Origin of the sequence: Skermanella stibiiresistens SB22 (assembly GCF_000576635.1) — a bacterium.
Classification (GTDB): domain Bacteria; phylum Pseudomonadota; class Alphaproteobacteria; order Azospirillales; family Azospirillaceae; genus Skermanella; species Skermanella stibiiresistens.
Genome location: NZ_AVFL01000039.1, coordinates 1 through 49,083 on the forward strand (window position 1 = coordinate 1; position 49,083 = coordinate 49,083).

Here is a 49,083-nt window from a genome sequence, read left to right on the forward strand (position 1 = left end):
GTCGACCAAAGAAATCCTGAACCAAGACGTCATGAAGCAGGACATGAAGCAGTTCCTGGTGGACCAGCTGTTCGTCGACATGCCGGTCGAGACGATCCGGACCGACATGGGTCTGGCCAGCGACATCGGCGTGGACTCGCTGGGCTTCACCGAATTGATGGCCCACCTGGAGGACAAGTACGGCGTCAGCATCAGCCAGGACGAGTTCGTGCCCGACAACTTCCGGAGCATCGACACCGTCATCGCTCTGGTCGTCTCCAAGCTGGCCTGACCTGAATGACCGGCCCGGAAGTCATGACGGAAACGGCAACCCTGGCACGGGTGCGTCTGGCGGTAGCGGACGTGCTCTACGGCCACCGGGTTTGCCCGGCGGAGGTGGACGGCTTCAACGTCGTCCATTTCTCGAACTACCTGCGCTGGGTGAGCGCCGCGCTGATGGAACTGTTCGAGAAGGCGGGACTTGGGCCCGGCCGGTTCAGCGACGGCACCGTCGAGATCCGGGTCGGCCGCGCCCAGATGGCCTACATGGCGTCGGCCCGCCTGGGCGACACGATCGAGGCGTCGATCCGCTCGGTCGAATTCGACCGGTCCAGCATGATCCTGGGCTGCGCCGTCCACAGCGGCGGTCGTGTCCTGACGCGGGGCCGCCTGACCATCGCCTTCGTCCAGTCCGCCACCGGCGCCCTGACGCCGGTCCCCGACGAGGTGCGCGCCGCGCTGGCGCGGGGGAGGGCGGCATGACCAGGCGACGGGCAGTTTCGGGGGCGGCCGTCACGGGGGCCGGCATGGTCACCTGCCTGGGCCGCGATCCGGACATCGTCTGGTCGCGGCTGATGGCCGGGCTGTCCGGCATTTCCCGGATCACGATGTTCGACACCAGCCAGTGCCTCAACCAGCGCGGCGGCGAGATCAAGGACGCGCTGCCGGCCGATGGCGGCCCGCGGATGGCGGCCCTGCTCGACGCGGCGTTCCGTTCGGCCCTCGCCGACGCCGGCCTGTCGGTCGACGACCTCAAGGCGAGGCGCGCCGCCCTGGTGGTCGGGTCGAGCTTCGGCAACATCTTCCAGACCGAGAAGGGCCCGGTCGAACTGGACCACTATGTCAAGCCGCTGCTGCGCGACCTGGGCCTGGACATTCCGGTGCTGAGCGTCTCGTCCGCCTGCTCGTCGGGCAGCGACGCCATCGCCACCGGGGCCGACCTGCTGGACTTCGCCGGCTTCGACATCGTCCTGTGCGGCGGCGTCGATGTGCTGGACATCTACAAGATGGTCGGGCACTCGGCCTTGGGAACACTGTCGCCGACCCGCTGCACGCCGTTCTCGGCGGATGGCGACGGCACGGCGCTGGGGGAGGGGGCCGCGTTGCTGGTGCTGGAACGGGCCTCCGGCGCCGCCCTGCGAGGTGGTCATGTCCGCGCCATCCTGACCAGCCGAGCCTCCACCACCGACACCAACACCCTGACCTCGCCCGACCTGACGGGTGCCGGCGCCATGCGGGCGATCTCCAACGCGCTGGTCCAGACCGGCGCCGCCGTCGACGGGATCGCCTACATCAACGCCCATGGCTCCGGGACCCACGTCAACGACGCGATGGAGGCGCAGGTCTACGCCGGCATGTTCGCCCGGACCCGGCCGGCGATCTCGTCCACCAAGGCGGCGTTCGGCCACACGCTGGGAGCGACGGGGGCGATCGAGGCGGCGATCTCGATCATGGCGCTGGAACGGGGCGAGGCTCCGCCGACCTCCGGTCTCGCCACCGTCCACGAGGACTGGCGCGCCGCCGCCGTCACGCTTGCCGGCCAACCGGCGCCCCTGCCGGATGGCAAGCTGGCGCTGAGCGTCACCTACGGCTTCGGTGGCGCCAATGTCGCGCTGCTGTTCCGCCAGCCGGAGGCCGTGACGCGATGAGCGATACCTCGACGAACGGCGATTGCCGGAATGACGTTTCTCAAATGAAAACGATCGCGGTCACCGGAGCCAGCGGCTTCGTTGGCAGCGCCATGATCGCCTCGTTCCTGCTGGACGACGCGCCGCTCCGGGTGCTGTCGCTGGCCCATGACGATCTCGACGGAAGCCGCGTCCGCCAAGCCGTCGCCAAGGCGCTGGCCGGGTTCGGCGGTTCGCCCGACCGGGTGGCCGCGATCGAGCCGGTCGCGATCGACCTGACCAAGGCGGAGGAAGCCGCCGCCGTGCTGGCCGGCATCGAGGCCGACGAGCTGTGGCACGTCGCGGCGCACATGAGCTACGACCCGCTGCGGATCGCCGAGGCCTTCGCCTTCAACGCGGTCGGCACCACGCGGCTGATGCTGGCGACCGGCCGGGTGGGGCGTTTCTACTTCGTCTCGACCACCGGCGTCGCCGGCCCTGGCGACCGCGATCGTGTCGGCCAGGTGATCCCGGAATGCCCGCTGGTGGAGTTCGAAGCGATCAACCCCTACACGGTGTCGAAGGCCATGGCGGAACACATGCTGTGGACAGCCGGCGCGGAGAGGGGAATTCCGCTGACCGTGCTCCGCCTGGGATCGGTGATCGGCCATAGCCGGACCGGCTGGGTCAACGACACCCGCTACGGCTACTACTCGTACCTGCAGGCGTTCAAGCGGTTCCTGGGCCGCGAGCCGGTGTTCAGCGTCGACATCGATCCGGATCGGACGTTTCCCGTGATCCACATCGACCACATGGCCGACCTCTGCCATCGCCTGCGCGCCCGGACCCATCCCGGCGACCGCGAGGTCTTCCACATCTGCGATACCAGCCTGATGACGGTGGCCGAGCATTTCCAGGTGTTCGAGGAGGTCACGGGAGGGCGCATCAAGATCGCCTTCGGTCCCGGAGCGAAGAGTTTCAACCAGGTCTTCAACAAGGTCAACGCCGACAACAACCGCTTCATGGGTACCCGCCACAGCTTCGACATGACGAAGCTGGGCGAGGCGGTCGGCGAGATCCCGAAGCTCGAAAGGAGCGGCCTGGAGGCCGTGATCACCGCCTATGTCAATTCCTGACAATCCCGCCCCTGGAAACTCCGTTCCAGCGGGCGTGATCCCGCGCGACTGGCCGATCGACCGCGTGGTCGAGCGCGAGCCGGGCCGGAAATGCGTCGCCCTGAAATACCTGTCGTTCAGCGATCCGATCTTCACCGAGCATTTTCCCGGGATGCCCATCTATCCCGGCTCCATGGTGCTCAACAGCGTCTTCGCGACCGGCCGGGCGATGATGGAGGGCGGGCCGGCCGCCTGGCGCGTGGCGGGGGTCAAGCGCGCCGCCTTCCGCCGTCCCAGCCTGCCGGGCCGCGTGCTGACCATCATCGCGACCGTCGACGCCGAGATCCCTCCGGGCGCCATGGCGGAGGTCCGCTACAGCCTGAGCGACGGACATCCGGCGCCGCTTGGCAACGGCGCCTTCTTGCTGGAACCAGTGGCCCCGTTGGAACCGGTGGCGTCATGACGGACCCGGAGAGCGTTCCGAGGAAGCTGGCGATCGTGACCGGCGGCAGCCGGGGCATCGGCCGCGTCATCACCGCCGTGCTGGTCGAGGCCGGCTACGACGTGCGGTTCACCTATCGGACCAGCGGGGAAGAGGCCCGCTCGCTGGAGGCCGAACTGCCCGGCCGCGTCCGGGGGTCCAGTGTGGACGGCACCGACGCCGGAGCGGTCTCCACCTTCGTCGGCATGGTCCAGGACGAGGGCGACATTGCCTTGCTGGTCAACAACGCCGGCGTCACCAAGGACAATCTGGTCGATCGCATCGGGGCGGACGAGGTCCGCTCGGTGATCGACAACAACCTGTGCGCCACCGTGCATTTCTGCCGTTCGGTGCTGCCCCGGATGCGGCGCGCCCGGTTCGGCGACATCGTCAACATCTCGTCGCTCGCCAGCGGCAACGTCCGGCCGGGCAACGCCCTGTACGGCGCGTCCAAGGCGGCGGTCGAGCGGTTCACCCAGTCGCTGGCGATCGAGTGCGCCCGCTCGAACATCGCGGTCAACACGGTGGCGCCGGGCTTCGTCGAGACCGAGCTGACGGCGTCGTTCCTGGACGGCCAAGCCCGGCGCGACCTGCTGGCGCGCATTCCGCTCCGCCACCTGACGACGGCGCGCGAGGTGGCCGAGGCGGTGCTGCTGCTGGCCGCGCGCCGGCCCCTGCTGATCGGCGTCACCCTGCCGGTCGGCGGCGGCGGCCACATCATCACTTGAGCCCACATCATCATTGGGAGAGATCGGGAAAATGACGGGAATGATGGCCGGCAAGGCCGGGCTGATCGTCGGGGTCGCCAACCAGCGATCGATCGCCTGGGGCATCGCTCAGACCTTGCGGAACCAAGGGGCCACGATCGGCCTGACCTACGCCAACGCGCAGATCGAAAAGCAGCTGCGGGGATTGGCCCCGCGCCTGGGCGTCGAGTTCCTGGCGCCCTGTGATGTCCGCGACGACGACCAGATCAAGGCCGCCTGCGACGGCTTCGCCGAGCGGCATGGCGGCATCGACTTCCTGGTCCACGCGGTGGCCTTCGCGGCCGGCGACGAACTGGCGAACGGCTTCATCAACACCAGCCGCGCCGCGTTCGTGCTGACGCTGGACGTCAGCGCCTATTCGCTGGTGTCGCTGTGCCGCCACGCCCGGCCGCACTTCAAGCCCGGCTCCAGCGTGCTGTCGCTGTCGTACCTGGGGTCGGACCGGGTCTGCGTCGGCTACAATCTGATGGGGGTCGCCAAGGCGGCGCTGGAATCCGCCAGCCGCTATCTGGCCGCCGACCTGGGCGCCGACGGCGTACGTGTCAATGTGATCTCGTCGGGTCCCGTCCGGACGCTGGCGGCGCTGGGCCTGCCCAGCTTCCGCGAGATGCTGGAGAAGCGGGCGAGCCAGTCGCCGCTGCCCTACAATGTCTCGCTGGCGGATATCGGCAACTCCGCCTTGTTCCTGCTGAGCGACATGTCGCGGTCGACCACCGGCTCGATCGTCTGGGTCGATGGCGGCTACAACATCATGGGCTCCTGGAGCGAGGCTGACGCCCGGGCCGGTGCCGCATGACCCGCTACCTGGACCTGTGCGGCGAGCAGAGGGTGCGGAACGGGGTGTTCGTGGCGCCCCTGCGGCCCGAAAGCTACCGCGCCGAGCACGATCCCGAATTCGCCGAGGCCGGCATACCGGTCTACGTGCTGGTCGAGGCGATGGCCCAGCACGCCTGCCGCGCCAGCGGCACGGTGCTGTTCGAGGGACGGCGCGCCGTGCCGGCCCAGATCACCAATCTGGTGCTGGCGCCGGTGCCGGCCGGCGGCGAATACACCCTGGTGGCGACCGTCGGCAGCCGCGGCCAATTCGGCTCGGTCCGCTGCGAATTGCGCGACACCCAAGGCGCCGTGCTGGCGTCGGGAACCTTCATGACCTCGGCCATCACCGCGGCGATCGAGCCGCGCGGCGCCGGCGAGGTGGCGGCATGATCACGACATTGGGGGTGGCCGGCGCCGTCACCGCGACCTTGCACGGCTTTGGCGCGGAAGGGCTGGCGGCGATGGCCGCGGAGGGTCCCTTCGACCGGGCCGTGATGCGGCCGCCGTCGCTGAAGGGCAAGGTGCTGGAGATCGATCCGGCGACGGCCCTGTCCGCCGCCGCCTGCGCCCGGCTCCGACCCCGCATGGAGGGGATCGCCGATCACCGGATCGGCATCGTGGTCGCCAGCCGGATCGGCAATTACCAGATCCTGAACAGCTTTTCCGGCAAGGTCCGGCGCGGCGGACGCTCGCCGGTGCAGTTCTCGGGATCCGGCTACAATGTCTGCGCCGGCGTCGCCGCCATGGCGGCCGGCGTCAACGGCCCGTCGCTGGCGCTGGCCGGCGGTTCGGCCAACCTGGGAGACGCGCTCGGCGTCGCCGCCTTCGACATGCTGCGCGGCGACGCCGACGCGATGATCGTCGGTGTCGTGGCGGTCGAGCCGGGTGGCAAGGTGGGAGCGGCCACCTTCCTGGCCGTGACCGCGACACCCCGAACCGGCGCGCCCGCCCTGCGGCTCGCCACGGAGCCCGTTGGGGAGGTCGGCGCGGAGCCCGCCACCCTGCCCCTGCCCGGCACCGCCGCCGCGTCGCTGCTGGCGCGGCTGCCCGAACTGGTCATGCCCTTCTCGCTCGTCATGGCGCTGGACGGCGACGCGTTCCTGGAGCCCGGCCATTTCGATTTCCCCGACGCCGCCGTCGTCAGGCGCGTCGACCTGACACACGCTTGACGGAGTGTTCGATAATGCTTGAGCAAGTTTTGGAACGCGAGGCGGTGGCCTCGGACGTCCCGTTGATCTCCGCCCCGACGGTCTCCGCGCCGTCGGTCGAGGAATGGTTCGCCTGGGCGCGGACCAGCGACAGCGTCGTGGTGGACCGGACCGGGAGCGAGGTCTCGACCCATCGGCTGAGCGATCTGGTGGCCCAGGCCGAACGCGACGGCGCGAAGTGGAGGACGCTCGGCATCTCGGCCGGAACGCCGGTGATGTTGTCCTGTGGCACCAACCTGACCTTCATCCGCCATCTGCTGGCGCTGCTCCACATCGGCGCGGTGCCGGTGCCGATCTCCAACCTGTTGCCATCCGCGTCCTATGACACGGTGCGCGAGCTGGTCAAGCCGGGTGCCGTCGTGGCCCCGTCCAACCGCCTGCGCCACTTCCCGTCGCTCGAGAACGTCGAGCATCCGTTCGGCGAGGACACGGCGCTGCTGTTCGACCGGGCCAACCTGGTTCCCCGGTCGGAACTGGCGGGTTGCCTGATCATCCTGTCTTCGGGATCGACCGGGGTTCCGAAGGCGGTGGTCCACCGGGCGGAGAGCGCCTTCATGAACGCCGGGCTGCACGCCGCGTCGATCGATTTCGAGCCGGGCGGCCGCCTGTTGCTGGCCCTGCCGGCCTACTTCTCCTATGGCCTGATCGCCGGCGTCATCGCGGCCATGATGTCGCGTAAGGACATCATCCTAAACGAGCATCCGTTCTCGGCCAGCAACTGGTTCAAGGTGTGCGACGAGGAACGGGTCAGCCTGTTCGCGACGACACCGTTCCAGTTGCGGAAACTGCTGGCGGTCGGGCGGCCGTTCCCGGCGTCGCTCAAGAAGATGACGATCGGCGGCGACCGCGTCATGCCGGCCGACCTGGAGGCGCTGCGCCGCGTCTACACCGGCAAGATCTACCTGACCTACGGCCTGTCCGAGGCGGGCCCGCGCGTCTTCACCAACCTGCTGGGAGACGACCGCCAGTCATGGGGCACGGCGGGCGTGCCGATGGAGGGGATCGAGGTCGCGCTGAACGAGCCCGAGCGGCGCGATGGGGTCGAGATTGGCGAGCTGCTGGTCAGGACCCCGACCGCCATGGCCGGATACTTGGGCGAAACCGGTTTCAACCGCGACGACTTCATAAAGCCGTTCGGCGAGGACGGAGGAGAGTGGCTGCGCACCCACGATGTCTTCATCCACGATCCGGCGACCGACACCTACCGGTACCTGGAGCGGCGGAAGAAGGTGATCGTGTCGGGCGGCGAGAAGCTGTCCGCCGGCTATATCCGCGAGATCCTGCTGCAGCATCCGCAGATCGCCCAGGCGGTCGTGACGGCCCGGGCCGACGCGGATCTGGGAGAGGTCCCCGTGGCCGAGATCCAGGTGACGATCGGCGCGATGGAGCCGTCGGCGGCGGAGCTGACCAAGTGGTGCCGCCAGCGCCTGCGCCTGATCGAGATCCCCCGCGAGTTCCGTTTCACCGACGTCCTCAAGGTCGTCAACAAGTAAGGGAGCGACGGCCATGACGGCACCGATTCTCCAGCCCTGCGAGGAGAGCTTCGCCATCGCGGCGCGCTGCGTCGCCGACGGCGGCGTCGTGATAGCACCCAGCGACACCAACCTGGCGCTGACGCTCGATCCCTGGAACGACGCGGCGATAGCCCGCGCCTTCGCGATCAAGCGGCGGCCACCGAACCAGGCGCTGACCCTGTTCGTCCACGATCCCGAGGAGTGGCGGGATTACGCCGAGGTCGAGGACGCCGGCCCGATCGACCGGGTGGTCGGCCGCTTTTGGCCGGGTCCGCTCAACATCGTGGTGCCGCGCAACGGCAAGGTGCCCGACACCATCGTTCGCGGCGGCCCCACCGTAGCGATCGGCTGCATCGCCAACGCGGCGTTGCGCGGGTTGCTGGCCCATCTGGGGCGGCCGGTCGCGATGACCTCGGCCAATCTGTCGGGGCAGGCGGACGGCGTTCTGGTCGACATGGCGCTGGCGCTGGCACAGGTCGGCGACGCGGTGGACTACATCCTGGCGGGGGCGCCCGACGGGACCACCAAGTCGAGCACCATCCTGGACCTGTCGAATGCCACGCGCGCCGGAGGCGCCCGCATCCTGCGCCACGGCGACATCACCGCGGCGGACCTGCGCGTGGCCTTGGGCGAGGTCCTGCCGATCCACGAAGCGGCTTGATCAAGAAAACGGTCATGACGACAGAGTCCCCCAAAACCTCGCGCAGGACACGGATCGCGGCCATTCTGATGTTCGTCGGCCTGGCCGGCGCCGTCGCCCTCCAATGGTGGATGTCGCGGCCGCCGCGCAGCATCCAGGCCTTCGTCAATACCGGCGTCTCGGTCATCAGGGCGCCGATCGCCGGGCGGATCGACCTCGCCCCGGAGATCCGCGTCGGGCGTCCGGTTGAGCCGGCCGACGACTTGGGCGTGATCGAGAGCGATGTGGAGAATCCCCGCGTCTCGCAGCTTCTGGTCCAGGAACGGCAGACCGAGGTGCTGATCGCGACGCTCGAACAGCAACTGGCCGGAACCCGCCGCCGCATCGAGGCGCGGAGCGAGCTGATCGCCCGGTTCGCCTTGGAGAACGTCGAGCAGAAGCGCCTTCAGGACAAATACCACCGGTCCCAGATCAACACGGTCCGCGAGGAGCTTCGCCGCGCCGTGGTCAGCGCCGAGGTCGCGGCCTCCGAGGTCCGCCGCACCGAGAAGCTGTTCGAGCGTGGCGTCTCCAGTGGCGTGGCGCTCGAGCGGGTGGTCGGTTCCGGACGCGAGGCGAGCGCCGATGTCAGCGCCCAGAAGGCCAGGCTGGCCCAGTTCGAGGCCGGGCTGGAGGCGTCGGCCGCCGGCCTCCAACTCGACGGACCCAGGACGCTCAGTGAACCGGAAAGCCGGCTCCGCCAGTTGAACACCGAACTGGTCGACCTGGAGCAGCAGGCGGCGGACGTCGCGCGCCGGCTGGACGGCGCCAAGCTGGAGCTGGAGGTGGTCCGCGAGCAGCTGGGAAGCCAGCGGCGCACCGTCGTTCGGGCGCTGAACCCGGGGGTGATCTGGTCGGTCGAGGCGCAATCCGGCGAGAACGTCGCGGCGAACGGGCGGATCGCCCAGCTGGTCGATTGCCGGGACGTCTGGGTCGAGGCGTTCTTCGATGAATCCGACACCGCCCGCATGAGTATCGGCGAGCGGGTGACGGTCAAGATGCTCTATGGCGACATGAGGTGGGAAGGTGTCGTGGAGACCTTGCGGGCCGGCGCCGGCCGGGTCACGGTCGGCCAGTACGTGGTCGATCCGCCGCCCGAGATCGCGCGGCGCCAGCTTCCCGTCCGCGTGATGACCGCGCGGATCAGGGTCAACTGGGGAACGGACCTGACGCCGGAGAAATTCTGCTTCGCCGGCGGCAGCGTCGAGGTGGTGGCGCGATGAGGGGGTGCCAGCCGGGCCTGGACCAGCCTCGACTGGGCGAGATGGGGCGGCGTCATGCGGCGTGATATCCTGCTGTTCATCTCCTACCGGGTCGTCTCGCGGCTGTATTTCCAGCTGCCGGTGCTGTTCCTGCACCTGCACATGGTCCAGATGGGCCTCCACAACACGATCGCGCTGCTGGTCGTCTACGGCTTGATCACCACCGTGACGGCCTCGCTGGGATCGACCCTGGCGCGCCACGTCCGGCAGAAGACCGTCGTGGCGCTGGGCGAGCTGATGAAGGCCGCCGGGCTCCTGCTGGTGGTGCTGGGCACCAGCGTCGGCGGCACCGACTTCTGGACCGTCATGGTGGCCCAGGTGATCGGCGGGATCGGCTTCAGCCTCGCGATCTCCACCGACTCCAGCCTGCTGCGGACCGTCACCGCCAGTGGCGGCAACGACCTGTTCATGGGCGTCCAGAGCCGGTCGCAGAGCCTGATGTTCATCGCGACGCTGGGAGCGGGCTGCGCCGGCGGCATCCTGTACGACTATCAGGCGGACTGGCCGTTCCTGGCGGCGATGGCCATGAACCTGCTGTCGGCGGCGCTGATCCTGATGATCCACGAGGACAAGGTTGTGGCTTCCGGTCCGGCCGCCGGCGCGGCGGGGCCGCGGGAGCGGGTTCGGCTCCGGCTGGATCGGGACCAGTCGTTCTGGATGAACTTCTACTCGCTCTCGCGGGCGTTCACCATGGCTCCCTTCGTGGGCTTCCTGCCGTTCTTCTTCATCATGCTGGGTGTCGACCCCTTCCTGTTCGGCGCGGTGCTCAGCCTTTTCACCTTCGCCGGATTCATCGCGGCGCTCTACTGCAACGCCTTCCTGAGGCGATTCGGATTGAACGCGCTGATGGGGGTGACCATCGGCTGCATGCTCGGATCGATGACGCTGTTCGGCTTCAGCGCTTGGTTCGCGCGGTGGGGTGTCGATTATTTCCTGGTCGGGCTGGTGGCGATCGCGCTGCTCGGCTTCGGGTCCGGCGGCGTCCGGCCGGTGACTATGGGAAATATTAGGATGGGAGCGCTGAAACCCGAGGACCGGATCCGGCTGCTGTCGACCATGGAGAGGAACTTCGGCGTCTGCAACGCCGTGCTACTGGCGGCTGGGGCATTCGTGCTGGTGGAGTACGGTTTTGGCCCCCTGATGGTCACTTTGGGAGCCTGCTACGTGATCCTGATCGGTGGTCTGCTAATGACAAGTAATTAGCCGTCTAAGTGACTAGAAAATCCGATGGCTCTGATGGTCGTTCGCGCCAACACAGTAAAGAAATGCTCCCATACCGCCATTGGTGCATGTCCGAATTAGAGGAAGCGTGGGCAGGATCGTGCTATTCATGGCTCCGAGATGCGGCATATGATCAGTTCACGGCGGCTGGCATCATAGTACCAGTGGGATGTGTGAGTTGTTCTTGGTATGGGTTGTGACCATCGGTGACATTGCCGAAGGGAGTACGAAATTCGAGGTCGGTCACCAGCGTTTCCGGCGGTTCTGATGTCCCCAAGCCGTTCTCGACGCGTGAATTCTCGCCATTCGGTCCCTGGATGAAACTTTCGCACCGTCTGCTCGCGGTGGTCGCCCTCGCGTTGATACCCTTGTCGGCCCTGCAGGTTCGCAACGCGTTCCAACGGGAGGCGCAGCAGACCGAACAGACCTACGAGGAGGCGCGGCGCCTGCTGCGGCTGATCGAGGATGAACAGGCTGGCAACGTGCTCGGCATCCGTCAGACATTGGGGACACTGCGCCAGACCGAGGCGATCGTGGGCCGGGACGTGGCCGCGTGCCAAGGTTTGATGGATCGGCTGCGGAACGAATATCCACCCTACCTCGACATCCAGGTCACCAACGCCAAGGGCGTGATCACCTGCGCCACCGATCGGAGGGCCGTGGGCGTGGACGTGTCCGACCGGCCCCATGTCAGGGAGGTGCTGGCGGGCAACGACTTCTTCATCGGCGGCTCGATCAAGGCGCGCACCACCGGTCTCGGCGTGCTGCCATTCTCCTTGGGTTACCGGGATCAGGCCACGGGTGGGATCGCGGGGGCCATCATCGCGGGGCTCGATATCGCGTGGCTGGAAACATACTTCTCGTCGAAAGCCTTGCCGCCGACCGTGGTGCTGACGGTGGCGGATCGCGACGGCACGATCATCGCACGTGTTCCCGATCTCTCCGCGCCTGGTCAGCCGGATGGCGTCGGCGCCTCGTTGTCCAATGGTTACATGGCTTTGTTCAATCGGTCGGGCTCTGGGGTGGAGCGCGTGGGCGGGCCCGACGGCTCGGTCAGGATGGTGGCGTTTTCCCCGATCGACGACAGGGTCGAAGGGCTGTTCCTGTCGGTCGGCATCGACGAGGTCGGCGCGCTGGAGCAAATCCACCGGACCCGGAACGGGGCTCTCGCCGTATTGGTGGCCATCGCCCTGTTCACGGTGGCGTCGGTCCTCTTGATAGGCCGGCGCTATGTACAGGAGCCGGCCGAGCGACTGGCGGCGGCGGCGGACCGCTGGCGCGCCGGCGATTTCTCGCTCCGGATCTTCATCCCCTCGTCGGCGCGGGAGTTCGCGGCCCTGGCCGAGGATTTCAACGGGATGGCGGACGCGCTCGAAGCGCGCGACCGGGCGCTGAAAGCCAGCGAGGGGCAGCATCGGGCGGTGTTCGAGACCGCCGTGGACGCCATGGTGGTGATCGACGACAAGGGTGTCATCCAGACCTCCAACCCGGCGGCGGCCAAGACCTTCGGCTATGACGCGGCGGAATTGAAGGGCCGGAACGTCTCGATGCTGATGGGCGAGGAGCATGGTTCGCGCCATGACGGCTACCTCCGCAACTATCTCCAAACGGGAGTGCGGCGGATCATCGGCGTCGGGCGGGAGGTCGAGGGGCGGCGCAGCGACGGCTCCGTGTTCCCGCTGGAGCTGGCGATCGCCGAATGGCGCGGTCCCGATGACAATCTTTACTTCACCGGCATCATGCGCAACATCTCGGCGCGCCGCGCCGCCGAGCGGGAGGTCGAGGAGGAGCGCAGCAGGCTGCGCAGCGTGATCGAGAACGCGCCATTCCCGGCGATCGTCCACGGCGACGACGGCGAGGTGCTGCACATCAGCCGGGCCTGGCTCGACATCACCGGCTACACCCGCGAGCAGCTGCCGACGATCGAGGCTTGGTCCTCCCTGGCATATGGCGATTCGCGAAACGACCTGCGGGTGGCGACGAAGGCTGGCGTCGATCACCTCTATTCGCTGGATCGTTCGATGGACGAGGGCGAATACGTCATCCTCACGGCCGAGGGGAACAAGCGCATCTGGGCCTTCCGGTCTTCCCCCGTCGGCGGAGACATGTCGGGTCGCCGGTTGGTTGTGAGCATGGCGGCCGACATCACCGAGCGGCGTGATGGCGAGGAGAGGCTGAAGCTGCTGATGCGGGAGGTCGACCACCGCGCCAAGAACGCCCTGATGGTCGTCCAATCCATCGTCCAGCTGTCGCGGTCGGAGGATCCGGCCCAGTTCTCCATGGCCGTCGAGGGCAGGATCCAGGCGATGGCGCGGGCGCACTCCCTGCTGGCGGCGGCCCGCTGGTCGGGCGCCGACCTCCAGCATCTGCTGACGGAGGAACTGGCGGCCTATGGCGGCGACGGCAAGGTGGTGGTGGATGGGCCGCCGATCTCGATCAGGCCGGAGGCGACCCAGGCCGTGTCGCTGGCGCTGCACGAACTGACGACCAACGCCGCCAAGCATGGCGCGCTGTCGACCGATACCGGCCAGGTCCGCGTCACCTGGACCCTACCCGAGGCGGAGACTGAGCTGTCGGTCGACTGGAGTGAAACCGGTGGACCGGAGATTTCCGGTCAACCGTCACGCGGCGGCTTCGGGTCGGTCCTGCTCCGCCAAGTCGTGGAGGCGCAGCTGGGTGGGGAGTTGCGCTTGACGTGGTCGTCCGCCGGTTTGTCGTGCGTGATCCGGTTGCCGGGCGACACTTGGCAGGCGAGTGGTGTCCGGATGACGGCTCCCGCGGCCAGCGCTCCCTTGGCCCCAGTGACGACGAGCCATGCGGGCCGCCGGGTCCTCGTGGTGGAGGACGAGGCGCTGACGGCGATGGCGCTCCAGCTTCTGCTGGAGGACGCCGGCTACATCGTGCTGGGCCCCGTCGGGCGCGTCGAGGACGCGCTCGACCTGCTGCGGTCCGGTCCTCCCGACGCCGCCGTGCTGGACGTCAACCTGTTCGGCGCCACCGTCGATCCCGTGGCGTCCAGGCTGGAGGACATGGGCGTGCCATTTCTGTTCTGCACCGGCTACCACAGCGGCGGCACCGCCGGCGAGCGCCACCCCACGGCACCGGTGCTGGGCAAGCCGGTCAACGCCAACAGCCTGCTGGCCGCCGTCAGCGGCTTGATGTCCGCCGAGCCGCGGGCGGTGGCCACCGCCGGAAACGCTTGAGCCCGTGAAGCCTCAGCCGATCCGGGCCGCCTTGGCGGTGGCGGCGACCGGCTGCTTGACCAGTTCGGCGTAGACCGTGTCGACGTTGCGGACCATGTGCTCCAGGCGGAAGCGGTCGAGATCCTCGACGGCGCCGCGCTTCAGCCGGGCCGCCGTCTCCGGTTCCGTCAGGACCCGCAGCATGGCACCGGCCAAGGCGTCGGCGTCGTGGGGCGGCACCAGCAGGCCGGCCTTGCCGTGATTGAGCAGTTCCGGCACGCCACCGACCTGCGTCCCGATGATGGCGGAACCCATCTCGCGCGCCTCGATCAGCACCAGCGGGAAGCTGTCCAGTCGCGACGCCAGCACGAAGACGGCGGCTTCGCGCATGTAGGCCTGGAAATCACTCCGGAAGCCGGGGAAGTGGATGCGGGGATGGCTTTTCAGGGTCGCGGCGTGGGCCTGGAACTCCGCCAAGTCGGGACCGTCGCCGACCAGATACAGGTTGGCTCCGGGCACCTTCTCCGAGATCGCCTCGAAGGCGGTCAGCAGTTCGGTGATGCCCTTCCGCTGGAACATGCCGGCGACGGTGACGATGGCGGGCTGTTCCAGGCCGACCGAGGTGGTGCCGCCATAGGCGGAATAGCGCGGGCTGCCAATCACCGCGTTCTCGACGAAGCGCATCTTGCGGGCGGGCAGCCCCAGCTTGATGAACTCGTTGCCGACCTCCTTGCTGACCGCGATGGTGCGGTCCGCGATCCGCATCACCCGGGAGCTGCGCTGATGCAGGCTGTGCAGGTGGCCGACCACCGAATACGAGTGGAACGGCTTCGACAGCGTCGCCAGAACGGTCCCGGTCATGTTGTGGCAATGGACGATGTCGGGCTTCCGCGCCGACACGATGCTGTTGAAGCGGTGGAGCGCCTTGGGAACGTTGCCGACCGACCGCTTCTGATCGAGGATCTGGTGGTCGATGCCGCGCGAGCGCAGCAGCGACTCGTACTCTCCCCCGCCGGACACGACGGTGACGTCGTGGCCCGCCATCGACTGGCCGCAGGCCAGATCCAGCGCGGCATTGATGATACCGTTGCCGAGATTACGGACATCGTTGAGAACGTGGACAATCCGATACATCAGTTCAGTCCTGACTTGTTGGAGGCGCGCGGGAGTGGCCGCGCGATCGTCAATAGGCGTTGCGGTCCCCGAAGACACAGCCGGCGGTCTTCAGGAGGATCTTGAGGTCGAGGGCGAGCGACCAGCTGTCCATGTAGCGGAGATCGCGGTCGAGGCGGCCCTGGGCGTGGTCCAAGGTATCGACCTCGCCCCGGTACCCGCTGACCTGGGCCAGACCGGTGATGCCGGGCTTGACCCGGTGCCGCCGGGCGTAGTTCGGCACGGCCTCGTGGTAGAGCTTGTCACCGACCTTCATGGCCGTCGCGTGGGGGCGGGGACCCACCAGCGACATGGTGCCCATGAAGACGTTGAAGAGCTGCGGGATCTCGTCGAGGCTGGACCGGCGCAGGAATCGTCCGACCCTGGTCACCCGGGGATCGCCCCGCGTGGTCCGCTGCGCGCCGCTGACGTCCTGCTTGGTGACGTACATCGAGCGGAACTTGAGGACGCTGATCTCCTCGTTCTGGAAGCCGAAGCGGCGCTGGCGGAAGAAGACGCCACCAGGGCTCTCCAGCGCCACGGCCGCCGCGATCAGGCCGAACAGCGGCGCCAGGGCGACGATCAGGGCGCCCGATCCCAGGACATCCAGCGTCCGCTTCGCCAATTCATCCCAGTTCCGCACCGGCTTGTCGCGCACCTGGACCGCCAGCCAGTCGCCAAAGCGGCTGATCGCCCCCTCGGGAGCGGCGGAGAGGGCGCCGCGGCCCAGCAGCCGCACGTCCGCGGCCATGCCGTCGATCAGGTCGAGCACCCGCTCCGCGTCGCCACCGATGGCGGTTCCCGAGTTTGGCCCAGCGGTGGGGGAGTTCTCGATCAGGACGGTCCGGATCCGGTGCCTAACGCACCAGGAGCGCAGGTTGCCGATGCCGCCGATGAAGGGCGTCTGGCTTTCCCGGTCGATCCCGGCGGCAGGGTCGAACGATCCGACGACATGGAATTCGGCATCCGGACGGGTCCCGAACCAGGCGTTCATATCCCGCGTGAAGCCAGGAGAACCGACGATCACGGTGCGCCGCCGCATCAGGGGGCGGAAGCTGGCCTTGCCGGAGAACCACAGGACGAGGCAACGCCAGCCGGCGAACAGCCAGACCGACAACCCCAGCCACCCCGCCATCACGGGCAAGGTCAGATGGATCGGCTGGGAGACCGACCAGACGATGACGAAGGTGGCCGCCAGGCTGATCGCCGCGGCCAGACCAGTCCGGAGGATCTGCGGCGTCAGCGAGCCCATTCGGCTCGGCGCGTGGATCCGGAGCACTCGGACGCACAACGTGAAGACGAGCAGGTTGATCGCCAGCGTCGCCAGTTCCGCCGTCATCTGGGTGGAAACCGGGTTCGTCCTGGATAGATTGCCGATTCCGAAAACGGTGGCTCCGGCGATGAGGGTCGCCAGATGGTCGCTGACGGCGGCCACCTCGGTGGTGAACGACCTATGGTCGCCACCAGGAGGCTGCCTTCGCACGGCGCTGATTTGATCGGCTTCAGCGGTGCCGTGTGGGTAGAGGACTGACATACATGCTCCGCAGGCGCTTGGGGCGGGTTGCATGTACATTTGCATAAAGGTCTATCGAAAAACATGAGGCGAAGGAGGATCCGGTTAATAGTGATTTTAGGGCCGGAGGGTTAATACCGCTGAAGTCCCAACCGTCTGCTGACTTGCCTGGAAGAGAAGAGATGGTTGGGAAAACTCACCCGGAAAATTCCAGTGTTGATTAGAAACCTTTTAGGGTGCTTCGTATCTTGCCAATAAGGCGTGAATACCTCCGTTCCGGTTTCAAGGAAGGCGTACTCCGCCCAGAAAGCCAATGCGCGGAGGGGATAATCGAAATTGCATAAAATTTAATATGTGTTGATACATAGGGTCGGTGGCGGGAGCGTCGAGTTCCGCATAAGGTTGTGGAATAACTGTGACATGGGCGCCTCGGCGGGCGCCTCGGAGCCTCCCGCGAGCGGCTCCCGAACCTGGGATCGTGGAACATGGGTATAGCGGCGATCATCCTGCTTGCAATCACTTATCTGGCCGGCATCGTCTGGTTCTCGCTGGCGCAGTGGATCGCCATGGAACTGGATGGCGAGCGCCGCGTGCGTATTTCCATACGGCTCGTGCTGGCGCTGGTCTGGCCGCTGACCATCCTGATCGCGACCGGCGCCGTGATGGCGCGGCTGCTGTCCGAGCAGCATCAGCCGGTCGAGCGTCTGGAGATGGCCAGCCTCCGCGACGCACCGCGGTCGGCGGCGGCTGGCGACAGCTTGGTTCACATCCTGGCGCCCCGCGACATCGCCCGGTGAAGGTGGGCATCATCCCCGCGTCTCAGCCCCAGACGCTGGCCAGCACCTCGGTGAAGACCTGGACGCTGGCCGACTGGATCGGCTTGACCCAGACCGCGCAGGTCGGGATCGGCGGCAGCACGTCGTCCAGGTCGCGGATGACGATGCCGCGCCGCTGGAGATTGCGCACGCAGCTGGCGTAGATGCTGACGCCCGTGCCGGCGGCGACCAAGCCGAAGATACCCTCGCTCGACGACGCCTCCTGCACGATGTTGGGGTGGAAACCGGCGCGATGGCAGATCCCGAAAAGCTGGTTGCGGTAGGCTCCCCAGGTCTCCACCGACCCCAGCACGAACGGCTCCCGCGCCAAGTCCGAGAGCCGTAGGTGCCGCACGTTGGACAGAGGGTGGGTGATCGGCAGCAGCGCCACGTGGCGATTGCTGTCGAAGGCGTAGCTTTCCACATGCTCGCTCTCGAAGGGGCCGATCATGAAACCCACGTCGATCCGGTCGGCCAGCAGGGCCTCCTGCTGCTTGAGCGTCGGGATGAACGACAGCTCCAGGTGGATCTCGGGCCGGTGGCGGTTGAAGGTCCGGATGAATTCCGGCAGCCGACCGTTGATTGCGAAATCCATGTAGCCAACCCGCACGGTGCCAAGCTCGCCGCCGGCGGTGCGCCGCGCCTGGGTCACCGCGCGGTCGAAATGGTCGAGGCCGATGCGGCACTGGGCAAGGAAGACCTTGCCGGCCTCGGTCAGCTCGACCGATCGTGTCGTCCGCCGGAACAGCGGAACCTCCATCGACCGTTCGAGTTCGCCGATCAGCCGGCTGAGGCCGGGCTGCGTCATGTGCAGCCGCTGCGCCGCCCGGCTGAAGTGTAGGTCCTCCGCCAGGGCGATGAACCCGCGGATATGCCGGAAATCGAAGTTCATCGCTCATTCATAGCAAATTCGGTATCAATAAACGAGAAATCATGATTTCTCAAACTTGATCGTCCCGTCGCATTCTTCCTTCCACGGCCGACGCTGATTCACCCCCAAGCGGTCGGCCAGACGCCAAGGCCCCAGGAAGGGGCCAAATCCCAGGAAGGTGCGACATGTCTTTCGATACCGAACTCGACGCGGCGCTGAACGCCGCCTTCGCCCAGGCGACCGAACTCTACCAGGGGCGCGGCTTCCAGCGCCGGGTTGGCTTCGGCAGCCGTCCCGCCCTGATCAATGTCGACCTCGCCAACGCCTGGACCCGTCCCGGCAACCCATTCACCTGCGAGAACATCGACGACCAGATCATCCCCGGTGTCCAGCAGTTGCTGGCGGCCTGCCGCCGCAACGGCCATCCCGTCGTCCACGTCACCACCTGCTATCAGGTGACCGACGAGAAGGACGCCGCCACCGACATGGGCCTGTGGCACAAGAAGATCCCGATCGAGGTGGTCGAGCAGGGCAAGCCCGAGCTGTGGGCGATCGATAGCCGGATCGAGCCGGTCGCGGGCGAACAGGTCCTGATCAAGAAGCGGGCGAGCGCCTTCCACGGGACCTACCTCGCCGGCTTCCTCCGCGCCAACAACGTCGACACCATCCTGGTCACGGGCGTGACAGCGTCGGCCTGCGTCCGGACGACCCTGTGCGACGGTCTGGCCGAGGGCTTCCGCACTATCGCGGTCAAGGAATGCATCGGCGACCGGGTGCCGGGCGCGGTCGCGTGGAACCTGTTCGACATCGACGCGAAGTTCGCCGACGTGGAACCGCTCAGCCGCTGCGTCGAATACCTCGACACCGTCGGCCGCGGCAAGGCGGCGGCCTGAACCGGCACGGCGTCAAAAGCCAAAAAAGCATAATCAAAACAATCGAACAGACAGGGCCTCACGATGACAAAGCGGATCGACCGCCCGTTCGGGCACATGTTCGGGGCGCCGTCGCGCCGGGATTTCCTGGTTGGCCTGGGGGCGGCCGGGATGGGTGCCGCGGGAGTGGCGGCCGGAGCGACGCTCGCCCTTCCAGGCGCCGCCAGGGCGCAGGGAGGCTCGCTCGTGGTCTCCAACTGGGGCGGTGACTGGAACGAGCGGACGGTTCGTTTTGTCGAGGAGCCCCTGGTCGAGGGCAAGGGCATCCGGATCACCCGTGATCTGGGGATGGAGCCGGAACGCAAGGCCAAGTTGCTGGCGGAACGCCGACTTCGGCGCGGCACGGTCGACGTCCTGCACATCAACGAGGGCGACAGCTTCGAGATGTTTTCCCAGGATGTGCTGACGGAGATCGACTTCTCCAAGGTGCCCAACTACGCCGACGTGGTGCCGGCGCTGAAGACCCGGCCCTATTTCACGCCGTGGCTCTACAGCGGCGTCGCGATCATCTACAACAAGGACAAGGTGCCGAACCCGCCCAAGTCCTACGCCGAGTTGTTCGACAAGAAATGGGTCGGCAAGGTCGGTCTGACCAACCAGCTCTACTTCAACTACATCATGATGGGCAGCCTGTTGGCCGGCGGCACGGTCACCGATGGCGAGGCCGGCAAGGCGAAGCTGGTGGAACTTAAGGAACTGGTCCAGCCACGGATCTACGCGGCGCACCAGCAGCTGGGTGCCGGTCTCGCCACCGGCGAGGTCGATATCGCCATCAACTACAAGGCGCGCGGCCTGCAGTGGCGGAACGATGGCGCGCCGCTCGAGGTCCAATACCCCGAGGAGGGCGCCATCGCCGTCATGTTCGGGGCGGGACTGCCGAAGCGGGCGCCCAGTCCGGAACTGGCGCATGTTTATTTCGACGCGATGCTGGACCGCAAGGCCATGGCCGGGTTGGCGGGAGCCAGCTTCTACGCCCCGGCCAACGGCGCCGCCGAGCTGTCGCCGGAACTGCGCGCGTTGATCGACTTCACGCCCGATCAGGCGGCCGCCCTCAAGTTCCCCGATTACGCCCATGTCGCCAAGAACACGGCCGAATGGCTCGAATGGTGGAACAAGACGATCACCCGGTGAGGGGAGGGTTGGAGCCGATGACCAGCGCCGCAGCCACGGCGCCGCACCCCTCGCCGGGATCGGCGCGGGCGCGGCGCATCCCGCCGGCATTCGGCCTCGCGTCGCCAGCGACCCTGTTCGTGGTTCTGGCGCTGCTGGGGCCGCTGGCCTTGATGTTCCGCTACAGCCTCAACCGGTTCGTGCCGGGCGAGTTCATGGTCGAGGCGCTGACGCTGGAGAACTACGTCAAGTTCCTCGGCGACGGCTTCTATCAGGAGGTGCTGTTCACGACCCTCTGGGTGTCGGGGCTGTCGACGCTGCTGTGCCTGCTCGCCGGGTTCCCGGTCGCGTATTACCTGGTCCGGCAGGCGCCGCCGGTCTGGAAGTCGCGCCTGATGATCCTGATCATCCTGCCGCTGCTGATGGGCAACGCGGTGAGGACGGCGGCCTGGATGGTGATCCTGGGCGACAAGGGGCTGCTGGCGGCCGGCATGGCCGCAACTGGCCTGTTCTCGCCGTTGAAGCTGATGTACACGCCGGCCGCCGTGGTGATCGGTCTGGTCTCGGTCATGCTGCCGTTCATGATCGTCACCTTGCGCGGCATCCTGGAAGGGATCGACCGCAACCTGGAGGACGCGGCGGAAAGCCTGGGCGCCAGCCACCTGATGGTGCTGTGGCGGGTGGTGCTCCCCTTGGCGCTGCCTGGAATCCTGGCCGGCACGATGCTGTGCTTCATCCTGTCGATGAACGCCTACGCGACTCCGGTCCTGATCGGCGGGCCCCAGTTCCACATGATGGCGCCGGAGGTCTACCAGCAGGTCGCCAAGGCGATGAACTGGCCGTTCGGTTCGGCGCTCGCCTTCATCCTGATGGCGGTGACGCTGGTGCTGACGACCGTCGCCAACATGCTGATCCAACGGCGCTACCGCCGCTGGAGTGAATGAGGGAGGGGCCGCGATGCACGCGAAATGGGTCAACCGCCTCTATGCCACGATGTCCGCCGCCGTTGTGGCGTTCATCCTGCTGCCGCTGGTCGGGATCGTCTGGGTCAGCTTCTTCTCCAACCGCATCCTGTCGTTTCCGCCCGAAGGCTACACGCTGGACTGGTACGTCAGGGCGTGGGGCATGGATGTCTTCCGCGACGGCTTCGTCACCAGCGTCCAGACGGCGGCCTGCGCCACGCTGATCAGCCTGGGCCTGGGGGTGCCGGCCTCGCTGGCGCTGACCCGCTACCGGTTCATCGGCCGCGACGCGATCCAGACGCTGCTGCTGGCGCCGATGATCGTGCCGGGCATCGTCGGCGGCGCCGCCCTGTTCATCGCCTTCATCGAGTTGGAGGTCCTGTTCGACCATCAGATCGCGGGAACCTTGGGCGGCCTGCTGATCGCGCACGGGTTGATCGCCTTGCCTTGGACGGTGCGGCTGGTGACGGCCTCGCTGGCCGGCACCGACCGCTCGATCGAGGAGGCGGCGGCCAGCCTGGGAGCGTCGTCCCTGACGATCTTCCGGCGGGTGACGCTGCCGTCGATCCGGCCCGGCATCGTCGCGGCGGCGCTCTTCTCCTTCGTGATCTCGTTCATCGACCTGGAAAAGTCGATCTTCCTGGTCGGGGCGGGCCGCACGACGCTCCAGATAGCGTTGGTCAACTATCTGGAATGGAACCTGGATTCCACGGTGGCCGCCGTGGCGACGGTGCAGATCGTCATCATCGGGACGCTGCTGCTCGCCAGCGACCGCTACGCCAAATTGGGCCGCGCGTTCTGACGCGCCGACGGCTTCGAGGAAGGATCGCCAGATCATGTCGGATGTCATTCTCCAGTCCATCGTCAAGCGTTACGACCAAACCGTGGCGGTCGATCACGTGTCGCTCTCGATTTCCCAGGGCGATCTGGTCGCTCTGCTGGGCCCGTCGGGCTGCGGCAAGACCACGACCCTGCGGATGATCGGCGGCTTCGTCGATGTCACCGAGGGCAAGGTCCTCGTCGGCGGCCGGGACGTGACGGCGCTGCCGCCGGCGAGGCGCAACATGGGCTTTGGCTTCCAGAACTACGCGCTGTTCCCGCACATGACGGTGGCCCAGAACGTCGCCTTCGGGCTGGAGATGCGCCGCGTGTCCAAGGCCGAGACGGCGGCCCGCGTTGGTCAGGCGCTGGACCGGGTCAAGCTGGCGCATTTGGCGGAACGCCTGCCCAAGCAATTGTCCGGCGGCCAGCAGCAGCGCGTGGCGCTGGCCCGCGCCCTGGTGATCGAACCGGATGTGCTGCTGCTCGACGAGCCCCTGTCGAACTTGGACGCCCAGCTTCGGCAGGAGATGAAGATCGAGATCCGGGAACTCCAACGCTCGCTCGGCATCACCACCATCTTCGTCACCCACGACCAGGACGAGGCGCTGTCGGTCGCCGACCGCGTGGTCGTGATGCGCCAGGGCCGAATCGAGCAGGACGGCACCCCGGACGAGGTGTTCGAGACGCCGAGGTCGCATTTCGTCGCCGAGTTCATGGGTGTCACCAACCTGCTCAAGGGGCAGCGCGAGGGCGACGCCCATTTCCGCGTCGCCAGCGGCGAGTTGATCACGGTGCCGCCGGAAGCTCGTGGCGCCATCGGCGGAATGGCCTTCGCGCTGCGGCCCGAGCGGATCGAGGTGGCGGAACATTCCGGCGCCGCGGCGGTCAATTCGCTTGAGGCGGAAATCGAGAACGCCACATACCGCGGCCATGTCATCGACTATCGCGTCCGCACCCCGTCGGGCCTGACGCTGGTGGCCCGCCGCCCGGCGCCCGCCTTGGGAGGGCCAAAGGCCTTGGGGGCGGGCAACAAGGTCCGCGTCTCGTGGGCCAGCGACGCCGGCGTGCTGGTGCCGCTCTGAGCCATCCACAGGCTAATTCGAACAAGACAGGGAGGGACCCAGTGTCCACGCTTCACGACAGGCTGACCGTGATCGACGGTCTGATCATCTCCGATTTCGGCCCGGAAATCTTCCGGGAGATGCGCAAGGGCGGCATCACCGCCGCCAACTGCACCTGCTGCGTCTGGGACAACTTCACCGAGACGATGCGCAACATCGCCAAGTGGAAGGGCTGGTTCCGCGATCATGGCGACCTGATCACCCAGGTCCGCACCACCGCGGACATCGCGCTCGCCAAGCGGGAGGGCAAGACCGGCATCATCCTGGGCTGGCAGAACACGACCGCGATCGAGGACCGGCTGGAATACCTGGAGCTGTTCCACGAGCTGGGCGTCCGGATCGTCCAGATGACCTACAACACCCAGAATTTCGTCGGCTCCGGCTGCTACGAGAGCCGCGATAGCGGGTTGTCCGACTTCGGGCGGGACGTGGTGGCGGAGATGAACCGGCTGGGCATCCTGTGCGACCTGTCCCATGTCGGGCCGAAGACGTCGGAGGATGTCATCACCGCGTCCAAGCAACGCGTCGCCTATTCCCACTGTCTGCCGGCCGGCTTGAAGGCGCATCCCCGCAACAAGAGCGACGAGCAGTTGCGCTTCATCGCGGAGCGCGACGGCTTCGTCGGCGTCACGATGTTTCCGCCGTTCCTGGCGAAGGGACCGGCCGCGACCGTCGACGACTATGTCCAGGCGATGGACTACGTCATCGATCTGGTCGGCGAGGACAAGGTCGGCGTCGGCACCGACTTCACCCAGGGTTTCGACAAGCCGTTCTTCGACTGGATCACCCATGACAAGGGGACCGGCCGCAAGCTGACCGACTTCGGTCCCGTCATCAATCCGGAAGGCTTCCGCGAGATCGCCGATTTCCCCAACCTGACGGCGGCGATGGAACGCCGCGGCTGGAGCGCCGGCCGCATCGAGAAGGTGATGGGCGCCAACTGGCTCCAACTGCTGCGCGACGTCTGGGGCGCTTGATCGGTTCGAACCCCAAGGTGGTCACTTCTCCAGCCGAAGGTTGCTGAGCTGCGAGCCGATCTGCTTGAAGATGCCTTGCAGCTCGGCGGCGGAGGGGGAGTTGAAGTAGTAGGTCGGCTGGGAGGCGCAGCCGCGGTAGAGGCTCTTGGTCGTCTCGCTGGTGACCATCAGGGTGATCGTGTAGATCGTGATCTTCTTGGCCTTCATCGCCGCGCAGAGGTTGGTCATGCGGGTGTTGATGTTGGTGGTCGCCTGACTGGCCGAACTGGTTCCCAGCCGCTTTTCCGACAGCCGGCCATAAGCGGTGTAGTCGCCGGTCGGCGGTTTCGAGTAATCGTGCCATTCGTTGCTGCCGTCGGTCAGCAGCACCACCGCCTTGTCGGTGTCGGTGGTGTCGTAGTCCAGCGGCAGGCCAGCCGGGGTGGGGCCGCCCCACAGCCCGCGCCACAGCGGCGACAGGGTGAACCAACCGGCCTGGAGGCCGATGTTCGCCATGGTGCCGCCCCGGTTGACGCCCTTCAAAGCCGCGATCTGGCCCAGGATCTGGCTCTTGCTGTTGGACAGCGGCAGCACGGCTGGGCCGCAGCCAAGATTGGGACCGGTGCGGTTGTTGTTGTCGGTGTAGGGCAGGGGATCGTTGATCGGCGGCCAGTCGTTATCGCCTCCCTCGGGATACTGTCCCAGGGTCGAGCGGTAGAGGAACGCGGTGAACGGCGCCGCCGAGGGCGGCAGCTCGTCGGCATCGTGGTTGACCCGCGCCTCGACGCAGCCGCGCCACGCGCTGGGCTGGTAGTCGGCGGCGGTCGGGGACGTGGGGGCGAGCCAGCCCTGGCGGTCGGGTCCCAGGTTGACGGTGGCGGTATAGGGAACCACCGACATCCACAGCGTCTGCGACGACTCGTTGGCGCCGAACAGGATGTCGACCAGATCCTTGGCCGAGGTCCGTAGCTGGCCGATCTTGTTGCTTCCCCACATCGATCCGGTGACGTCCAGCACCAGCGCCAGCTCCATGCCGCGGACGGTGCGCCTGACCTGGTTGCTGACCGAGACGGGGATGGTGTCTATCCCGAAGATGCGGGAGAAGGTGGTCGGCAAGGTGGCGCTGGCGCTGACCACCAGCGTCTCGTTGTCGGCCGCGGCGGTGACCTTGGGCGTGCCGACGGTGGCACCCAGGAAGTCGGACGGGATGTTGGCGTTGAAGTACATCCGAACGTCCGTCTCGACATTGGCGGTCGTCAGCACGCGTCCGCCCGCCAGGGCCGCCGCGTCGATCGCCGTGCTCAGCTTGTTGTACAGCATGTAGGCCCGAGCCAGATCGACGGCCAAGCCGGTGGCCCCGATCGCGGGCACCGCCATCAGCGCCGTCATGACGGCGATATTGCCTCGCCGGCCCAATCTCGACAGGAAGGGCCAGGAGAGTGGGAGCCGGGACAGGAGGGTGCGCGGGATGGAAGTCATTGCCAACTCTCCGGCGATCGGGGCCAGTTCAGGGTTCCAGCTTGGTCAGCGTGCCGAAGCGGGGGCGGTAGACCGCCATCCGGCGCAGGTCGACCGCCTTGTCGGTGTCGCTCAGCCAGCCGATGCTGAACACGTAGGGATGCAGGGTGTAGTAGACCTCGACGAACAGCACGCTCTCGCCATAGCGCAGCGAGAAGCCGGCCGGCAGCTTGGCGGCGCCGCTGGAGCCGATCTCGCCGGTCGGTCCGGCCCGGCCGGAGCGCCGCTGCCACATGACCTGCGGCCCGTTGCCTTGGTCGGCGACGCAGGTGATCAGCACGGCGCCCTTTGCCGGCAGATCCAAAGGCAGCGCTATCTGGTTGGCCGCCAGGAACAGAACGCCGACCTCGTCGCCCTTGACCACCGTCATGCCGTCGCGCAGGCGGTCGTACTGGGTGCCGACATCGGCGGTGCCCGACGCGACCCGTTCGACCTTCAAGGCGGCGGAGACATAGGTCGTCATGTCGACCATGCCGACCAGCAGCAGGATCACCACGGGTGCTATGATGGCGAACTCGAGCGCGGCCAGGCCGCGCCGGTCCGACCGGAGAATTTCGAGGATCGATGCTGGTCCGGGCATGGTTCGGCCTCAGCTCCGGAAGGGTTCGTTGCGGACGACGACGCGCGCCGAATATGTCAGCGGCGACTTGGCGACCAGTCCGGCGATCATCCCGGTCAGCGGCGCGTCGGTGTAGGTCAGGGTGTAGATCACGACCTGACCACCGGCGCCCGCGTTGGAGGCGCCTTGGTCGGCGTCCCAGCGTCCGTTGCCATTGACGTCGGTGAAGGCCTCGCCCCGGTCGCAGACACCGTTGTTGTTGGCGTCGATGCAGGGTTCCGGGTGGCCGATGCTGGAGAACCCGTCATAGGCGGTCATCACGACCGTGAGGCGGGACGGGTTGATCAGACCCATGCCGGTGTCGACCACCAGATCGCGCAGCATCTGCTCCCGCGTCACGCCGTCGGGCGGCGGCGAGCCGGTCACCCCCGTGCGGGACGCCTTGCGCGCCGCCAGTTCCAGCACGTTTTGGACGGTCAGGCCATAGCCGAACTCGACGGTCGCGATGATCAGCAGCACCAGTAGGGGGGACAGCAGGGCGAATTCCAGGGCCGTCGTGCCCCGCCGCGACAGCCAGCCCTTAGGACCGCCGGATCTCATGGTGCGACCGGCTTTTCCACCGCCAAGTGGCGGGCGGCCTCATAGAACGACAGATTGGATTTGACGTCGCGTTCCTCCAAATCGGTCCGGCCAAGCTGGGCGGCCCGCGTGACGTCGCCCTTCAGCCCCAGCACCAAGGCCAGGTTCTGGCGCATCCGCGCGGTGCTGGTCGGGCTGTCGACCAGCGGCAGCAGGAGGGTTTCGGCCTCGTTCAGCCTGCCGCTCAGGGCCAGCGACAGCGCCAGATTGTTGGCGGCGGTGCGGTCGCGCGGGTTGATGTCGAGCGCGTTCTGGTACTGCACCCGCGCCTCGTCGTGGCGGCCCAGCGTGTCGAGCGCCACGCCAAGGCCGACGCGGGCCCGCGTGTCGTTCGGCGCCTGGTCGACCACGGCGCCGAACTGGACCACCGCCAGATCCGGCTGGCGCAGCTGCATGGCGACGCGTCCCAGGCCCAGCCGGGCGTCGGTGTTGAACCGGTCGATCGCGATGGCGGTCCGATAGGCCTCCGCCGCCCGGTCGAAGTCCTGCGATCCGGTCAAGGCGTCGCCCAGCGACACCTGGAGCGCCGCGTTGCCCGGCTGGCTTTCCACCAAGGTCTTGTACAGCTTGGCGGCGTAGCCGAAATTGCCGGCCGCCCGGGCGCTGTCCGCCAGCTTCAGCTGAAGCCGGCCCTTGTCGTCCAGCACCGTCGCGGGGGGCGCCGACGCCACGTCCGGGCGGGCATCCATGCCGGCGCAGGCCGAGGTCAGCAGGCAGCCCATCACCAACGCGAGACCTGTGAGGCGGGAGGAGGGGAAACGCATGATGGTGGGGTCCTTGAAGGTCGGTTGGGTCAGCGGGCGGCGAGGGTGGCCATCAGGTCGAGCGCCGCGGGACCGGCGACGACGATGAAGACGCAAGGCAGGATGAAGCAGATCATCGGCAGCGTGATCAGCACGGGCAGCTTGGCGGCGCGTTCCTCGAAGCGGACCAGCCGCTCGCGGCGCATCTCGTTGGCCAGCACCCGCAGGGCCTGACCCAGCGGAGTGCCGTAGCGCATGGTCTGGCTGAGCGTCGCCACGAGGCTGCGCAAGGTCTCCAGCTTCAGCCGGTCGGCCATGTTGGCGAGCGCCAGATAACGGTCGGGCAGCACCCGCATCTCCGCGGCGGTGACGCCCAGCTCCTTGCCCAGTTCGGGATGGGCCTGTTTCATCTCGCGGGCGACCCGCTCGAACGCGATGTCGAGTCCGAGGCCGGCCTCGCCGCAGATCACCAGCAGGTCGAGCGCGTCGGGCAGGCCGCGCTCGATCGCGGCCTTGCGGTTGCGGGCCAGGCGCGACAGGACGATGTCGGGCAGCCGCCAGCCGGCCAGCGCGCTGCCCGCTAGGGTGCCGAACATCATCAGCGCCAGGGGGGGAGCGGGCCGGCTTTGCAGCCACAGCCAGCCCAGCAGCGCCGCGATCAAGGCCAGCGTCGCCTTCAGCCCGACGAAGAACGGGGCGGCGCCCGGCTGGGTGAAGCCGGCGGTGGCGAGCTGGCCCCGGATCAGCACCATCTCGGCCTGCCCGACCAGCGGGCCCTTGGCGAGGAAAGCGCCCAGCCGATGGAACGGACCGGGCTTGGATGCGGGCTCCGACGCGCCCGACAGCACCAGGGCGGAGTGGCGGACCTTGTCCAGCCTGTCGTTGAGCCGCTTCCGGGCGAGCCCCGTCTGGAGTGTCAAGGCCGCCACCACCATCACCAGGATGGCGCCGGCGAGCAGGGCGAGGTCGAACGGGTCGACCGCCAAGGGACCGATCGCGATCATGACAGCGCCCTCCGGATCAGCATCGACATGGTGAACAGGCCCATGATCAGGCTGCCGGCGGCGGCGGCCAGCAGCAGCTTGCCCTGCGGCTCGGTGAACAGGCGCGACAGGTAGACCGGGTTCATGATGTAGAGCCCGGCGCCGGTGACGAAGGGCAGTCCGGCCAGCACGTAGGTGGAGGTCCGGGCCTCCGCCGACAGGGCGTGGGCGCGCTGGCGCACCGCGCGGCGCTTGCGGATCACGTCGGCGAGGTTGTCCAGAGTCTCGGTGAGGTTGCCGCCGGTCTCGCGTTGGAGCACGACGGTGACGACGAAGAAGCGGTATTCCGGTAGGCCGGTGCGGGACGCCAGCGACCACAACGCGGTCTCCAGATCGACACCGACCGCCAGCTCCTCGATCACCCGCTTGAACTCGGGACCGACCGGGGCCGGCATCTCGGCGCTGACGACGCGCAGGCCCTCGGCCACCGGGATACCGGCGCGGACCGCGCGGACGATCAGGCCGATCGCGTCGGGAAACTGGTCGAGCAGCCGGTCGTTGACCGCGCGCTTGGCGCGGGTGAACATGAAGCGGGCGCCCAGCACGCCGCCGGCCGCCATGGCGCCCAGGATGCCAAGCGCCGGCAGGCCCGCGAAGGGACCGGCGACCCAGCCGCCGGCCACCGCCAGGACGACGCCGGCGATGCTGGCGCGCAGCATCAGCGGCCCCTTGGCGCCGACCATCCGGGAATCATAGCCGAAGCAGCGCGACACCGCCTGACGGACCTGGGGCAGGCGTCCTTCCGGTTGCCCCAAAGTGATCCTGACCGGCTGGTTGGCGCCCGACTTGGTCGGAACGCCGCGGTTCTCGACATCGTGGAGACCGGCGATCCGGCGGTTGAGCCGGCGCTGGCGCGTCTGGGTGGTGACGATCACCGGCACCACCAGCAGCATCAGGACGACGGTCGCCAGCAGGACGATGTCGAGGGTCTGGAGATTGCCCATCGCTTCGGTCCCCCCTTACCCACGTTCCTGGTCGACCGCCGCCATGTAGGCGGCGTCGAGGCCGAAATACTCCAGACGGTCCATGAAGGACGGCCTGACGCCCGCCGAGCGGTAGGTGCCGCGGATGGTGCCGTCGCGGTTGTTGCCCTCGAAGTCGAAGGTGAACAGGTCCTGGGTCACCATGACCTCGCCTTCCAGGCCCGACAACTCCGACACCTGGGTGATGCGGCGGACACCGTCGCGCATGCGCTGGACTTGGACGATCAGGTGGACGGCGCTGGCGATCTGCTGGCGGATGGCGCGTGGCGGCAGGTTGACGCTGCCCATCATCACCATGTTCTCGATCCGGGCGAGCGCGTCGCGGGTGTTGTTGGCGTGGACGGTGGACATCGAGCCGTCATGGCCGGTGTTCATCGCCTGGAGCATGTCGAACGCCTCGGCGCCGCGAACCTCGCCGATGATGATGCGGTCGGGCCGCATCCGGAGCGCGTTGCGGACCAGGTCGCGCTGGGCGATCTGGCCGTTGCCCTCCAGGTTGGGCGGGCGGGTTTCCAGCCGGACGACGTGGGGCTGCTGGAGCTGCAGTTCGGCGGCGTCCTCGATCGTGACGACCCGCTCGCCGATGTCGATCATCCGGGACATCGCGTTGAGCAGCGTCGTCTTGCCCGAGCCGGTGCCGCCCGAGATGATCACGTTGAGCCGGGCGCGGGCGAAGATCTCCAACGCGCGGGCCATCGCCTCTGACATGCTGCGGTAACCGACCAGCGTCGCGAAGTCGATCCGCTTGCGGGCGAACTTGCGGATCGAGATGCAGGTGCCGTCCAGCGCCAGCGGCGGCACCACGATGTTGACGCGGCTGCCGTCGGGCAGGCGGGCGTCGACCATCGGGCTCGACTCGTCGATCCGGCGCCCGATGCCGCCGGCGATGCGCTGGGCGATGTTGAGCACGTGCTGCTGGTCGCGGAACCGGACGTTGGAGAGCACCAGCTTGCCCTGCTGTTCGACGAACACCCGGTGCGGCCCGTTCACCATGATGTCGGTGATGCGGTCGTCCTCCAGCAGCGGCTCCAGCGGGCCGAAGCCCAGCATGTCGTGGACCAGTTCGTTGGCGAGCTGGGCCTGTTCGCGGCTGTTGAGCTGGAAGCGGTTCTCGGTCGCGATCTCGTCGATCAGGTTCTCCAGCAGGGGCCGCAGGGCCGCCGGCTCCAGCCGCGACACCGCCGACGGGTCGATCCGGTTCATCGCCTCGGTCCGGATGCCGTCGAGCGAGCGGGCGCGCGGCGAGGCCGGGTCCATGGTCGAGGTCGGCTCGACCGGCGCCGGGACGGCAGCCGGGGCGGGCGCGGGCGCCGGTGCCGCCTCGAGCACCCCCGACAGCGTGACCGAAGCGGCGGGGATGGCGGATTTGCGGCCGAACAGCGCGTTCATTTGGCGCTCTTCCCGCCGCGGAACAGGCGGCCCAGCAGGCTGGTGCCACCGCCCGCCGATTGGCCGGACACCGCCTCGGCCAGCTTGGAGATCTCGGACTTGAACGGGGCGCAGCGCTTGATCGCCGGCTCGCCCAGGGTGGCCGCCTCGATCAGCGGCTTGGGTCGGCAGTCGATCGCGTAATCGGCCGGGCCGCCAAGCGCGCGGTTGAACTCGGCCGGGGTCAGGGCGCCCGGAGCGCCCCGGCGGTTATGGACGACCAGCGTCTGGCGGCTGGACCCGGAGCTTTCGAACGCGCCGCGCAGCCGCAGCGCGTCGCGGGCGCCCGCCAGATTGCCGTCGGCCACGACGATCCGCAGGGCGGCCTGGTCCAGCACGGCGCGCGCCGTCTCCGACAGGTCATGGGGAACGTCGACCAGGACGTAGTGGTACTGGCTCCTCAGGCTGTCCAGCAGGTCCAGGACGGCGCGGGGGTTTGGGGCGACCGGGGGAATGATCGGCTCCTCCGTCGCCAGCACGTCCAGCCGGTCGGAGGCCGGCTGCATGGCGCGCTCCAGGAAGAGCTGGTCGACCCGCTCGGGTGCCTCGATCGCCTCGCGCAGGCCGCGGCCCGGCTTGAGGTTCAGGTGGAGCGCCACCGTGCCGGTATGCAGGTCGAGATCAACCAGGGCGATCCGGCGGCGGCCGACATCGGCGAGATATGACGCCAGGTTGACCGCGACCGTCGTCGTTCCGACACCGCCCCGGGCGCCGGTCACCGCGACCAGCTTGCCCTGACGGCCGGTGTCCTCGCCGCGCGCCGCCGTTCCGGCGGCGCGGCCGAGCAGCGCCTCGATCTGATCCGATGGCAGCGGCTTGAACAGGTATTCGGCGACGCCGAGGCCGCGCAGGTTGCGGTAGAGGGCGACGTCGTTGCGGTCGCCGATCGCCACGACGGTGACGCTGGGCTCGCAGACCTGGGACAGGGATTCCATCGCGCCGATCGGCAGTTCGATGCCGCTGAGATCGACGATCAGCAGGTCGGGGGAACGCTGGCGGGCGAGGTCGCGGACGGCGGTGCGCACATCGCCGCGCCGGACCTCGAAATCGCCGACCAGTAGCTGGGACGCGGTCTGCCGAAGCGCCGTCTCGGTCGCGGGGTCGGTGACATAGGCCAGCACCTTGCCGCCCCGCTCGGAGGTCTTGCCGCCGCGCTCGGTCTGGAGGCTGCCATGGTTGGCCGGGATGGACATCGAGGAGGTGAACGGTTGGGCGAGGGCGGTCATGTCGGTCACTGCTTGCTGATGGTTGCGCCATGGCCACCGGTCGCGGTGGTCGAGATGAACGGCTTGACCTTGTCGGTCTGGTACCGGGTGATCGCGGCCGTGTCGTGGGTCACGTCGCCGTCACCCAGAGTGCGCCCTACCACCAGGTCGCGCGGGTCCTCGATCATGACCTGGAGGTTGCGGTTGGTGACGCAGCCGAGCGGCAGCAGCGGACCGTTCTCGACGTAGTTCTTCTGGATATCGGGCCAGCCGCCGCAGGTCGGCGGCGTCACGGTGAAGCGTTGCAGCAGGACACGGGCTTGGCCGGGCATCGCCACGTCGTCGCCGAAACCGACATGGCTGGGCGGGATGCCGGCGTCGGCCAGTAGCCGGACCATGGCGGTCCGCGCCTCCGTCCCCGCGACGCCGGTGACCCGCGCCCTGGTCGTCGCGGGCGAGCCGAACGAGCCCAGCGTCTGGAGCGCCGCGGCGCGGTCGGCCTGGGCGATCCGTCCCTGGGCGTCGATCGCCACCGTGAGGTCGCCGTCGAGCGCGTCGACCACGCCGATGTTGCCGATCCGGGCCTGTTCGAGCGGCATGTCGGAAGCGGTGGAGCAGGCCGCGGTGATCAGCAGGCCGGCGAGGACGGCCGCGATGCGGGGAAGGGGATGCATTGGACTATCTCCTGCGATGGGCTTCTGAACGGGCCGCTGGGGTGATCACTCGAGGATGAAGCCGACATCGCCGCGCAGCCGCACGCCGCCGGGACCGAACAGCGGGTTGGTGCCATCCGACTGACCGGGCTTGTTGATCCGGCCGACGAAGATCCGTTCCAGGTCGGACGCCGGGATGTAGTTGTCGTTGGGCGTCTGGAACGCGCCGGGCTGGGAGACGGGCCGGACCATGTAGGGGGTCACGACGATCACCAGCTCGGTCTCGTTGCGCTGGAACCGGGTCGAGCTGAACAGCCCACCGAGGACCGGCACGTCACCCAGACCGGGAACGCGCTGGGCGACGGTGCGGCTGTTGTTCTGGAGCAGCCCCGCCACCGCGAAGCTCTGGCCGCTGCCCAACTCCACCGTCGTCTCGGCGCGGCGGACGCTCAGCGCCGGGATCTTCAGGTTCTCGATCACGACGGCGCCCTCCTCGGTCAACTCGCTGACCTCGGGCCGCACCTTCATGCTGATGCGGTCGCCGGACATGACGGTCGGGGTGAAGTCCAGGCTGACGCCGAACTGCTTGAATTCGACCGTGATCTGCCCGTCGCGCTGATTGACCGGGATGGGGAACTCGCCGCCGGCCAGGAAGCTGGCTGTTTCGCCGGACAGCGCCGTCAGATTGGGTTCCGCCAGGATCGAGACGAGGCCGTCCTCTGCCAAGGCGTCGATCACCGTGTTGACGTCGACCCTGCCGTTGCTGGATTGGTAGCCGAAGGGCAGGGAGGCGGCGCCCGTGGTGGAGCGCAGGATGCTGCCGCCCGCCACCAGGGCGTCGCGGCCGGTGGCGATTCCGAAGGTGAAGGCGCCGACGTTGAACAGGCTTTCCCAGTTGAAGCCCAGCTCCTTGGTGACCGAACGGGACACCTCGGCGATCCGGACCCGCAGGTTGACCTGCGATCCCATGGCGACCTTCAGCCGGTTGATCACCTGCTGGTCCTTGCCGAGGAACTGGCGGGTCAGTTCGGCCGCCTGGGCCGCCGCGGCGGGGCTGGGGGCGGTGCCCGACAGGATGATGCCGCCGGGCGTCGATTCGAGGTCGGCCTGGGTGTCGGGCAGCTGGCTCGACAGCCGGCGCTTCAGATCGCCCAGCGGCTGCGTCACCGAGACCGAATAGGAGACCATCGGCTTGCCGTCGGCACCCAGCGCGAAGACGCTGGTCCGGCCCGGCGCCTTGCCGAACACGAAGAAGGAGGCGCCGTTGGCGGGGGCCTGGACGTCGGCGATCTCGGGGTTGGCGACGAACACGGTGGCGGCGGGACGCGACAGCGGAACGGTCTTGCCGGCGTTGACCTCGATCGTCACCTCCGTGTCGGCGCGGGCGGGGCTGGTGAGGGTCAGCGTGGCGAGGATGGTGGACACGATACAAATCAGTGCTGCCCGGCCCAGTCGGCGGGCGGTGGTCGTCGTCATGACCTGGTGCTCCTGTGGGGCGGGTATCACTTGGATGAAACTCACTGGCCGTTGCGCGGGGAGCCGCGCAGGATCTGGACGCCCGCCGGAGCGGAATGGCTGGGTGCGGCGGCCTTGGCGGGCGGCTTCTGCAGGGCCAGCGCCGGGGACACGTCGGCGGCCCAGGTCGGCGAGACCTTCTCGTTCAAGGCGATCTCCGGCTCGTGCTCGGTGGCGACGCTGCGGAGCGCCAGGGCCAGCCGGCCCAGGCCGGAAGCGACGGAGATCATCTCGGCCTGACGGGAAGTCGCCTCCAGCGTCACGGTGCGCGGCACCTTGAGTTCGCCGGGGTCGGACTGGCCGCTGGACGCCTCGTTGAGGTGCTGGTCGATCGCCAGGACCCGCAGGTCGCTCAGCACGGTCTCGCCGACCGCCTTCTGGGTGGGCTTGGTGTCCTCCTGCTCGAAGGTCTGGGTCAGGATCAGGTCGACCCGGTCTCCCGGCCAGATCAGGCCACTGGCGGCGCTGACGGCGTCGACCGCGACGGCCACCGCCCGGTTGCCGGGTGTCAGCACGGCGGCGAGGAAGCCGCGTTCGCCGGGGCTGACGATCTGGCCCTGCATCACCGGTTCGTTGGCGACCAGGTTGCGGCGGGCGACCGAGCCGGTCACGGCGTCCAATTGATTGGCGGCGCGGCTGTAGTAGCCGCTGGGAATGTCACCCGAGGACCAGTCCTGCCAGCGCACGTCGTCGGCGCGGAGCAGGGAGCCGGCGGCGATCGGACGGGCCGCCACCAGGATGGCGCTGCCGAGGACCGGGACGGGGGCCGCGACGGCGGTTCCCGTTTCCTTGGGCATCGACCGCACCACGACGAGGCCGACGATGCCGACCGACAGGCTGACGAGTGCGATGAGCAGGATTCGCATGAGCATGACGGCACCTTCTTCAGGAAAGGCCGCCGAGCGACAGGATGGCGCCGGCGGCGATGGCTACGCCGTAGGGAATGGATTGCTTGCGGGCGACCCGCCTGTGCTCCGCCGCGAGGACAAGCCGAAGGCGGCGGCGCCAGACCCGGCGCGTCGGACCGGCGGGGGAGGGAAGCGGTACGGTACGCCCGGAAAGGGCGAGGTGGCCGGCCAGATAGGTCAGGGCCAGGACGCCACCGGCGATGGCGGTGACGGAGAGGAAATCGGCCAGCCGGTCGAAGCCCAGGAAGAAGGTGCTGGCGCCGATCAGCTTGGCGTCGCCTCCTCCCAGGAATCCAGCGGCGCAGAGCATCACCAGCGCCACGAAGACCCCGGCGGCGACGGCGGCGTCGGTCACGGCGGAGGCTCCGCCATCGACCAGCGCCAGCCGCAGGATGCCAAGGAGCAGCAGGGCCAGGGAGCAGGCGTCCGGGATCGTCCTCGCCGCGACATCGGTCGTCGCCGCGAGGACGTAGATCAGGCAGGCCGCCAGGAGGATTGGTTCGATAAGGGGCATTCTCTCTCCTCCGGCGGCTTGGGTCTGGAGGGTCTGTAAGGGAGGCTTACTTGCCGGCGGTGGTCGGCACGGCACCGATCGTCGTGGACAAGCCGGTGAACATGGTGTCGAGGCTGGTGCCGAGCGCGGTGACGCCGGTGATGATGACGACGGCGATCAGGGAGGCGATCAGGCCGTACTCCAGCGCGGTCACGCCGCGGCGGTTCGACAGGGCGGCGCCGATGGTGCGGACGACCGGCAGGTGGGAGACATAATCGAGAGTGTGCTGAACGTTTTCCATGGTACTGACTCCTGATTAAAATGCGCGGGTGTGGGGTAGGGAGGTGACAGTCCGGGGAAATCCCGCGATCGGGGCCGGTGAATGCCGGCTTTTGCCGCGAAACTCCCATTCTATTTAAACTGCCAAACGAATAACGGAGTATGAATCAGGGATCGGTTTGAAATAATGGCGATTTTACTTTGAAATTCGAAGTATCGATGCGCCTGTTAACTGTGCGCTGGAAAAGCGGTATGGTTCATGTTGTTGCTCGTTTCATGTTTGCGGTGGGCCGTGTTTGTTGCACCCAATGTGCTTAAATTTCGAAATAATCTCAAACTATCGATAGGCGTAAATTTATCTACCCCGAACGATTTAGATGGGGATTAACGGGATTGATAACCCTCTGAATCTGCAGAAAAATTATATCCAATTGCAGACAAATCCGCGATTTCGGAGGTTGGCTACTTTAATAAAATCTTAAGTGTTATGCGCTTGGGTGGAGTGTTTCCCGGTCGGCTTTGCCGAAGGTGGTTCTCCTTCGGCTGAATTCCGTACCACGCTGGCCTCGCTCGTCGTGTTGGGGTAGGGGTGTTGGATCCGACGGCTTTTCGCCGTCCCACTCTCGATGGCGGGTTTGACGGTGAAACGCGATTTCGGGCGACGGGTTGGGCCTGGCTTTCCGGGCAGGGGCGCCTTTGGCGAATTCGGCACCCTGCTGCGGCTGGTCTTCGGAACGGCGGCGTCGACGGTCGCGGCCTACCTGGACCGGCTCGATCCGGGCAATCCGCGGGGCCGGACGCGTTCCAGTGGTGCCGGAGATGGAATCGAGGCCGCCGCCCGTTGCCGGCGGGAGCTTGCCAGCGCACGGGCCCAGCGTGACCACCTCGCCAGCGAGATCCGGCGCTATGACACCGTCCGCGATGTCCTGATCGGCCAGATCGCCAGCGAAACCGATGGCGCCCGCCGCGCCACCCTCACCCAGTCGCTCACAAGCCTGGAGGACCGCCTGACCGGCTGGCTCGACGAGCATGATCTCTGGCTGGAGACCATCGCGCGGCTGGAGGCGGACCTGTCCTTCTTCGATGCTGTTTCCGGAAAGGAAAGTTCCGAGTCGCCGCCCGATCCGGAGCCGGCTGGCGCCAGGACCTCCCCGCCACCGCCGGATCCCGTCACGGCCCGGCATCTCGCGGCCCTGGGCCTGAACACCGTGCCGGCCGATCTGGACGAGCTGAAATCGGCCTATCGCGCGCGATTGAAGGCGGTCCATCCCGATGTCAGCGGACAGGCCTCGACCGACGCCGCGGCGCTGGCGACCGTCGCTTTCGCCGAGCTGCGCCGGCGGTTTGGATAGGCGGTGACGGTACACCGGGGGTTAACCATTCCGCCGCTATACCGCGCCACTGCCGGAAACCGTCGGCAGGATCATTCTTGAGGTTTGGGAACCATGATCCTATTCCGCTTCGTGTTGGCCGCCCTGATGCTCGCGGCGACCGCCCTCGTTTCCCCCTCCATCGGCATGTCCGCCGAGAAGCATGGCCCCAAGGCCGAGGCCCATAAGAGCGCGGAGAAGGCGGCGCCTCCGGCCTGTGGCGCGGTCTCCTTCCGTCCGTTGCCGCCCGGCATGGCCGACGGCGACCAGCAGTCCGGCCTGTATCGGTCGCGATTCGGCTCGGTGGTCGTGATGGCGAAGGTCCAGGGCGGCCAGCCGACCGACTACTTCATGCAATTGAACGGCAAGGCCCCGGAACCCTTCACCGCGGCGCTGCCCAAGGCCACGGAAGGCTGCCTGAAGTCCAAGAGCGTCAAGCTGCCGGTCGCCAAGGCGCAGGGCGCTTGCGTCGGCACCCGGTTCCGCGTCGTGCTCGACCGGAGCGGTCCGCAGCCGCTCGCCATCCTGTTCGCGCTGCAAGGTGACGACTGGAAGCTGTGCAACGCCGCCAAGGCGTGATCCCCGAACCCCCCCCGGTTTGGGAAGCCCTTCGATCCAGGCTGGGTCGGAGGGCTTTTTTCATGCCGGGTCGGTGAAAGCCGAAACGCGCGTTGACACGTTTGGTCAAATAATTTAGCCATGCATTTAATACCGGTAAATTCAAAATTGGGGGAGAACGCCTTGAGCGCCATGTCAAAGCCCGCCACCGTCCCGGCGGAGCGGCCGAAGACCGTCTATTACTTCGGCACCTGCCTGGTCGACCTGTTCTATCCCAACGCCGGAATGGCCGGGATGGAGCTGCTGAGGCGGGAAGGGTTGCGCGTCGTGTTCCCCCAGGGACAGACCTGCTGCGGCCAGCCGGCCCGGAACTGCGGCTTCTTCGAGGAGGCGCGGGAAGTCGCGCGCGCCCAGTTCGACGCGTTCCCGGAACCCTGGCCGATCGTCGTCCCGTCCGGCAGCTGCGCCGGAATGATGCGGGTCCACTATCCCCAGCTGTTCGCCGACCAGCCGGACCGCGACAAGGCCGAGGCCTTCGCGGCCCGGGTCTTTGAGCTGAGCTGGTTCCTGGTCCACGTGCTGGACCTCAAGCTGACCGACAAGGGCGAGCCCGTCACCGTGACGTGGCACGCCTCCTGCCATTCCATGCGCGAGATGGGCGTCACCGACGAACCCAAGCGGCTGCTGCGCTCGCTGTCCAACGTGACGCTGGTCGAGAACCCCCGCGAGCGGGAGTGCTGCGGCTTCGGCGGCACCTTCTCCGTCCGCCAGCCGGAGGTCTCCGCCGCCATGGTCTCGGACAAGATCGACGCGCTGCGCTCGACCGGCGCCACCGAGATGATCACCGGCGATTGCGGCTGCCTGATGAACATCTCCGGCGCCATGGAGAAGGCGGGAACGCCGATGACGGGCCGCCATCTGGCCGAATTCCTGCTGGAGCGCGGCTGATGTCGGTCGAAGCGGAAACCAACTCCCCATCCCACGCCGCCTCCCACACCTCGTCCCACGCCTCCTCCCATGGCGGGTTCGCCGAACGCGCCCATGTGGCGCTGAACGACAAGCCGTTGCGGGCCAATTTCCGGCGCGCCATGGACGGCTTGATGGTCAAGCGCGCGGCGCAGTTCCCCGACGCCGCCGACCTCCAGGCCCTGCGGTCGCTGGGCGCCGCCATCAAGGAGCGGGCGCTGGCCCGGCTGCCCAACCTGCTGGAACAGCTGGAGGCGCGCTGCGCCGAGAACGGCATCAAGGTCCACTGGGCCGAGACCACCGAGGAGGCCAACCGAATCGTCCTGGGAATCTTCCAGGATCATGGGGTCAAGACGGTGGTCAAGGGCAAGTCGATGGTGTCGGAGGAGATGCACCTCAACGCCTTCCTGGGTAAGCACGGCATCGAGGCCATCGAGTCCGACCTTGGCGAATACATCATCCAACTGGCCGGCGAGATGCCGAGCCACATCGTCATGCCCTGCATCCATAAGAACAAGGGTCAGATCGGCGCCTTGTTCGCCAAGCACATCGAGGGGCAGGGCTACACCGAGGATGTCGACGAGCTGACCGCCGCCGCCCGCAAGGTGCTGCGCGACCGCTTCGCCCAGGCCGACGCGGGGATATCGGGCGTCAACTTCGCCGTGGCCGAGACCGGCACGCTGGTGCTGGTCGAGAACGAGGGCAACGGCCGCCTGTCGACCACCCTGCCGCCGCTGCACGTGGCGGTGATGGGGATCGAGAAGCTGGTCGAGACATTGGACGACATCCCGCCCTTGCTGGCGCTGCTGCCGCGCTCCGCGACCGGCCAGCCGATCACGACCTATGTCAACATGATCACCTCGCCCCGCCGGGACGGCGAGAAGGATGGCCCGCGCGAGGTCCATCTGGTCCTGCTCGACAATGGCCGCACCCGCGTCTACGCCGATCTGGAACTGCGCGAGACGCTGCGCTGCATCCGCTGCGGCGCGTGCATGAACCACTGTCCCGTCTATGCCCGCGTCGGCGGCCACACCTATGACGCGGTCTATCCCGGCCCGATCGGCAAGATCCTGACGCCGCAGATCGCCGGGCTAGACGTGGCGGGCGACCTGCCCCACGCGTCGAGCCTGTGCAACGCCTGCGTCGAGGTCTGCCCGGTCAAGATCCCGATCGCCGACATCCTGGTCCGGCTCCGGCGCGAGGCGGTGCGGCCATCGCCATCGAAGGCTGGATCCGGCGCGGTGAAGGGAGGCGGCGGCGGCTGGACGCTGTCGGAGGCATCGGCCTGGATGGGCTGGAAATGGCTGCACGCCAACCCCACGCTCTACCGCCTGGGCACCCGAGTGCTGGCGCTGGCCGGCAACCTGATACCGGCGTCGCTGCCGCCCTTGAAGGCCTGGACGACGGTCAGGGCCAAGCCGAAGTTCGCCGCCAAGACGCTCCACCAGCTCGCCCGCGAAAGGGGCTATGACGATGTCTGACGCCCGCGCCCGCATCCTGTCGCGCCTGAGGGCGGCCCCGCCGTCGCCGGTTCCCGACCTGCCGGAATGGCGGGCGCCCCGGTTCGAGGCCTCGGCGCGGCTGGAGAAGTTCCGCGCCATGTTCGAGTCCATGAAGGCCGAGGTCCACGAGGTCGAGGCCGCCGACTGGCCGCTCCGGCTGCGCACCCTGTTGGCCAACCGCGGCGTCCGCGCCGTCGTCCACGGCGACGGCTCCGCCACCGGCGGCCAGCTTGCCACGGCTTGGGCCGCCGATCCCGAGGCGCCCCGGCTGGTGCCCTACGACCGGGCGATCGAGGCGTGGAAGGGCGAGCTGGTCCATGGCATCGACGCCGGCGTGACCTTCGCCATCGGCGGCATCGCCGAGACCGGGACGCTGATCCTGTGGCCGACCGTGGAGGAACCGCGCCTGATGTCGCTGCTGCCGCCGATCCACGTGGCGCTGGTGGCGGAGGAGACGATCCACGACAGCTTCGCCGAGGTGATCGCCGAGCAGGGCTGGTCCAAGCGGATGCCGACAAACATCGTGCTGGTTTCCGGTCCGTCCAAGACCGCCGACATCGAACAGACCCTGGCGTTCGGCGTCCACGGCCCGAAGGAGCTGATCGTTCTTGTGCTGCGGCGGGCGGAGGCGCCATAAGGGGTGATTGGACAAGGGACTTTCCCACGACACTTGCCACCGTGAAAATCATTCACCAAATTCAGGTGCGTGGGAAGCCTACAACCGAAGGGCCAAGGTATTGCCATGACCGAGCCGATCCGTCCCGCCAAGCTCGCGGACGCCATCGCGGACCGCCTGGAACACTTGATCCTGGAAGGCTCGTTACGCCCTGGCGAACGCCTGCTGCCGGAGCGCGAACTGGCCCTGCGCTTCGACGTGTCCAGGCCAAGCCTGCGCGAGGCGTTGGAGAAGCTGGAAAAACGCGGCCTCCTGACGAGCGGCCGCGGTGGTGCCACCCGCGTGGCGCCCTTGCTGGACGAGGGGTTCACCAACCCGCTGGCCAGCTGCGTGCGCGACGACCCCGAGGCGACTTATGACTATCTGGAGTTTCGCGGCATCGCCGAGAGTTCGGCTGCCTATCTGGCGGCGCTGCGTGGCACCGAGGTGGATCGCGAGCTGATCCGGGAGTGCTTCGCCGCGATGGAGGAGGCCCATCAGAAGGAGGACCCGACCGACGAGGCGAACGCCGACGCGGATTTTCACCTCGCGATCTACGAGGCTTCGCACAACCTGTTCATGCTCCACGTCATGCGCTCGCTGTCCGGCATGCTGCGGAACGACGTGTTCTATAACCGGTCGACGCTTTATCTCAGGCGCAACGTGCGGGAATTGCTGCTGGGGCAGCACCGGGCGATCCACGATGGCATCGTCGCCGGCGATCCGGAAAAGGCGCGGCAGGCCGCCCACGACCACATGATCTTCACGTCCGGCGCCTTGAAGGAGATCGCCAAGGCCGACGCCCGCCTGGAGGTCAGCATCAACCGCATCGCGCGGGCCGACGCCGTCGCGACGCCGCCCCGCTGACGAGGACCCCGCGGGTCTAGCGCGACTTCTTATACAGCTTGGTCGCGATCTCGAACATCTCCTCGGGGGCGTAGTCGGGCGTGAAGGCCGACGCGACACCGGTGAGATCGTGGATCTTGCCGCCTTCCGGCATGCCGTCGACGACCTCGAGTTCACCCGGCGGATCGCCGGGCAGGGCCTGCTCGCCATTGCCCCAGATCCCCGCCATGTCCTTGTAGTCGTCGGGGCTGAAGCGGTAGAGCCGGCGGTGCGATCCCTCGGCCAGGTATTTCTGGCTTTCGGGGATCTTGTCCAAGTTGATGTTCGGGGTCGGCAGCATCTTCTCGATCTCGACGCCGGTGATCTTCTTGATCGCCAGCGCGTAGGCGTGGGCGTGGACCGAGCCCCGCACCAGCAAATAGCCGCAGACCTCGCGGCCAAGCGGATCGGTCAAGGTCTCGTAGACGCGCAATTTGTGCAGCCGGGCGCCGCATTCCAGATGGAAGTTGTGCAGCAGGTCGACCACCACGTTCCCCGTCGTCGTGACGAAGTCCATGTTCCAGGAGGCGCCGTTGCTGTTCATCGGCATGGCGCCGCCGCCATTGGACAGGAACGAAGCGGCCAGGCGGATATCCTGCATGTCCTCGAAGGGCGCTCCGGTGATGTCGGCTCCTCCGGCTTCGCTGCCTTGGATGTCCGGCCCGGCGTTCAGCATGGCCACGGCGTTGCTGACCAGTTCGACGTGGCCCAACTCCTCGGCGGTGATGCTGGCGACCAAGCTGTAGAACGGCCGGAGCTTGGATTTGCTGCGGAAATTGAAGCTCTGGAACATGTAGTTGCTCAGCGTGGACATCTCGCCGTATTTGCCGCCGAGCAATTCCTGCAACGCCGCGGCGGCGTTGGGATCCTGTTTCTCGGGGGCCGGCAACTCGACCTGCAACTTGTCGACTCTCATGAACATGATGCTCTCCCGTGTATAAATTATGTACACGCACAACAGGAGGCGATAGATTTCGTTATGCATGTCACGAATTTTATTATGGTCCGGCTATGAATTTAGTGAATACGGTATTTGTTGTATTTCAATTCCATGACTACCGCGCCAAATTTCAATGCTGAACTTTACATTTCACCGTTCCGGCATACCTTTGTCGCACCCGACTTCGACACCGCGCGTCACTGGTTCCGCGGAAATCGCTTTGCCCGTCGACCTCGGCGGGTTAAGTCGGTATGCACCGTTTTTTCCCGCCTGACAGAAATTCCATGCGAAATCTCGAAATCCTCTCCCACTCGCCGTCGGGACCGTCCAAGCCGGTCCCGCTCCTGTTCGTCCACGGCGCCTTCTGCGGCGCCTGGATCTGGGCGGAGAAGTTCCTGCCCTGGTTCGCCGCCCGGGGCTACGAGGCTCATGCGGTTTCGCTGCGTGGTCATGGACGGAGCGAGGGACAGGACAGGATCCATGACTTCGGCATCGCCGACTATGTCGAGGACGTGCTGGCGGCCGCCGGGGAGTGTTCCAGCCCACCTGTGCTGATCGGTCATTCCATGGGCGGCATGGTGGTCCAGCGCGCCTTGGCCGCCGACGCGGAACTGCCGGCCGCCGTCCTGATGGCCTCGGCGCCACCCCATGGCTTGATGGCGTCCACCGTCGGGCTGGCGTGGCGCGACCCTTACGTGTTCCGGCAAATGTCGAAGATGATGGCGTTCGGAACCCAGGCGATGGGTTTCGAGGCCTTGTACCGGGCGATGTTCTCGGACTCGATGCCGCGGGAGGAGGCCGCCCGCTACGAGGACCGGGTCCAGGAGGAATCGCGCCGCGTGATGCTGGACATCGGCGGCTGGATACCGTTCCCGCCCTTGCCCAGCCACAAGCCGCCCGTCCTGGTGCTGGGCGCCGAGAAGGATCTGCTGTTCCCGCCGGATCAGGTCCACGCGACCGCTTGGGCGTTCGGCACCAAGGCGACCTTCTTCCCCGACATGGGCCATTCGATGATGCTGCAGCCGGGCTGGGAGGATGTGGCCCTGCACATCGCGCGCTGGCTGGAGAAGGGACCCGCGCGCTGATCGGGGCGGTGATCGGCGTGGAGGCGGGCGGAGCCGAGGCTCCGCCCTTTTCGGATCAGGGGATCATCCAGGTGAGGACATATGCCTGGAGCACGGTGATGACGCCGATGATCGTCACGAAGAACAGGCTGTGCTTGAGCGTGAAGCGGAATAGATCGGATTCGCGTCCGACCAAGCCCACCGCCGCGCAGGCGACCGCGATCGACTGCGGCGAGATCATCTTGCCGGTGACGCCGCCGGTCGTGTTGGCGGTCACCATCAGGATGTCGGACAGCCCGAGCTGCTGCGCCGTCGTCGCCTGGAGCGCTCCGAACAGGGCGTTGGACGACGTGTCCGAGCCGGTCAGGAACACGCCCAGCCAGCCGAGCACGGGTGAGAAGAACGGGAAGGCCTTGCCGGTGCCGGCGAGCAGCAGGGCCAGGGTGGACGACAGGCCCGAATAGTTGGCGACGAAGGCGAAGGCCAGCACCATGCCGATCGAGTAGATCGGGCGGCGCAGTTCCATCACCGTCTCGCCGAAGGTGGCGAGCGCCGTCGCCGGACGCATGCGCAGGAACACGATCGACACCAGCGCGGTCAGCAGGATCGCGGTGCCGGTGGCGGAGACCAGATCGAGCTTGTAGATCGCGTCATACGGCTTCGGCGAGGTGACGATCGGGGCGACCTTGGTCACCAGCTTGTCGAGGCCGTCGATCGGAAAGTACAGGACGGTGGAGGCGAACGCGCCGGTCTTGGCGAAGGCCGCCTTGAACGGCGCCAGGCTCCAGACAGTGACGATGACCGTCAGCACGACGAAGGGTGACCACGCCTTCATCACCTGGGCGCCGGTGTAGTCGGCGGCCGGACGGGTGGCGACGGCGGCGGGAGCCTTGGTGGTGGGAACCTTGGTGGTGGCCTGGTCGGCGAAGCGGAAGATGCGCTTGGGCTTCCACACCTTCAGGAACAGCGTCAGGCTGACGAGGCTGATCAGCGCCGACGTGATGTCCGGCAGCTCCGGGCCAATGAAGTTGGAGGTGAAATAGACGCCGAAGGCGAAGGTCGAGCCGGCGACCAGGATGGCCGGCCATGTCTCGCGCACGCCGCGGACCCCGTCCATGATGAACACGATCCAGAACGGAACGAAGACCGCGAGCAGCGGCAGCTGGCGGCCGGCCATCTGGCCGATCTTGAAGGCTTCCAGGCCGGTCACCTGACCGGCGACGATCATCGGGATGCCCATGGCGCCGAACGCGACCGGGGCGGTGTTGGCGATCAGGCACAGGCCGGCGGCGTAGAGCGGGTTGAAGCCCAGGCCGACCAGCAGGGCCGCCGTGATGGCGACGGGTGCCCCGAAGCCGGCGGCGCCCTCGAGGAACGCGCCGAACGAGAAGCCCACCAGCAGCATCTGGATGCGCTGGTCCTCGGTGATCGACAGGATCGACGAGCGGATGATGTCGAACTGCCCGGTCTTGACCGTGACCTTGTACAGGAACACGGCCGTCAGGATGATCCAGGCGATCGGCCACAGCCCATAGACGAAACCATAGCCGGCCGAGGCCAGGGCTTGGCCGACCGGCATCCCGTAGAACAGGATCGCAACCGCCAGGGCCAGCGCGACCGTGATGGTCGCGGCGATGTGGCCCTTCATCCGAAGTACGGCGAGCGCCACGAAGAAGAAGATGATCGGAAGCGCCGCGATCAGCGATGAAACCCACAGATTGCCTGCGGGATCGTAGATTTGCATCCAGGGCTGCATGATGTTTCCACTCTAGCGTGCCGATCCGGATGCCCAAGGGCGGTCCGCCAGGAGGAGTCCGGCGCGGCAGATTGCGATTTATTTTTTGCCAAGCCGGTTAATGTGGTAAAATAAATATACCGACTCTGGGAATGCTGGATAAAACAGATACCGGCGCCTTGTACATTGAAAAATGATTGGACGGAGTGTCGCAGATGTCGCAGGCCTTGAAGGGCGGGAGCGCGCACCGGTATCATCCGGATATGAACGACGCACCCGACCAGCACCAAACTTCCGATCAAGAGGCGTCCGACCACCGGTATGACGCCGACGCGGGGCCAGCCGATCCACTCAGCCGGTTGCTCCAGTGCCATCCCGAGACGGCGTTCGATTACCTGGAATTTCGCCGGATGATGGCTGGGCCATCGGCCGCCTTCGCGGCGGAGCGCGCCACCGACGCTGATATCGAGCGTCTGCGCGCCTGCCTCACGGCCATGGAGGACGCCCATGACCTGGACGATCCGTCGATCGAGGCGGCGGCCGACGTGGACTTCCACCTCGCCATCTACGAGGCGTCGCACAATCAGGTGATGATCCGGATCATGCGGCAATTCATCCGAATGATGAGCGAGGATGTCTTCTACGACCGGACCAGCCTGTATCAGCGCCGGGGCGTGCGGGACGGTTTCCTGCGCCAGCATCAGGCGATCTTCCACGCGATAGCGGCCGGCAACCCCGAGGCGGCGCGCGCCACCGCCGACGCCCACGTCGCGTCGACCACCGAGGCGGTGCGGGAGGCTCAGCGGGCCGACGCGCGACTCGAGGTCGCACTTCGCCGCCAGCAGGGCATCAACCTCGTGGTGGGTAAAGGAAAATAGCCACTTCTCGGTTCATGGGCGGGATTGGGCAAAACATTTTACCGCTTTACGCTAACGGTAAGTGAGAGTATCCGTGACGCCAACGGCCCAGCGGAGACGGCCGCATCCTGGAGGAACGCCACGACCATCCCACCATGATGCCCCGCATCCTGACGGCCCCCTGTTTTTCACAAATGACCGGCGTCAAGCCGCCGGCGACAGGAAGGCGCGCGGAATGCCAGACGGAACCTCCTCCCAGATCGCCGGAGCCATCGGCGGGACCGACGCCGACCAGCGGGCCGCCCATGATCGGATCGGCGCCGAGTTCATTGGCCTGCTCGGTGCGGATCGAGTGATCCTGGATCCCCTGAGGCTGCTGGCCTACGGCACCGACGCCAGTTTCTATCGGCTGGTGCCGCGCGTCGTGGTCAAGGTCGACACCGAGCGGGAGATCACCGCCGTCCTCGCCGCCTGCCGCCGGGATAGGCTGCCCGTCACCTTCCGCGCGGCCGGCACCAGCCTGTCGGGACAGGCGGTGACCGACAGCGTCCTGATCGTGCTGGGGGAAGGCTGGAACCGCATGGTGGTGGAGCGGGACGGCAAGCTGATCCGGCTGCAACCTGGTGTCCTGGGAGCGGACGCCAATCGGCGGCTGGCGACGCATGCCCGCAAGATCGGACCGGATCCCGCCTCGATCGACAGCGCCAAGATCGGCGGCATCGCCGCCAACAACTCGTCGGGCATGTGCTGCGGCACCTCCGACAACAGCTACAAGACGCTGGTGTCGATGCGCCTGCTGCTGGCCGACGGCACCCTGGTCGACACGGGTGACGCCGCCAGCCTCGTCCGCTTCAGCGCCAGCCATGGCGTTTTGCTGGAGCGGCTGGCGGAATTGGGCCGCGCCACGAAGGCCAACAAGGAACTGGCCGCCCGCATCCGCGCCAAGTTCGCGATCAAGAACACCACCGGCTACAGCATCAACGCGCTGGTCGATTTCGAGGAGCCGGTCGACATCCTCCAGCACCTGATGATCGGGTCGGAGGGCACGCTGGGTTTCATCGCCGAGATCACCTATCGCACCGTCCCCGATCACGCCCACAAGGCCAGCGCGCTGCTGCTGTTCCCCGATATCGGCGAGGCCTGCCGCGCGGTGGCGCTGTTGAAGCCGGCGCCGGTCTCCGCCGTCGAGCTGATGGATAGGGCGGCGCTGCGGTCGGTCGAGGACAAGCCCGGCATGCCGGCGGAGATCCGGGGGCTGGCCGATGGCGTCACGGCGCTGCTGGTCGAGACCCGCGCCGAGGATGTCGGCGGACTGGACGCCAACATCGCCGCCATCGCGACGGTGCTGGCCGGCGTCACCACCCTCGGGCCGGCCGTGTTCACCTCGAGGGCGGACGAGTTCGGCAAGCTGTGGAAGATCCGCAAGGGGTTGTTCCCGGCGGTTGGTGCCGTGCGCAAGGCCGGCACCACGGTGATCATCGAGGACGTCGCGTTCCGGATCGAGGATCTGGCCGCCGCGACGCTGGACCTCCAGGCGCTCTTCGCCAAGCACGGCTACCACGAGGCGATCATCTTCGGCCACGCGCTGGATGGCAACCTGCACTTCGTGTTCACCCAGGACTTCGCGATCGATTCCGAGGTCGAACGCTACGCCGCCTTCATGGATGATGTTTGCAAGCTGGTGGTCGAAACCTATGACGGCTCGCTCAAGGCCGAGCACGGCACCGGCCGCAACATGGCGCCGTTCGTCGAGATGGAGTGGGGCCGCGACGCCTACGCGCTGATGCGCGAGATCAAGAGCCTGCTCGATCCCCTGGGCATCCTGAACCCCGGCGTCATCCTGAACGACGATCCCAAGGCGCACTTGCGCGATCTGAAGCCGATGCCCAAGGCCGACCCACTGGTCGACACCTGCATCGAATGCGGTTTCTGCGAGCGCATGTGCCCATCGGCCGGCCTGACCCTGACGCCGCGCCAGCGGATCGTCGGCTGGCGCGAGATTTCCCGTCTGGCCGATGAGGGCGGCGACACCGCGCGCGAGACCGAGCTTCGGACCCTGTACGACTATCAGGGGCTGGAGACCTGCGCCGCCTGCGGCTTGTGCGCCACCGCCTGCCCGGTCGAGATAGAAACCGGCATGCTGACCAAGGCGCTGCGCGGCCGCCGGCAATCGCCCGCGCGGCGGCGGATCGCGGCGCTGGCCGCGCGCCACTTCGGCACC

Annotated in this window: 48 protein-coding genes; 30 read left to right on the top strand and 18 right to left on the bottom strand. The window is 67.3% G+C overall.

The window, feature by feature from the left end:
• The 14 genes from N825_RS30955 to N825_RS37240 form a co-directional block, all read left to right on the top strand.
• A partial coding sequence (locus N825_RS30955; protein WP_051513657.1) for an acyl carrier protein occupies positions 1 to 271 on the top strand: 271 nt, incomplete at its 5' end.
• Positions 272 to 294: 23 nt separating this feature from the next.
• The gene (locus N825_RS30960) at positions 295 to 741 is read left to right on the top strand and encodes an acyl-CoA thioesterase (RefSeq protein ID WP_198038974.1); all 447 of its coding nucleotides are present in this window, start codon (positions 295 to 297) and stop codon (positions 739 to 741) included.
• The gene (locus tag N825_RS30965) at positions 738 to 1,907 is read left to right on the top strand and encodes a beta-ketoacyl synthase N-terminal-like domain-containing protein (RefSeq protein WP_037460308.1); all 1,170 of its coding nucleotides are present in this window, start codon (positions 738 to 740) and stop codon (positions 1,905 to 1,907) included. The genes N825_RS30960 and N825_RS30965 overlap by 4 nt, the downstream gene beginning before the upstream one ends.
• Positions 1,908 to 1,951: 44 nt before the next feature.
• Positions 1,952 to 3,001: an NAD-dependent epimerase/dehydratase family protein gene (locus tag N825_RS30970; protein WP_037460311.1), complete on the top strand. Its 1,050-nt coding sequence runs from the start codon at positions 1,952 to 1,954 to the stop codon at positions 2,999 to 3,001.
• Complete coding sequence (locus N825_RS37235; RefSeq protein ID WP_084165214.1) at positions 2,988 to 3,443, top strand: 3-hydroxyacyl-ACP dehydratase FabZ family protein; 456 nt, start codon at positions 2,988 to 2,990, stop codon at positions 3,441 to 3,443. The genes N825_RS30970 and N825_RS37235 overlap by 14 nt, the downstream gene beginning before the upstream one ends.
• Positions 3,440 to 4,189 carry an SDR family NAD(P)-dependent oxidoreductase gene (locus N825_RS30980; protein ID WP_037460314.1) on the top strand — a complete coding sequence of 250 codons (750 nt, stop codon included), beginning with the start codon at positions 3,440 to 3,442 and terminating at the stop codon, positions 4,187 to 4,189. The genes N825_RS37235 and N825_RS30980 overlap by 4 nt, the downstream gene beginning before the upstream one ends.
• Before the next feature lie 31 nt (positions 4,190 to 4,220).
• The gene (locus tag N825_RS30985) at positions 4,221 to 5,024 is read left to right on the top strand and encodes an enoyl-ACP reductase FabI (RefSeq protein WP_037460316.1); all 804 of its coding nucleotides are present in this window, start codon (positions 4,221 to 4,223) and stop codon (positions 5,022 to 5,024) included.
• A complete protein-coding gene (locus N825_RS39935) occupies positions 5,021 to 5,434 on the top strand; it encodes a hypothetical protein (RefSeq protein WP_037460319.1) in 414 nt (137 codons plus the stop codon). Before N825_RS30985 ends, N825_RS39935 begins: the two co-directional genes overlap by 4 nt.
• Positions 5,431 to 6,213 carry a beta-ketoacyl synthase N-terminal-like domain-containing protein gene (locus N825_RS39940; protein WP_037460322.1) on the top strand — a complete coding sequence of 261 codons (783 nt, stop codon included), beginning with the start codon at positions 5,431 to 5,433 and terminating at the stop codon, positions 6,211 to 6,213. The genes N825_RS39935 and N825_RS39940 overlap by 4 nt, the downstream gene beginning before the upstream one ends.
• Positions 6,214 to 6,227: 14 nt before the next feature.
• Positions 6,228 to 7,745 (top strand): class I adenylate-forming enzyme family protein, encoded by a 1,518-nt coding sequence (locus tag N825_RS31000; protein WP_084165215.1) that lies wholly within the window; start codon positions 6,228 to 6,230, stop codon positions 7,743 to 7,745.
• A 13-nt stretch (positions 7,746 to 7,758) separates the two neighbouring features.
• The gene (locus N825_RS31005; RefSeq protein WP_037460324.1) at positions 7,759 to 8,427 is read left to right on the top strand and encodes an L-threonylcarbamoyladenylate synthase; all 669 of its coding nucleotides are present in this window, start codon (positions 7,759 to 7,761) and stop codon (positions 8,425 to 8,427) included.
• A 14-nt stretch (positions 8,428 to 8,441) separates the two neighbouring features.
• Positions 8,442 to 9,668: an HlyD family secretion protein gene (locus N825_RS31010; RefSeq protein ID WP_157619657.1), complete on the top strand. Its 1,227-nt coding sequence runs from the start codon at positions 8,442 to 8,444 to the stop codon at positions 9,666 to 9,668.
• 54 nt (positions 9,669 to 9,722) lie between these two features.
• Positions 9,723 to 10,910: an MFS transporter gene (locus tag N825_RS31015; RefSeq protein ID WP_051513661.1), complete on the top strand. Its 1,188-nt coding sequence runs from the start codon at positions 9,723 to 9,725 to the stop codon at positions 10,908 to 10,910.
• 335 nt (positions 10,911 to 11,245) lie between these two features.
• Positions 11,246 to 14,131, top strand: a complete 2,886-nt coding sequence (locus N825_RS37240; protein ID WP_051513663.1) for a PAS domain S-box protein — start codon at positions 11,246 to 11,248, stop codon at positions 14,129 to 14,131.
• Between the two features lie 12 nt (positions 14,132 to 14,143).
• Here N825_RS37240 and N825_RS31025 read toward each other — a convergent pair whose 3' ends face one another.
• Positions 14,144 to 15,244 carry a glycosyltransferase family 4 protein gene (locus N825_RS31025; RefSeq protein ID WP_051513665.1) on the bottom strand — a complete coding sequence of 367 codons (1,101 nt, stop codon included), beginning with the start codon at positions 15,242 to 15,244 and terminating at the stop codon, positions 14,144 to 14,146.
• Between the two features lie 49 nt (positions 15,245 to 15,293).
• Positions 15,294 to 16,796, bottom strand: coding sequence for an exopolysaccharide biosynthesis polyprenyl glycosylphosphotransferase (locus N825_RS37245; RefSeq protein ID WP_198038975.1), 1,503 nt, complete (start codon positions 16,794 to 16,796; stop codon positions 15,294 to 15,296).
• Positions 16,797 to 17,260: 464 nt separating this feature from the next.
• Between N825_RS37245 and N825_RS31035 the strand changes: the two genes are divergently transcribed.
• Positions 17,261 to 17,572, top strand: coding sequence for a hypothetical protein (locus N825_RS31035; protein WP_037460327.1), 312 nt, complete (start codon positions 17,261 to 17,263; stop codon positions 17,570 to 17,572).
• A 22-nt stretch (positions 17,573 to 17,594) separates the two neighbouring features.
• On the opposite strand, the gene N825_RS31040 is transcribed toward N825_RS31035, so the two are convergent.
• Positions 17,595 to 18,482, bottom strand: coding sequence for a LysR family transcriptional regulator (locus N825_RS31040; protein WP_037460329.1), 888 nt, complete (start codon positions 18,480 to 18,482; stop codon positions 17,595 to 17,597).
• A 164-nt stretch (positions 18,483 to 18,646) separates the two neighbouring features.
• On the opposite strand from N825_RS31040, the gene N825_RS31045 reads away from it, so the two are divergent.
• The 6 genes from N825_RS31045 to N825_RS31070 all read left to right on the top strand — a co-directional run bounded on the left by N825_RS31045 (position 18,647) and on the right by N825_RS31070 (position 24,385).
• Positions 18,647 to 19,354: an isochorismatase family protein gene (locus N825_RS31045; protein ID WP_037460331.1), complete on the top strand. Its 708-nt coding sequence runs from the start codon at positions 18,647 to 18,649 to the stop codon at positions 19,352 to 19,354.
• A gap of 63 nt (positions 19,355 to 19,417) precedes the next feature.
• Positions 19,418 to 20,524: an ABC transporter substrate-binding protein gene (locus N825_RS31050; RefSeq protein WP_037460332.1), complete on the top strand. Its 1,107-nt coding sequence runs from the start codon at positions 19,418 to 19,420 to the stop codon at positions 20,522 to 20,524.
• A gap of 17 nt (positions 20,525 to 20,541) precedes the next feature.
• A complete protein-coding gene (locus tag N825_RS31055) occupies positions 20,542 to 21,447 on the top strand; it encodes an ABC transporter permease (protein ID WP_037460334.1) in 906 nt (301 codons plus the stop codon).
• A 13-nt stretch (positions 21,448 to 21,460) separates the two neighbouring features.
• Entirely contained in the window at positions 21,461 to 22,267 is an 807-nt protein-coding gene (locus N825_RS31060) for an ABC transporter permease (RefSeq protein ID WP_037460336.1), read from the top strand.
• A gap of 34 nt (positions 22,268 to 22,301) precedes the next feature.
• A complete protein-coding gene (locus N825_RS31065) occupies positions 22,302 to 23,369 on the top strand; it encodes an ABC transporter ATP-binding protein (protein ID WP_037460338.1) in 1,068 nt (355 codons plus the stop codon).
• 41 nt (positions 23,370 to 23,410) lie between these two features.
• A complete protein-coding gene (locus tag N825_RS31070) occupies positions 23,411 to 24,385 on the top strand; it encodes a dipeptidase (RefSeq protein ID WP_037460340.1) in 975 nt (324 codons plus the stop codon).
• A 21-nt stretch (positions 24,386 to 24,406) separates the two neighbouring features.
• Here the strand turns inward: N825_RS31070 and N825_RS31075 are convergent, their stop codons facing one another.
• Genes N825_RS31075 through N825_RS31135 form a run of 13 tightly spaced genes read right to left on the bottom strand, consistent with a single transcriptional unit; the run spans position 24,407 to position 36,352 of the window.
• Positions 24,407 to 25,843 carry a TadE/TadG family type IV pilus assembly protein gene (locus N825_RS31075; RefSeq protein ID WP_084165217.1) on the bottom strand — a complete coding sequence of 479 codons (1,437 nt, stop codon included), beginning with the start codon at positions 25,841 to 25,843 and terminating at the stop codon, positions 24,407 to 24,409.
• A 28-nt stretch (positions 25,844 to 25,871) separates the two neighbouring features.
• On the bottom strand, positions 25,872 to 26,462 hold the full coding sequence (locus N825_RS37250) for a TadE/TadG family type IV pilus assembly protein (RefSeq protein WP_051513668.1): 591 nt from the start codon (positions 26,460 to 26,462) through the stop codon (positions 25,872 to 25,874).
• A gap of 9 nt (positions 26,463 to 26,471) precedes the next feature.
• Entirely contained in the window at positions 26,472 to 27,041 is a 570-nt protein-coding gene (locus tag N825_RS31085) for a TadE/TadG family type IV pilus assembly protein (RefSeq protein WP_051513670.1), read from the bottom strand.
• Positions 27,038 to 27,844 carry a tetratricopeptide repeat protein gene (locus N825_RS31090; RefSeq protein WP_084165218.1) on the bottom strand — a complete coding sequence of 269 codons (807 nt, stop codon included), beginning with the start codon at positions 27,842 to 27,844 and terminating at the stop codon, positions 27,038 to 27,040. The genes N825_RS31085 and N825_RS31090 overlap by 4 nt, the downstream gene beginning before the upstream one ends.
• 29 nt (positions 27,845 to 27,873) lie before the next feature.
• A complete protein-coding gene (locus N825_RS40560) occupies positions 27,874 to 28,827 on the bottom strand; it encodes a type II secretion system F family protein (RefSeq protein ID WP_051513672.1) in 954 nt (317 codons plus the stop codon).
• On the bottom strand, positions 28,824 to 29,810 hold the full coding sequence (locus N825_RS37255) for a type II secretion system F family protein (RefSeq protein WP_051513674.1): 987 nt from the start codon (positions 29,808 to 29,810) through the stop codon (positions 28,824 to 28,826). The genes N825_RS40560 and N825_RS37255 overlap by 4 nt, the downstream gene beginning before the upstream one ends.
• Positions 29,811 to 29,825: 15 nt before the next feature.
• Positions 29,826 to 31,238 carry a TadA family conjugal transfer-associated ATPase gene (locus N825_RS31105; RefSeq protein ID WP_037460344.1) on the bottom strand — a complete coding sequence of 471 codons (1,413 nt, stop codon included), beginning with the start codon at positions 31,236 to 31,238 and terminating at the stop codon, positions 29,826 to 29,828.
• Positions 31,235 to 32,503 carry a CpaE/TadZ family protein gene (locus tag N825_RS31110; protein ID WP_157619658.1) on the bottom strand — a complete coding sequence of 423 codons (1,269 nt, stop codon included), beginning with the start codon at positions 32,501 to 32,503 and terminating at the stop codon, positions 31,235 to 31,237. The genes N825_RS31105 and N825_RS31110 overlap by 4 nt, the downstream gene beginning before the upstream one ends.
• A 5-nt stretch (positions 32,504 to 32,508) precedes the next feature.
• Complete coding sequence (locus N825_RS31115; protein ID WP_037460345.1) at positions 32,509 to 33,156, bottom strand: CpaD family pilus assembly lipoprotein; 648 nt, start codon at positions 33,154 to 33,156, stop codon at positions 32,509 to 32,511.
• 45 nt (positions 33,157 to 33,201) lie between these two features.
• Positions 33,202 to 34,611, bottom strand: a complete 1,410-nt coding sequence (locus N825_RS31120; RefSeq protein WP_037460347.1) for a type II and III secretion system protein family protein — start codon at positions 34,609 to 34,611, stop codon at positions 33,202 to 33,204.
• Positions 34,612 to 34,652: 41 nt separating this feature from the next.
• Positions 34,653 to 35,522 carry a Flp pilus assembly protein CpaB gene (gene cpaB / locus N825_RS31125; protein ID WP_051513678.1) on the bottom strand — a complete coding sequence of 290 codons (870 nt, stop codon included), beginning with the start codon at positions 35,520 to 35,522 and terminating at the stop codon, positions 34,653 to 34,655.
• Between the two features lie 13 nt (positions 35,523 to 35,535).
• Positions 35,536 to 36,072: a prepilin peptidase gene (locus N825_RS37260; protein WP_051513680.1), complete on the bottom strand. Its 537-nt coding sequence runs from the start codon at positions 36,070 to 36,072 to the stop codon at positions 35,536 to 35,538.
• Between the two features lie 46 nt (positions 36,073 to 36,118).
• Positions 36,119 to 36,352 (bottom strand): Flp family type IVb pilin, encoded by a 234-nt coding sequence (locus tag N825_RS31135; protein WP_051513682.1) that lies wholly within the window; start codon positions 36,350 to 36,352, stop codon positions 36,119 to 36,121.
• Positions 36,353 to 36,971: 619 nt separating this feature from the next.
• Here N825_RS31135 and N825_RS31140 point away from each other — a divergent pair.
• The 6 genes from N825_RS31140 to N825_RS31165 all read left to right on the top strand — a co-directional run bounded on the left by N825_RS31140 (position 36,972) and on the right by N825_RS31165 (position 42,248).
• On the top strand, positions 36,972 to 37,682 hold the full coding sequence (locus N825_RS31140; protein ID WP_157619659.1) for a J domain-containing protein: 711 nt from the start codon (positions 36,972 to 36,974) through the stop codon (positions 37,680 to 37,682).
• 93 nt (positions 37,683 to 37,775) lie between these two features.
• Positions 37,776 to 38,279 (top strand): hypothetical protein, encoded by a 504-nt coding sequence (locus N825_RS31145; protein WP_037460350.1) that lies wholly within the window; start codon positions 37,776 to 37,778, stop codon positions 38,277 to 38,279.
• Positions 38,280 to 38,450: 171 nt separating this feature from the next.
• Positions 38,451 to 39,206: a (Fe-S)-binding protein gene (locus N825_RS31150; protein WP_037460352.1), complete on the top strand. Its 756-nt coding sequence runs from the start codon at positions 38,451 to 38,453 to the stop codon at positions 39,204 to 39,206.
• Complete coding sequence (locus tag N825_RS31155) at positions 39,206 to 40,705, top strand: LutB/LldF family L-lactate oxidation iron-sulfur protein (protein WP_084165219.1); 1,500 nt, start codon at positions 39,206 to 39,208, stop codon at positions 40,703 to 40,705. The genes N825_RS31150 and N825_RS31155 overlap by 1 nt, the downstream gene beginning before the upstream one ends.
• Positions 40,698 to 41,363 carry a LutC/YkgG family protein gene (locus tag N825_RS31160; RefSeq protein ID WP_037460355.1) on the top strand — a complete coding sequence of 222 codons (666 nt, stop codon included), beginning with the start codon at positions 40,698 to 40,700 and terminating at the stop codon, positions 41,361 to 41,363. Before N825_RS31155 ends, N825_RS31160 begins: the two co-directional genes overlap by 8 nt.
• 105 nt (positions 41,364 to 41,468) lie before the next feature.
• Positions 41,469 to 42,248 (top strand): FCD domain-containing protein, encoded by a 780-nt coding sequence (locus N825_RS31165; protein WP_084165220.1) that lies wholly within the window; start codon positions 41,469 to 41,471, stop codon positions 42,246 to 42,248.
• Positions 42,249 to 42,264: 16 nt separating this feature from the next.
• Here N825_RS31165 and N825_RS31170 read toward each other — a convergent pair whose 3' ends face one another.
• Complete coding sequence (locus N825_RS31170) at positions 42,265 to 43,188, bottom strand: manganese catalase family protein (protein ID WP_037460402.1); 924 nt, start codon at positions 43,186 to 43,188, stop codon at positions 42,265 to 42,267.
• 302 nt (positions 43,189 to 43,490) lie between these two features.
• On the opposite strand from N825_RS31170, the gene N825_RS31175 reads away from it, so the two are divergent.
• Positions 43,491 to 44,291, top strand: coding sequence for an alpha/beta hydrolase (locus tag N825_RS31175; RefSeq protein WP_051513684.1), 801 nt, complete (start codon positions 43,491 to 43,493; stop codon positions 44,289 to 44,291).
• A gap of 55 nt (positions 44,292 to 44,346) precedes the next feature.
• Here N825_RS31175 and lldP read toward each other — a convergent pair whose 3' ends face one another.
• Positions 44,347 to 46,026: an L-lactate permease gene (lldP, locus tag N825_RS31180; RefSeq protein WP_037460361.1), complete on the bottom strand. Its 1,680-nt coding sequence runs from the start codon at positions 46,024 to 46,026 to the stop codon at positions 44,347 to 44,349.
• A 194-nt stretch (positions 46,027 to 46,220) separates the two neighbouring features.
• Here lldP and N825_RS31185 point away from each other — a divergent pair, with 194 nt between their 5' ends.
• Together N825_RS31185 and N825_RS31190 are read left to right on the top strand one after the other, a co-directional pair.
• A complete protein-coding gene (locus tag N825_RS31185) occupies positions 46,221 to 46,883 on the top strand; it encodes an FCD domain-containing protein (protein ID WP_051513686.1) in 663 nt (220 codons plus the stop codon).
• A 214-nt stretch (positions 46,884 to 47,097) separates the two neighbouring features.
• A partial coding sequence (locus tag N825_RS31190) for an FAD-binding and (Fe-S)-binding domain-containing protein (protein WP_084165221.1) occupies positions 47,098 to 49,083 on the top strand: 1,986 nt, incomplete at its 3' end.

Bases quoted from the DNA above. Each gene is read 5' to 3' on its own strand.
- N825_RS31160 (WP_037460355.1), top strand. From the start codon at position 40,698: ATGTCTGACGCCCGCGCCCGCATCCTGTCGCGCCTGAGGGCGGCCCCG.
- N825_RS31040 (WP_037460329.1), bottom strand. From the start codon at position 18,482: ATGAACTTCGATTTCCGGCATATCCGCGGGTTCATCGCCCTGGCGGAG.
- N825_RS31050 (WP_037460332.1), top strand. From the start codon at position 19,418: ATGACAAAGCGGATCGACCGCCCGTTCGGGCACATGTTCGGGGCGCCG.
- N825_RS31025 (WP_051513665.1), bottom strand. From the start codon at position 15,244: ATGTATCGGATTGTCCACGTTCTCAACGATGTCCGTAATCTCGGCAAC.
- N825_RS31185 (WP_051513686.1), top strand. From the start codon at position 46,221: ATGTCGCAGGCCTTGAAGGGCGGGAGCGCGCACCGGTATCATCCGGAT.
- N825_RS31085 (WP_051513670.1), bottom strand. From the start codon at position 27,041: ATGAGATCCGGCGGTCCTAAGGGCTGGCTGTCGCGGCGGGGCACGACG.
- N825_RS31060 (WP_037460336.1), top strand. From the start codon at position 21,461: ATGCACGCGAAATGGGTCAACCGCCTCTATGCCACGATGTCCGCCGCC.
- N825_RS37245 (WP_198038975.1), bottom strand. From the start codon at position 16,796: ATGTCAGTCCTCTACCCACACGGCACCGCTGAAGCCGATCAAATCAGC.
- N825_RS31120 (WP_037460347.1), bottom strand. From the start codon at position 34,611: ATGACGACGACCACCGCCCGCCGACTGGGCCGGGCAGCACTGATTTGT.
- N825_RS31000 (WP_084165215.1), top strand. From the start codon at position 6,228: ATGCTTGAGCAAGTTTTGGAACGCGAGGCGGTGGCCTCGGACGTCCCG.
- N825_RS30970 (WP_037460311.1), top strand. From the start codon at position 1,952: ATGAAAACGATCGCGGTCACCGGAGCCAGCGGCTTCGTTGGCAGCGCC.
- N825_RS31165 (WP_084165220.1), top strand. From the start codon at position 41,469: ATGACCGAGCCGATCCGTCCCGCCAAGCTCGCGGACGCCATCGCGGAC.
- N825_RS31090 (WP_084165218.1), bottom strand. From the start codon at position 27,844: ATGCGTTTCCCCTCCTCCCGCCTCACAGGTCTCGCGTTGGTGATGGGC.
- N825_RS31075 (WP_084165217.1), bottom strand. From the start codon at position 25,843: ATGACTTCCATCCCGCGCACCCTCCTGTCCCGGCTCCCACTCTCCTGG.
- N825_RS31115 (WP_037460345.1), bottom strand. From the start codon at position 33,156: ATGCATCCCCTTCCCCGCATCGCGGCCGTCCTCGCCGGCCTGCTGATC.
- N825_RS31005 (WP_037460324.1), top strand. From the start codon at position 7,759: ATGACGGCACCGATTCTCCAGCCCTGCGAGGAGAGCTTCGCCATCGCG.
- N825_RS30960 (WP_198038974.1), top strand. From the start codon at position 295: ATGACGGAAACGGCAACCCTGGCACGGGTGCGTCTGGCGGTAGCGGAC.
- N825_RS31105 (WP_037460344.1), bottom strand. From the start codon at position 31,238: ATGAACGCGCTGTTCGGCCGCAAATCCGCCATCCCCGCCGCTTCGGTC.
- N825_RS37240 (WP_051513663.1), top strand. From the start codon at position 11,246: ATGAAACTTTCGCACCGTCTGCTCGCGGTGGTCGCCCTCGCGTTGATA.
- N825_RS39935 (WP_037460319.1), top strand. From the start codon at position 5,021: ATGACCCGCTACCTGGACCTGTGCGGCGAGCAGAGGGTGCGGAACGGG.
- N825_RS31065 (WP_037460338.1), top strand. From the start codon at position 22,302: ATGTCGGATGTCATTCTCCAGTCCATCGTCAAGCGTTACGACCAAACC.
- N825_RS30980 (WP_037460314.1), top strand. From the start codon at position 3,440: ATGACGGACCCGGAGAGCGTTCCGAGGAAGCTGGCGATCGTGACCGGC.
- N825_RS31045 (WP_037460331.1), top strand. From the start codon at position 18,647: ATGTCTTTCGATACCGAACTCGACGCGGCGCTGAACGCCGCCTTCGCC.
- N825_RS31010 (WP_157619657.1), top strand. From the start codon at position 8,442: ATGACGACAGAGTCCCCCAAAACCTCGCGCAGGACACGGATCGCGGCC.
- N825_RS31175 (WP_051513684.1), top strand. From the start codon at position 43,491: ATGCGAAATCTCGAAATCCTCTCCCACTCGCCGTCGGGACCGTCCAAG.
- N825_RS31110 (WP_157619658.1), bottom strand. From the start codon at position 32,503: ATGACCGCCCTCGCCCAACCGTTCACCTCCTCGATGTCCATCCCGGCC.
- N825_RS37250 (WP_051513668.1), bottom strand. From the start codon at position 26,462: ATGCCCGGACCAGCATCGATCCTCGAAATTCTCCGGTCGGACCGGCGC.
- N825_RS31135 (WP_051513682.1), bottom strand. From the start codon at position 36,352: ATGGAAAACGTTCAGCACACTCTCGATTATGTCTCCCACCTGCCGGTC.
- N825_RS31055 (WP_037460334.1), top strand. From the start codon at position 20,542: ATGACCAGCGCCGCAGCCACGGCGCCGCACCCCTCGCCGGGATCGGCG.
- N825_RS30965 (WP_037460308.1), top strand. From the start codon at position 738: ATGACCAGGCGACGGGCAGTTTCGGGGGCGGCCGTCACGGGGGCCGGC.
- N825_RS31155 (WP_084165219.1), top strand. From the start codon at position 39,206: ATGTCGGTCGAAGCGGAAACCAACTCCCCATCCCACGCCGCCTCCCAC.
- cpaB (WP_051513678.1), bottom strand. From the start codon at position 35,522: ATGCTCATGCGAATCCTGCTCATCGCACTCGTCAGCCTGTCGGTCGGC.
- N825_RS40560 (WP_051513672.1), bottom strand. From the start codon at position 28,827: ATGATCGCGATCGGTCCCTTGGCGGTCGACCCGTTCGACCTCGCCCTG.
- lldP (WP_037460361.1), bottom strand. From the start codon at position 46,026: ATGCAGCCCTGGATGCAAATCTACGATCCCGCAGGCAATCTGTGGGTT.
- N825_RS31035 (WP_037460327.1), top strand. From the start codon at position 17,261: ATGGGTATAGCGGCGATCATCCTGCTTGCAATCACTTATCTGGCCGGC.
- N825_RS31150 (WP_037460352.1), top strand. From the start codon at position 38,451: ATGTCAAAGCCCGCCACCGTCCCGGCGGAGCGGCCGAAGACCGTCTAT.
- N825_RS37255 (WP_051513674.1), bottom strand. From the start codon at position 29,810: ATGGGCAATCTCCAGACCCTCGACATCGTCCTGCTGGCGACCGTCGTC.
- N825_RS31170 (WP_037460402.1), bottom strand. From the start codon at position 43,188: ATGTTCATGAGAGTCGACAAGTTGCAGGTCGAGTTGCCGGCCCCCGAG.
- N825_RS30985 (WP_037460316.1), top strand. From the start codon at position 4,221: ATGACGGGAATGATGGCCGGCAAGGCCGGGCTGATCGTCGGGGTCGCC.
- N825_RS37235 (WP_084165214.1), top strand. From the start codon at position 2,988: ATGTCAATTCCTGACAATCCCGCCCCTGGAAACTCCGTTCCAGCGGGC.
- N825_RS37260 (WP_051513680.1), bottom strand. From the start codon at position 36,072: ATGCCCCTTATCGAACCAATCCTCCTGGCGGCCTGCCTGATCTACGTC.
- N825_RS31145 (WP_037460350.1), top strand. From the start codon at position 37,776: ATGATCCTATTCCGCTTCGTGTTGGCCGCCCTGATGCTCGCGGCGACC.
- N825_RS31015 (WP_051513661.1), top strand. From the start codon at position 9,723: ATGCGGCGTGATATCCTGCTGTTCATCTCCTACCGGGTCGTCTCGCGG.
- N825_RS39940 (WP_037460322.1), top strand. From the start codon at position 5,431: ATGATCACGACATTGGGGGTGGCCGGCGCCGTCACCGCGACCTTGCAC.